48 protein-coding genes, 1 tRNA gene and 1 riboswitch (1 of these 50 running past the window's edge) are annotated in these 57671 nt (G+C 40.3%); of the genes, 11 read left to right on the plus strand and 38 right to left on the minus strand.

What is annotated here, in order from left to right; genetic code table 11:
- Positions 1-541 precede the first annotated feature (541 nt).
- The 15 genes from B9T19_RS09360 to holA all read right to left on the minus strand — a co-directional run bounded on the left by B9T19_RS09360 (position 542) and on the right by holA (position 16869).
- Complete coding sequence (locus tag B9T19_RS09360; protein ID WP_094568373.1) at positions 542-1759, minus strand: aminotransferase class V-fold PLP-dependent enzyme; 1218 nt, start codon at positions 1757-1759, stop codon at positions 542-544.
- A 286-nt stretch (positions 1760-2045) separates the two neighbouring features.
- Positions 2046-3128, minus strand: a complete 1083-nt coding sequence (locus B9T19_RS09365) for a SufD family Fe-S cluster assembly protein (RefSeq protein ID WP_094568374.1) — start codon at positions 3126-3128, stop codon at positions 2046-2048.
- A 10-nt stretch (positions 3129-3138) separates the two neighbouring features.
- A complete protein-coding gene (sufC, locus tag B9T19_RS09370; protein WP_094568375.1) occupies positions 3139-3909 on the minus strand; it encodes a Fe-S cluster assembly ATPase SufC in 771 nt (256 codons plus the stop codon).
- Positions 3910-3991: 82 nt separating this feature from the next.
- On the minus strand, positions 3992-5449 hold the full coding sequence (gene sufB, locus B9T19_RS09375; protein WP_094568376.1) for a Fe-S cluster assembly protein SufB: 1458 nt from the start codon (positions 5447-5449) through the stop codon (positions 3992-3994).
- Between the two features lie 33 nt (positions 5450-5482).
- Positions 5483-5920, minus strand: a complete 438-nt coding sequence (locus B9T19_RS09380) for an SUF system Fe-S cluster assembly regulator (protein WP_094568377.1) — start codon at positions 5918-5920, stop codon at positions 5483-5485.
- Positions 5921-6194: 274 nt separating this feature from the next.
- Positions 6195-7481: a phosphopyruvate hydratase gene (eno, locus tag B9T19_RS09385; protein WP_094568378.1), complete on the minus strand. Its 1287-nt coding sequence runs from the start codon at positions 7479-7481 to the stop codon at positions 6195-6197.
- Positions 7482-7604: 123 nt separating this feature from the next.
- Complete coding sequence (locus tag B9T19_RS09390; protein ID WP_094568379.1) at positions 7605-8882, minus strand: citrate synthase; 1278 nt, start codon at positions 8880-8882, stop codon at positions 7605-7607.
- A 157-nt stretch (positions 8883-9039) separates the two neighbouring features.
- Complete coding sequence (locus tag B9T19_RS09395; protein WP_094568380.1) at positions 9040-10071, minus strand: quinone-dependent dihydroorotate dehydrogenase; 1032 nt, start codon at positions 10069-10071, stop codon at positions 9040-9042.
- A gap of 162 nt (positions 10072-10233) precedes the next feature.
- The gene (locus B9T19_RS09400) at positions 10234-10476 is read right to left on the minus strand and encodes a type B 50S ribosomal protein L31 (protein WP_094568381.1); all 243 of its coding nucleotides are present in this window, start codon (positions 10474-10476) and stop codon (positions 10234-10236) included.
- A gap of 204 nt (positions 10477-10680) precedes the next feature.
- A complete protein-coding gene (gene rho, locus B9T19_RS09405; protein ID WP_094568382.1) occupies positions 10681-11937 on the minus strand; it encodes a transcription termination factor Rho in 1257 nt (418 codons plus the stop codon).
- A gap of 228 nt (positions 11938-12165) precedes the next feature.
- Positions 12166-12837 (minus strand): DedA family protein, encoded by a 672-nt coding sequence (locus B9T19_RS09410; RefSeq protein WP_198959081.1) that lies wholly within the window; start codon positions 12835-12837, stop codon positions 12166-12168.
- Positions 12838-13057: 220 nt separating this feature from the next.
- On the minus strand, positions 13058-13762 hold the full coding sequence (lolD, locus tag B9T19_RS09415) for a lipoprotein-releasing ABC transporter ATP-binding protein LolD (protein ID WP_094568384.1): 705 nt from the start codon (positions 13760-13762) through the stop codon (positions 13058-13060).
- Entirely contained in the window at positions 13755-15044 is a 1290-nt protein-coding gene (locus B9T19_RS09420) for a lipoprotein-releasing ABC transporter permease subunit (protein WP_094568385.1), read from the minus strand. Before B9T19_RS09420 ends, lolD begins: the two co-directional genes overlap by 8 nt.
- Before the next feature lie 73 nt (positions 15045-15117).
- Positions 15118-15696, minus strand: a complete 579-nt coding sequence (gene scpB, locus B9T19_RS09425) for an SMC-Scp complex subunit ScpB (protein ID WP_094568386.1) — start codon at positions 15694-15696, stop codon at positions 15118-15120.
- A gap of 135 nt (positions 15697-15831) precedes the next feature.
- Positions 15832-16869 carry a DNA polymerase III subunit delta gene (holA, locus tag B9T19_RS09430; protein ID WP_094568387.1) on the minus strand — a complete coding sequence of 346 codons (1038 nt, stop codon included), beginning with the start codon at positions 16867-16869 and terminating at the stop codon, positions 15832-15834.
- A gap of 607 nt (positions 16870-17476) precedes the next feature.
- Here holA and B9T19_RS09435 point away from each other — a divergent pair.
- From B9T19_RS09435 to B9T19_RS09445, 3 genes are read left to right on the plus strand one after another with little or no spacing between them, the layout of a single operon-like run.
- The gene (locus B9T19_RS09435; RefSeq protein ID WP_094568388.1) at positions 17477-18457 is read left to right on the plus strand and encodes a TAXI family TRAP transporter solute-binding subunit; all 981 of its coding nucleotides are present in this window, start codon (positions 17477-17479) and stop codon (positions 18455-18457) included.
- 43 nt (positions 18458-18500) lie between these two features.
- Complete coding sequence (locus B9T19_RS09440) at positions 18501-18956, plus strand: DUF1850 domain-containing protein (protein WP_158214397.1); 456 nt, start codon at positions 18501-18503, stop codon at positions 18954-18956.
- Positions 18943-20967, plus strand: a complete 2025-nt coding sequence (locus B9T19_RS09445; RefSeq protein ID WP_094568390.1) for a TRAP transporter permease — start codon at positions 18943-18945, stop codon at positions 20965-20967. The genes B9T19_RS09440 and B9T19_RS09445 overlap by 14 nt, the downstream gene beginning before the upstream one ends.
- Before the next feature lie 234 nt (positions 20968-21201).
- On the opposite strand, the gene B9T19_RS09450 is transcribed toward B9T19_RS09445, so the two are convergent.
- The 5 genes from B9T19_RS09450 to B9T19_RS09470 form a co-directional block, all read right to left on the minus strand.
- Positions 21202-22929, minus strand: a complete 1728-nt coding sequence (locus B9T19_RS09450) for a thiamine pyrophosphate-dependent enzyme (RefSeq protein WP_094568391.1) — start codon at positions 22927-22929, stop codon at positions 21202-21204.
- A 277-nt stretch (positions 22930-23206) separates the two neighbouring features.
- The gene (locus B9T19_RS09455; RefSeq protein WP_094568392.1) at positions 23207-24934 is read right to left on the minus strand and encodes a thiamine pyrophosphate-dependent enzyme; all 1728 of its coding nucleotides are present in this window, start codon (positions 24932-24934) and stop codon (positions 23207-23209) included.
- Between the two features lie 435 nt (positions 24935-25369).
- Positions 25370-26335: a bile acid:sodium symporter family protein gene (locus tag B9T19_RS09460; protein WP_094568393.1), complete on the minus strand. Its 966-nt coding sequence runs from the start codon at positions 26333-26335 to the stop codon at positions 25370-25372.
- 266 nt (positions 26336-26601) lie between these two features.
- Positions 26602-28341, minus strand: coding sequence for a chorismate-binding protein (locus tag B9T19_RS09465; protein ID WP_233146841.1), 1740 nt, complete (start codon positions 28339-28341; stop codon positions 26602-26604).
- 728 nt (positions 28342-29069) lie between these two features.
- Positions 29070-29927, minus strand: a complete 858-nt coding sequence (locus tag B9T19_RS09470; RefSeq protein ID WP_094568394.1) for an ABC transporter substrate-binding protein — start codon at positions 29925-29927, stop codon at positions 29070-29072.
- 1141 nt (positions 29928-31068) lie between these two features.
- Here B9T19_RS09470 and pyrF point away from each other — a divergent pair.
- From pyrF to B9T19_RS09485, 3 genes are read left to right on the plus strand one after another with little or no spacing between them, the layout of a single operon-like run.
- Entirely contained in the window at positions 31069-31779 is a 711-nt protein-coding gene (gene pyrF / locus B9T19_RS09475) for an orotidine-5'-phosphate decarboxylase (protein ID WP_094568395.1), read from the plus strand.
- The gene (pyrE, locus tag B9T19_RS09480) at positions 31779-32414 is read left to right on the plus strand and encodes an orotate phosphoribosyltransferase (RefSeq protein ID WP_094568451.1); all 636 of its coding nucleotides are present in this window, start codon (positions 31779-31781) and stop codon (positions 32412-32414) included. The genes pyrF and pyrE overlap by 1 nt, the downstream gene beginning before the upstream one ends.
- Positions 32415-32435: 21 nt before the next feature.
- Positions 32436-32834 (plus strand): DUF1622 domain-containing protein, encoded by a 399-nt coding sequence (locus tag B9T19_RS09485; protein WP_094568396.1) that lies wholly within the window; start codon positions 32436-32438, stop codon positions 32832-32834.
- A gap of 447 nt (positions 32835-33281) precedes the next feature.
- Here the strand turns inward: B9T19_RS09485 and B9T19_RS09490 are convergent, their stop codons facing one another.
- From B9T19_RS09490 to queF, 4 genes are all read right to left on the minus strand, one after another.
- A complete protein-coding gene (locus B9T19_RS09490) occupies positions 33282-34724 on the minus strand; it encodes a bifunctional 2-methylcitrate dehydratase/aconitate hydratase (protein WP_094568397.1) in 1443 nt (480 codons plus the stop codon).
- A gap of 398 nt (positions 34725-35122) precedes the next feature.
- The gene (gene prpC / locus B9T19_RS09495) at positions 35123-36280 is read right to left on the minus strand and encodes a 2-methylcitrate synthase (RefSeq protein WP_094568398.1); all 1158 of its coding nucleotides are present in this window, start codon (positions 36278-36280) and stop codon (positions 35123-35125) included.
- Between the two features lie 119 nt (positions 36281-36399).
- Positions 36400-37284, minus strand: a complete 885-nt coding sequence (gene prpB / locus B9T19_RS09500) for a methylisocitrate lyase (protein ID WP_094568399.1) — start codon at positions 37282-37284, stop codon at positions 36400-36402.
- A gap of 1034 nt (positions 37285-38318) precedes the next feature.
- The gene (queF, locus tag B9T19_RS09505; protein ID WP_094568400.1) at positions 38319-38789 is read right to left on the minus strand and encodes a preQ(1) synthase; all 471 of its coding nucleotides are present in this window, start codon (positions 38787-38789) and stop codon (positions 38319-38321) included.
- A 3-nt stretch (positions 38790-38792) separates the two neighbouring features.
- Positions 38793-38837, minus strand: a riboswitch (PreQ1 riboswitch).
- 236 nt (positions 38838-39073) lie between these two features.
- On the opposite strand from queF, the gene B9T19_RS09510 reads away from it, so the two are divergent.
- Complete coding sequence (locus B9T19_RS09510; protein WP_094568401.1) at positions 39074-40288, plus strand: MFS transporter; 1215 nt, start codon at positions 39074-39076, stop codon at positions 40286-40288.
- Positions 40289-40460: 172 nt separating this feature from the next.
- Here B9T19_RS09510 and truC read toward each other — a convergent pair whose 3' ends face one another.
- From truC to folK, 7 genes are all read right to left on the minus strand, one after another.
- The gene (truC, locus tag B9T19_RS09515) at positions 40461-41219 is read right to left on the minus strand and encodes a tRNA pseudouridine(65) synthase TruC (protein WP_094568452.1); all 759 of its coding nucleotides are present in this window, start codon (positions 41217-41219) and stop codon (positions 40461-40463) included.
- Between the two features lie 92 nt (positions 41220-41311).
- A complete protein-coding gene (gspG, locus tag B9T19_RS09520) occupies positions 41312-41752 on the minus strand; it encodes a type II secretion system major pseudopilin GspG (protein ID WP_094568402.1) in 441 nt (146 codons plus the stop codon).
- A gap of 23 nt (positions 41753-41775) precedes the next feature.
- The gene (gene aroA / locus B9T19_RS09525) at positions 41776-43062 is read right to left on the minus strand and encodes a 3-phosphoshikimate 1-carboxyvinyltransferase (protein ID WP_094568403.1); all 1287 of its coding nucleotides are present in this window, start codon (positions 43060-43062) and stop codon (positions 41776-41778) included.
- A gap of 370 nt (positions 43063-43432) precedes the next feature.
- Positions 43433-44212 (minus strand): transporter substrate-binding domain-containing protein, encoded by a 780-nt coding sequence (locus tag B9T19_RS09530; RefSeq protein WP_094568404.1) that lies wholly within the window; start codon positions 44210-44212, stop codon positions 43433-43435.
- A 430-nt stretch (positions 44213-44642) separates the two neighbouring features.
- Positions 44643-45965, minus strand: a complete 1323-nt coding sequence (brnQ, locus tag B9T19_RS09535) for a branched-chain amino acid transport system II carrier protein (protein ID WP_094568405.1) — start codon at positions 45963-45965, stop codon at positions 44643-44645.
- A gap of 426 nt (positions 45966-46391) precedes the next feature.
- Positions 46392-46994 carry an RdgB/HAM1 family non-canonical purine NTP pyrophosphatase gene (rdgB, locus tag B9T19_RS09540; RefSeq protein ID WP_094568406.1) on the minus strand — a complete coding sequence of 201 codons (603 nt, stop codon included), beginning with the start codon at positions 46992-46994 and terminating at the stop codon, positions 46392-46394.
- Positions 46995-47084: 90 nt separating this feature from the next.
- Complete coding sequence (gene folK, locus B9T19_RS09545; protein ID WP_094568407.1) at positions 47085-47600, minus strand: 2-amino-4-hydroxy-6-hydroxymethyldihydropteridine diphosphokinase; 516 nt, start codon at positions 47598-47600, stop codon at positions 47085-47087.
- Between the two features lie 162 nt (positions 47601-47762).
- Between folK and B9T19_RS09550 the strand changes: the two genes are divergently transcribed.
- Positions 47763-47966 carry a cold-shock protein gene (locus B9T19_RS09550; protein ID WP_094568408.1) on the plus strand — a complete coding sequence of 68 codons (204 nt, stop codon included), beginning with the start codon at positions 47763-47765 and terminating at the stop codon, positions 47964-47966.
- Positions 47967-48424: 458 nt separating this feature from the next.
- On the opposite strand, the gene icd is transcribed toward B9T19_RS09550, so the two are convergent.
- The 7 genes from icd to B9T19_RS09585 all read right to left on the minus strand — a co-directional run bounded on the left by icd (position 48425) and on the right by B9T19_RS09585 (position 55852).
- Positions 48425-49678, minus strand: coding sequence for an NADP-dependent isocitrate dehydrogenase (icd, locus tag B9T19_RS09555; RefSeq protein ID WP_094568409.1), 1254 nt, complete (start codon positions 49676-49678; stop codon positions 48425-48427).
- A 51-nt stretch (positions 49679-49729) separates the two neighbouring features.
- On the minus strand, positions 49730-50659 hold the full coding sequence (gene truB, locus B9T19_RS09560; RefSeq protein WP_094568410.1) for a tRNA pseudouridine(55) synthase TruB: 930 nt from the start codon (positions 50657-50659) through the stop codon (positions 49730-49732).
- Positions 50643-51038 carry a 30S ribosome-binding factor RbfA gene (rbfA, locus tag B9T19_RS09565; protein WP_094568411.1) on the minus strand — a complete coding sequence of 132 codons (396 nt, stop codon included), beginning with the start codon at positions 51036-51038 and terminating at the stop codon, positions 50643-50645. The genes truB and rbfA overlap by 17 nt, the downstream gene beginning before the upstream one ends.
- 1 nt (position 51039) lies before the next feature.
- Positions 51040-53658, minus strand: a complete 2619-nt coding sequence (gene infB, locus B9T19_RS09570; protein ID WP_094568412.1) for a translation initiation factor IF-2 — start codon at positions 53656-53658, stop codon at positions 51040-51042.
- A gap of 56 nt (positions 53659-53714) precedes the next feature.
- Positions 53715-55208 (minus strand): transcription termination factor NusA, encoded by a 1494-nt coding sequence (nusA, locus tag B9T19_RS09575; RefSeq protein ID WP_094568413.1) that lies wholly within the window; start codon positions 55206-55208, stop codon positions 53715-53717.
- 20 nt (positions 55209-55228) lie between these two features.
- Positions 55229-55705 carry a ribosome maturation factor RimP gene (rimP, locus tag B9T19_RS09580; RefSeq protein ID WP_094568414.1) on the minus strand — a complete coding sequence of 159 codons (477 nt, stop codon included), beginning with the start codon at positions 55703-55705 and terminating at the stop codon, positions 55229-55231.
- 70 nt (positions 55706-55775) lie between these two features.
- Positions 55776-55852: transfer RNA gene (locus tag B9T19_RS09585), tRNA-Met, on the minus strand.
- A gap of 430 nt (positions 55853-56282) precedes the next feature.
- Between B9T19_RS09585 and B9T19_RS09590 the strand changes: the two genes are divergently transcribed.
- The 3 genes from B9T19_RS09590 to fnr all read left to right on the plus strand — a co-directional run.
- On the plus strand, positions 56283-56624 hold the full coding sequence (locus B9T19_RS09590; protein ID WP_094568415.1) for a multidrug efflux SMR transporter: 342 nt from the start codon (positions 56283-56285) through the stop codon (positions 56622-56624).
- Entirely contained in the window at positions 56617-56973 is a 357-nt protein-coding gene (locus tag B9T19_RS09595) for a multidrug efflux SMR transporter (RefSeq protein WP_094568416.1), read from the plus strand. The genes B9T19_RS09590 and B9T19_RS09595 overlap by 8 nt, the downstream gene beginning before the upstream one ends.
- Before the next feature lie 553 nt (positions 56974-57526).
- Positions 57527-57671, plus strand: the 5' end (the start) of a protein-coding gene (fnr, locus tag B9T19_RS09600; protein ID WP_094568417.1) for a fumarate/nitrate reduction transcriptional regulator Fnr. Its footprint extends 569 nt past the window's final position; only the first 145 of its 714 coding nucleotides appear in the window; it begins with the start codon at positions 57527-57529; its stop codon lies beyond the right edge, outside the window.

Consider the following 57671-nt stretch of genomic DNA (forward strand, 5'->3'; position numbering starts at 1 on the left):
AAAAAAATAGATGCTGGAATTGTTTGGTTAGACTTCTATTCTTTTGCTCACGCAAACAAATACAAGCCCCCATACAAACTTACTTAAGATTAATTTGTTAAAGAACTTTAGGGTTAAAGTGAATCAAACTTGAATCTCTTACCGCCCTAAGCAGACGAACTATATTACAGAAGTGATTCGCTCGTGTCAATTTTATTTTTGACCTCTTTTTAAGCACCGATTCAATTTTAAAGACTACTAAAAACTGAACTTAAACTTTAAAGAGAGAAGCAAAGAAACTACTAGAGAACTGGGCTTCTACCGAATCATCTTCAACGTCGCCGTCTGAATGAGTGGTGTATCTTACCCCTTTCATTTTTATTTGCAACTCTTTTTCTGGTCAAAATGTAAGCGCTGGCAAAAAAGTTAGAAAAAAGGGGGATCTAAATATATCTTCATACAGATAACTAACTAATAAACAAGGAAGAATAGATAGCCTGGAGTGAGTAGAGAAATTGTTAAAAATTTAATACTCTTAACTAACAGGCTACTGATCTCATCTTTAACCAAAAAGCTTGATGATCTTTTTCAATCCTGCAATCAAGCGATCAACATCTTCACTATTGTTATAGATGCCAAAAGAGATTCTTGCTGTTGCCGGCACATCCATCCTTCTCATTAAGGGCTGTGCACAATGGTGCCCTACACGAATAGCGACCCCCTCGTGATCAAGCAACGTTCCAATATCATGAGGATGAATTCCCTTAACAACGAATGAGATCACACCTACCTTCTCTTTTGCCGTGCCGATCACTCTTACTTCTGAAATCTCCGCCAATTGTGTCATTGTATAATTAAGCAATGCATCTTCATGTGCTGTAATCGTCTCAAAACCGATCTCTTCCACCCACTCAAGAGCCTTACCAAAAGCGATAACCCCTGCAATATTGGGAGTTCCCGCTTCAAACTTATTAGGTAGTGGTGCAAATGTTGTCTTTTCGAAAGTCACGAGATCGATCATATCTCCTCCGGTCTGATAAGGAGGCATCGCTTCTAATAGCTCTCTTTTACCATAGAGAATTCCAACTCCGGTCGGACCATAGAGTTTATGGGCAGAGAAAGCATAAAAATCAACATCGAGTTCTGTCACATTTAGAGGTTGATGAACCGCTCCCTGCGCGCCATCAATTAAGACTTTAGCTCCCACTTTATGAGCAGCTTCTATAATATACTTCACATCATTGATCGTTCCTAATACATTAGAGACTTGTGTGACTGAAACAATTTTCACCCGTTCACTTAACATCTCTAAATATTGATCAAGTAGAAGCTCCCCTTGATCATTAATGGGAATTACTTTAAGTTCCGCTCCTCTCTCGTTACAGATCATCTGCCATGGAACGATATTCGCATGATGCTCCATCTCTGAAATAATTACGATATCTCCCGGTTCTAAAACCATTCGCCCGTAACTTTGTGCAACTAAGTTAATACTTTCGGTTGTCCCTTTCGTAAAAATCACTTCACGGGAATCTTCTGCTCCAATAAACTTACGGACGACATCACGCACTAACTCATACTCTTGAGTCGATTTTTCACTAAAGAAATAGACTCCTCGATGAATATTTGCGTAATACTTCTCATATACCTCTCTTTCGGCATCAATGACCACTTGAGGTTTTTGTGCTGAAGCCCCGGTATCTAAAAACGCGACGGGCGCTCCTTTTACCGTTTCACTAAAGATAGGGAACTGTTGACGAATTTCTGGCAATGCGATCATGCGATACCTCTGCTGATGATATTTATATATGATATTTAATATTTCGAATTTAGATATGAAGTTTAGACTTTTTAGGCCAAACATAAAGGATAGAGATGGTTAGTGAAAAAGGGCATCCGGAATAAGAGAACAAAAACGGCTATAACCCATACCAGTAAAAAGAGAATACCGGTGATAGCTATAGCCGCTCGTCACAATCTAGAGAAGGTCATACGCACAACAATACAATTTCGATAGAGTTGGTTAATGCGATGACCTCTACTCTTAGCGATCTCTCTTCCTAATATTACATCAACTGTGCAATATCTTTATCTAGTTGATGATGGAGCCACTCACTAATCGATTTTGAATTAATAGTCTCTAAGATCTCAACTGCATACGCACGAATCAAAATTCGCTTTGCTTCCGCCTCTGAAATACCTCTAGTGCGGAGATAGAAGAGATGATCAGGATCGATAAAGCCAACCGTCGCTCCATGAGTACAACGAACATCATCCGCATAAATGAGTAGACGAGGAATGGTTAATGCTCGAGCACCATCATTGAGAAGTAGAGATCGGGTCATCTGATCTGCATTGATCTTTTGAGCATCTTGATAAACATGAATCTGTGCATCAAAGATCGATTCTGCACGATCTTTCAAGATATTTTTCACCTGCTGACGACTTTCACAATTAGGAACGCGGTGATCCATATCGATAATGTGTGAGATATGTTCTCTACCTTCTCCAATATTTAATATATTAAGGTCGGTAAACCCCTCTTCCCCATTGATATGAAGATGGATATCAGAGCGAGAGAGCTCACCCTGTGCTTGATAACTCATATAGTGAACATGACTTCTCTCTGCTTGTTCAGAGGTGAAATCAAAGAGCGAAGATCCTTTAGCACCATTAAGCGCTGCACGAACAAACTCTACTTTTGCTTCCGCGGCAACATCAGCCTCTACTTTACCTAAATTAAGATAATGTCCTTCCCCTGACTCAACGAACAGAAAAGAGACTTCCGCAGCTTCCTCAACTGTAATATTGATTTTAAAATCAACTTTAGTGGATTGCTCTCCTGCATCAGAAAAATGGTAGATAACAACGGGGCGATCAATTTTCGCACCCTCTACCACTTTAATTTCTAAAAGCTGTTCAGTTCCACGAACCAAAAGACCTTCAGGTAGAGTCAACTCACTAATCCAACGGGCACTGACCTCACCATTATAGATCGGCAATACTACCCCATTTTCAGGTAATACTTCTGAGATCGGCGCGGCTGTTTCACGTGAAACCGGATCTTTCCAGTCCACAGAGATCACTTTACGAAGGGGGGTGTCTCTAAAACGCTCTTTTGAAGCATTCTCTTTATATACTGTTAGCATTAATCTCTCCTTACTTATGAATACGAGTTCCGCCAGCTTCTTCACCACGGAATGCTACGTAACCCTCTTTTTCGAGCTCTAACGCTAACTCTTTACCGCCACTTTTAACAATTTTGCCATCCGTCATTACATGAACAAAGTCTGGCTGTACATAATCGAGTAGACGTTGATAGTGAGTAATCAATAAGAACCCACGATTTTGATCTCTCAATGAGTTAATTCCTTCGGAGATAACACGAAGTGCATCAATATCGAGTCCGGAATCAGTCTCATCAAGAACTGCTAACTTAGGTTCAAGCACTAACATCTGTAAAATCTCATTACGCTTCTTCTCTCCACCCGAGAAACCAGCATTCACGGCTCTCTTTAAGAAAGAGGCATCCATTTTTACAGTCTTCATCTTCTCTTGAAGCAACTCATAGAATTCTAAAGCATCAACAGGCTCTTCTCCACGAGATTTACGAATTGCATTCAATGCACTTCTTAAGAAGTAGTGATTATTAACACCAGGGAGCTCTGCTGGATATTGGAATCCTAAAAAGATCCCCATCTGTGCACGCTCATCAGGATCCATCTCTAAAATACTCTTACCTTCAAAAAGGATATCTCCTTCCGTGATCTCATACCCCTCTTTTCCAACGATAATATTAGCTAATGTACTCTTTCCTGAGCCGTTTGGACCCATAATTGCATGGACTTTTCCCGCTTCAATATTGAGGGTAACTCCCTTAAGGATCTCATTACCATCGACTTCTACATGTAAATTTATAATTTGTAACATATTTCTACTCTCGTTATTAATTTTGTAATCGTTATTTTGCCACCAGCTTCAACATGATGGCGATATGCTTTTTAGTCCCGTTTTAACCGACACTGCCCTCTAATCGCAGTTCGATCAATTTTTGTGCTTCAACAGCAAACTCCATCGGTAACTCATCGAAGATCTCTTTACAGTAACCATTGACAATAAGGTTAATTGCATCCTCTTCAGAGAGTCCACGCTGTTGACAATAGAAGAGCTGCTCTTCAGAAATTTTTGAAGTAGAGGCTTCATGCTCCACTTTTGAGCTCGAGTTACGAACATCGATATAGGGGAAAGTATGGGCTCCACATTTATCTCCCATCAAGAGAGAATCACACTGAGAATAGTTATGTGAGCCTGTTGCATTAGGCCCGATTCTTACCAGTCCGCGATAAGAGTTTTCTGAGTAGCCTGCGGAGATTCCTTTAGAGATAATCGTAGAACGAGTATTTTTACCAATGTGGATCATCTTAGTACCTGTATCGGCTTGCTGACGATCTTTTACAAGAGCAACGGAGTAGAACTCTCCAACAGACTCATCCCCTTTTAAGATGCAGCTTGGGTATTTCCATGTGATTGAGGATCCTGTTTCAACCTGTGTCCAAGTAATTTTTGACTGAAATCCTTCACAAATACCGCGCTTTGTTACAAAGTTATAGATTCCACCTTTACCCTCTTCATCCCCGGGATACCAATTTTGAACAGTGGAGTATTTTATCGTCGCTTTCTCTTTTGCCACTAATTCAACGACTGCCGCATGGAGTTGATTCTCATCTCTTTGTGGAGCAGTACATCCTTCAAGATAAGAGACATAACTTCCTTCATCTGCAACAATTAATGTACGCTCAAATTGCCCTGTATTAGATGCATTAATCCGGAAGTAGGTGGAGAGTTCCATAGGGCAACGCTTACCTTTTGGAATATAGACAAAAGAACCATCGGTAAAGACAGCGGCATTGAGTGCGGCAAAGTAGTTATCATCATGAGGAACAACTGTTCCTAAATGCTCTTTTACCAATTCAGGATACTCCTGAACCGCTTCACTAAAGGAGCAGAAGATAATGCCCTGCTCTAAAAGACGATCTTTATAACTTGTTGCGACAGAGACGGAGTCAAATACAGCATCTACAGCAACACCGGCTAAAATTTTCTGCTCTTCGAGAGGAATCCCTAAACGTTCATAAGTATAGAGAAGCTCTGGATCAACTTCATCTAAGCTCTTGGGTCCATCTGCCATCGACTTAGGAGCTGAGTAGTAAGAGATTGCTTGATAATCGATCGGATCAATATTGAGATGCGCCCAATCGGGAGATTCCATCTCTAACCATGCACGATAAGCGGTTAAGCGATACTCTAACAACCACTCAGGTTCATTCTTAATTTGGGATATTTTACGGATGACATCTTCATCTAATCCCGGTGGAAGGGTTTCTTGCTCGATTTCAGTTGTGAAGCCATACTTATACTCTTCACCGGCAAGCGCCTCAATTCTATCTTTTTCTGTTATTTCTGCTGTCATAATCGTTCTATTTTATTATCTTAAAAAATTAGTTTATAAGAGATCTATCACATTCATTTCTGCTTTTAGATCACTCGGTGAGCCGAGAAGAGATAGCAATGTCACCTCAGAAAAACTCTTATAGAGTTGCTGATTGATCACTCGCCAATGCGGTGCTAATTGACAATCTATCGCTTTATCACAAGGATTCTCAAGATCATTACAAGCATTCATCGCAACGGGTCCTTCAATTGCCTCAATGACATCAAGTAACGTAATCTCCTCAGGAGACTTCTGTAATTGATATCCTCCATAAACACCTCTTGTTGATGTTAAGAGCTCCGCTTTAACAAGAAGCTTCAGAACTTTACTCACCAAAGAGACATTTAGATCACAGATCTCCGCTAGCGTTGATGCACTCATTCTCTCTTCTCTTACCGCAAGCTTAGTAAGAACAAGTAAGGCATAATCTGTTTCTCGGGTAATTCTCAATGTTAAGACTCTCTAAAAAATCAATATAGGAGTAATATAGTACCATATTAGTCCTAATTCAAATTTGTTTTGATAATCGCGGTTATTGAGCGCCTCAATAATGTCTCAATAACCTCTCAATCAACATCCACACAATATAAGAATAGAGAATCATATCGATCAGAAGATCGGGCATCGTACTAAAAAATGCAACAGAGAAAAGAAATAAAGAAGAGGCCGTTTAGATACTCCAAACGGCCTCTTCTCATATTATTTATCAATGATTAACAATATATTAAAATTTTACTGATTTAAAAGCCTTTTTTCCGGCATAAATAGCTTTATCACCAAGCTCTGCCTCAATACAGATCAAGCGATTATATTTTGCAACACGATCTGAACGGCAAAGTGAGCCTGTCTTGATTTGTGTCGCAACAGTAGCAACAGCGATATCAGCAATCGTTGTATCTTCTGTCTCGCCTGAACGATGTGATACAACAGAGGTATAACCTGCCTCATCTGCCATATTAATCGCATCAATGGTCTCTGTTAAGGTACCGATCTGATTAGGCTTAATTAAGATTGAGTTTGCAATACCACGCTTAATCCCTTCTTGTAGGATTTTTGTATTCGTAACAAAAAGATCATCCCCGACAATCTGCACACGATTACCAATCTTCTCAGTTAAGACAGCCCAACCTTCCCAATCTTCTTCATCCATACCATCTTCGATCGTAATAATCGGATAACGATTTACCCAATCTTCTAAAAATGCGGCAAATTCTTCTGATGTAAAGGATTTATTCTCAGACTCTAAAACATATTGTCCATCTTTATAAAACTCAGAAGCCGCAATATCGAGACCTAAGAAGACATCTTTCCCTGCTTCATAGCCGGCACGTTTAATCGCCGTCATAATCACTTCTAATGCTTCCTCGTTAGAGCCAAGATTTGGAGCAAATCCACCCTCATCACCCACTCCTGTTGCTAACCCCTTCTCTGTAAGCACTTTACGTAACTCATGGAAGATTTCAGCGCCACAACGGATCGCTTCGGCAAATGTAGGAACACCTACTGGAAGAATCATAAATTCTTGAACATCTACAGAGTTGTCAGCATGCGCTCCTCCGTTAAGAATATTCATCATCGGAACAGGTAACGTATAACTTTCGCGCTCAGCTAAGTAGCGATAAAGTGGTAAACCTTTCTCATTTGCCGCTGCGTGTGCAACCGCTAAAGAGACACCTAATAGAGCATTTGCTCCTAAGTTTGATTTATTCTCAGTACCATCTAATTTAAGTAAGATCTCATCAACATTTTTTTGATCTGATGCATCAACACCTTTGAGTGCTTTTGCTATTACGCCATTGACGTTCTCACATGCACGCAATACGCCTTTACCACCGTAACGCTTTTGATCCCCATCACGAAGTTCAACCGCCTCTTTTGCCCCTGTAGAGGCGCCACTAGGTACAGCTGCAGTACCTGATACTCCCGACTCTAAAGTAGCTTTTACCCATACGGTTGGATTACCGCGTGAATCAAGAATTTCTCGTGCAATGATCGAGTTGATTGCTGACATAAATTTCTCCAAATAGATATTATAAAAAAGCAAAAGGCGTAACTACAAAATAGCTACACCTTCCTATTATTTATTGTTATTACTCAAATTTCAACTTGAGATAATAATCCTTTCTTTTTCTGCCTATTTTACATCACGGATCTTAGGACCGATGTAACGTTGACGTGGACGACCAATCTTCATATTTGGATCTGCGATCATCTCTGCCCAATGGCTAATCCAACCACTTGTACGTGCAATTGCGAACATAGGTGTGAACATCTCAACAGGAATACCTAATGCTTTGTAGATAATACCTGAGTAGAAGTCGACGTTTGGATAGAGTTTACGCTCTACAAAGTACTCATCTTTAAGTGCAATCTCTTCAAGTTTAACAGCAATCTCCATCAATGGATCATTACCATATTTTGCCAATACTTCATCAGCAATACCCTTGATGATACGTGCACGTGGGTCAAAGTTTTTATAGACACGGTGACCAAAGCCCATCAAACGGAATGGATCATTCTTATCTTTCGCTTTTGCAATAAATTTATCGATATTGCTAACATCACCGATCTCTTCAAGCATAACGAGTACAGCTTCGTTAGCACCACCATGTGAAGGTCCCCATAATGATGCGATACCTGATGCGATCGCTGTAAACGGATCTGCACCTGAAGATCCTGCTAGACGAACCGTTGAAGTTGACGCGTTTTGCTCATGGTCAGCATGAAGCGTAAAGAGCACGTCAATTGCTTTCTCTGCAACAGGATCAACTTCATAATCAGCACATGGTGTTGAGAACATCATCTGTAAGAAGTTACCTGCATAAGAGAGATCGTTACGTGGGTAACGGATCGGCTGGCCTTGACCATGCTTGTAACAAGCAGCTGCGATTGTTGGCATCTTAGAGATTAAACGGTGCGCAATAATCATACGATGCTCAGGATCAAAGATATTCATCTTGTCATGGTAGAAGCCCGCCATTGAAGCAACTGATCCTACTAACATCGCCATAGGATGAGAGTCATAACGGAATCCTTGAAGGAAGCTCTTCATATTCTCATGCATCAAAGAGTGCGTCATAATGATCTCTTTGAACTCTTTTGATTGCGCTTCATCTGGAAGCTCACCATTCCAAAGAAGATAAGCAACATCAAGATAATCTTTCTTCGCCGCTAACTGCTCAATAGGATAACCACGATAGAGTAGTTCACCCTTCTCACCATCAAGATAGGTGATTGCACTCTCACAACTTGCTGTAGAGACATAACCTGGGTCATAGCTAAACATCGACATCTCTCTGTTTAACTTCGCAATATCAATAACAGAATTACCATAAACAGAATCCAAAATTGGAAATTCTGCTTCATGTCCTGTTCTATTATTTCTAAAGGTGACAGTATCTTTTGTACTCATACTAATTTCCTCCAGCTTTCGGTAACTATCCCCATTAATGGAGTTATCACTTCAGCTCTATTTTAATAAAAACTCAAACTTGAGATGAATAATATTGTTCGACCATCTTAGTACATAAACGATTATTTTAAAATAGCCACAATGGTTCCTCGGTGATTCAATTTTCTAATCGCGCTAATAACGCTCGATTGATATCGATAATTAATTGTGGTCCTTCATAGATAAAACCACTATAGAGTTGCACCAAAGATGCTCCGGCATCTAACTTATCTAGAGCATCTTGGGCCGTCATAATTCCACCTACGCCGATAATCGGAAAGCGTCCCTGACTCTCCTTTGCTAAAAAACGGATAACCGCTAAAGATCGTTCTGTTAAAGGAGCTCCACTTACGCCTCCGGCCTCAGCTTTCAACGGAGATTGAATGCCTTCTCGTGAAATAGTGGTATTGGTCGCAATAATGCCGGCAATATTTGATTCATCGACAATCTCGACAATCTCTTGCAACTGCTCATTAGAGAGATCTGGGGCTATTTTAAGTAGAATTGGTTTGGGATTTTGATATTTCTGATTTGCATTCTGTAACGCTTGCAATAGCGCCAATAGCGGCCCCTTCTCTTGGAGAGCTCGCAAATTAGGCGTATTGGGAGAACTGACATTAACCACAAAATAATCGACAACATCAAACAGCGTATGAAAACAGGTTAAATAATCTTCCACCGCTTCTTCATTAGGCGTCTCTTTATTTTTACCAATATTGCCCCCGATGATTAACCGATGTTGCCGCTTCAATAAACGAAGTCGTGCCGCATCAACACCCTCATTATTAAAACCCATTCGATTAATAATTGCGGACTCATCTACGAGACGAAAGAGTCTCTTCTTAGGATTACCCGGCTGCCCTTTCGGAGTTACTGTCCCAATCTCAACAAAAGAGAAACCAAGATCTCCTAACGCTTGATAGAGTTTAGCATCCTTATCAAATCCCGCAGCTAAACCGACAGGATGACGAAAAGTGAGACCAAAAACCTCCCGCTGAAGGCGAGGATCCTCTAAAATTTTCTCACGATCGATCAGACGACTTTTGACAAAAGGGAGTGCCGTTAATGCTCTAATCCCCCAAAATGAGAGATGATGGGAACATTCAGGATCTAGCTTAAAGAGTAGTTTTTGAATAATTTTTTTTATCATCAGCACAATCTTTACAATTCTGTTGCCGCTATTATCCTCCTATTTTGAGACAAAGCTAGCAAAAACATTTAATCATCACTTTAGAAAAAATTTTTCCATAAAAAAAGCATCTCTTAATGAGATGCTCTCTTTTAAATCCTCATAGCGTTATATTCACTAATATTAACGACCATATTTCTTACGGAAACGATCAACGCGACCTTCCGCATCAAGAATATTTTGTTGACCTGTGAAGAATGGATGTGACGCAGAGGTTACTTCCATACGCGCTAATGGGTATTCGTTACCATCAGTCCATACGATTGTATCTTTAGTTGCGATTGTTGAACGTGTTAAGATCGCAAAATCACTAGATGCATCTTGAAACACTACAGGACGGTAGTTGATTGTATTTTCTTTTGACATAATATTTTATCCATTAATTAATGTTTATCGCTTGACTCTCTCGAGCCTACTTCCTTAATGCACAGTTAGATTCGTCAATCTAAATGTCTACCGCATTAAAAAAATAATCAAGACGGGAATTTTACTGTAAAGAGAAGCCTAATGCAAATCTATTACGCATCAAAGACCCCTCTTTCGATCCATTTTAGAGCTTCTTAGGGCTATTTACCCCTTCATCATTTGGAAAAACTCTGCATTTGTCTTAGTCTCGCGCATCCGCTCAAGCATAAATTCAGCAGCTTCAATCTCATCCATTGGGTGAATCAATTTGCGGAGAATCCACATCTTCTGTAACTCTTCAGGTCCCATTAAAAGTTCTTCACGACGAGTGCCTGAACGATTAACATTGATTGCAGGGAAGATCCGTTTTTCAGCAATACGGCGATCTAACTGAATCTCTGAGTTCCCCGTTCCTTTAAACTCTTCAAAGATTACCTCATCCATCTTCGAGCCGGTATCAACCATTGCTGTTGCAATAATGGTCAAACTCCCCCCATTTTCAATATTCCGCGCCGCACCAAAGAAACGTTTAGGGCGATGGAGCGCATTAGCATCAACCCCACCGGAGAGCACCTTACCTGAAGAGGGAACCACAGTATTATAAGCGCGCGCTAAACGGGTCATCGAATCGAGCAAAATCACCACATCTCGACCATGTTCTACTAATCGACGAGCTTTCTCAATCACCATTTCAGCAACCTGTACATGGCGAAGCGCTGGCTCATCAAAAGTTGAAGCCACCACATCACCTTTAACAAGGCGTTGCATCTCTGTCACCTCTTCTGGTCGCTCATCAATAAGCAATACCATAAGATAAGCTTCCGGATGATTGATCGCGATCGATTGCGCAATATTTTGCATCATAATCGTCTTACCCGCTTTCGGGGGCGCAACGATCATACTTCTTTGTCCTTTACCAATCGGCGCTACAATATCGATTAAACGGGCGGTAATATCTTCGCTCGAACCATTTCCCAATTCCATTTTTAGTGGCTCATTAGGATGAATAGGAGTTAAGTTTTCAAAAGCGATCTTACGGCGATTCTTACTAACCGGCTCATAGTTGATCTCATTTACTTTAACGAGTGCAAAATATTTCTCATTATCTTTAGGTGCGCGAATAACACCTGAAACGGTATCTCCTGTTCGAAGATTGAAACGTCTTATTTGAGAAGGGCTAATATAGACATCATCAGGACCTGCTAAGAAGGAGCTATCTACCCCTCTTAAAAAACCGTATCCATCATTAAGGACTTCAAGCACCCCATCACCAATAACCTCACCACCTTTTTCTGCTTGTTCTTGTAAAATGGCAAAGATGAGCTCATGCTTTTTAGCCCGCATTAGTCCTTGGATATTCATTTCTTCGGCAATATCTACTAGCTCTTGGGCCGTTTTTTGTTTTAGTTCTGTTAGATTCATAGATTGATTTTATAAAAAGTATAAGAGAGGATTCTAAATGCTGTTTAGAATAAAATTCTATTTAAAATAAATATTTAGAATGGATAAGAAGAGTTTATCTTGTGAATTATCTTATGAGTAATTATGAGTAATATAGGGGACGCGCCCTCACATTTCCTTAAAGGCCTCAACGATAAGTTGGGCTACTAATAGAGAGAAATGGATAGAAGATTTATTATTAGCGAAAGTTTATGCTTTATCTCCGTCCCGTGCAACTTTATTTCGATATTTTGTGATTAAGGCCTTTAAAACTTCGATCCCTATAGGTAATGCCGAGATAAAGACAATTCCAAGGACAATCAGAGAGAAGTTCTCTTGGACTATTTGAGTTTGGCCAAAAAAGTAACCTGCGCCTAACATACTCCCTGTCCAAAGAAGGGCACCCAAAATATTATAAGTACCAAAACGACGATAACACATCCGACTAGCACCTGCAACGAAAGGAGCAAAGGTTCTCACGATCGGGATAAAGCGCGCTAAAATAATCGTTTTCCCGCCATGCCGTTGGTAAAACTCTTCTGTCTTTTCTAAATATTTCAGCTTAAAAATTTTAGCATCTCTTCTAAAGGGTTTAACACCTAAATGTTGCCCTATCTGATAATTAACAGCATCACCAACAATGGCAGCGACAAGTAATGTTCCAAAGAGAATCCAGATATTCATCAATCCCGCCGCAGCTAAAGCACCTGCCGCAAAGAGAAGAGAATCTCCCGGTAAAAAGGGAGTTACGACGAGCCCTGTTTCACAAAAAACGATCAATATTAAAATCCCATAGATCCAATATCCATACTGAGAGATAATCACCTCTAGATAATCATCTACATGGAGAAATATATCGACCACCTGCATTAACCAATCCATCACGCTACTCTACCCTTCTCTCTTCTACGGCCACTTTGCTTTAACACAACAATTCAAAAATATCTCAAAACATCTTTAAGTTAATTGCCAACGTTGGCACTCGATTTATGACATTCTATCTATTACTACTATCTTGCTATTTGACTACTTCGCTGTTTCGTTATTTCGTTATTTCACTATCACTACTTTTATAGTCTCTTAAATCACCGCTATGAAATCACTATAGAGCAGTCCGATCGACAGGATGTAACTGCATCTCATTAAGACGCCAACATTGATCCATCTTACGTGCTAAAGAATAATCATGAGTGACTACAATTAATGCCGTACCAATCTCGGCATTAATCTCACACATGAGATCGAAGATCGCATGAGCATTCTCCTCATCGAGATTCCCTGTAGGTTCATCTGCTAAGACCGCTGAGGGCTTTGTTACCAAAGCACGAGCAATAGCAACACGTTGCCGCTCACCGCCCGATAGTTTTCCCGGATGGTGCGTTAATCGATGCGCTAAACCGACTCTATTTAAGAGTTGCTCCGCTTCATGACGTGCTTTAGCAATACTTGCTCCACCAATCACGAGTGGCAACGCCACATTATCAAGTGCCGTAAATTCAGGAAGAAGATGGTGAAATTGATAGATAAAACCGAGATATTGATTACGAAGATATCCTCGTTTGGCTTCCGATAAACGATTAAAGTGCTCGCCATTGAGATAGATATCTCCACTTGTGGGTTGATCTAATCCCGAGATAATATGCATCAAGGTACTCTTACCGGCACCTGATGCACCCACAATAGCAATACGATCCCCCTTCTTTATCTCAAAAGTCAGATTTTGAAAGATAACAATCTCACTCTTTTGATCGATAAACTTTTTCGAGATATCTCTCACATCTAAAACGATCGATCCATCTTTACTCATAACGTAATGCCTCCGCAGGTTGTGTTCTCGATGCCTTCCACGCAGGATAGAGTGTCGCAACACTTGCTAATAGAAAGGCTATGCCGGCAATTGTCGCAACATCAGAGAAGAGTACAATTGAAGGGATCTCCGATATAGGATAGATACTTGGCTCAAAGAGTGTCTTTCCAACCATCTTTTCAATCCAGCGTACAATATCGGCAACATTAAAGGCGATCAATAACCCCAAAATAATCCCGATTAAGGCCCCAAAGAAACCGATAAAAGTTCCTTGAACCATAAATACCGCCATAATATGTCGCGGTGGCATCCCCAAGGTCCGTAAGATCGCAATCTCTGATCGCTTCTCCGTCACCACCATTACCAACATCGATACCACATTAAAAACAGCAACGGCAACAATCAAGCTCATAATAAGAAACATGGAGATCTTCTCGATCTCAATCATCTTAAAGAGTGCTGAAAATTGATTCACCCAAGTATAGACAGAGTACTGCCCCTCAATTTCAGGTTTGACTTGAAGATAGTAAGCGGTTTCTCGCGCCTTCATCGGGTCTTCTAATTGTAGACGAATTCCCGTGACCGTCTCCTTCGGGAGACGGTAGAGCGTTGCCGCATCTTTTAAGTTAACGAAGATATTACTAATATCATATTCATAAATACCGGCACGGAAGAATCCCACCACTTTTAAGCGCTTCATTCGAGGTGAGACGCCGGCTACGGTCACATTGATATCGGAGGTCACCAAGGAGAGATAATCTCCTATCGATAGACCTAAACGGCTTGCCATATCCCGGCTGATCAGGACACCAAACGGCGTATCATCGAGTAGATCAAAACTCCCCTCGATATAGTGCCCCATGATGGGATCTTTGGTTGTAATGGTATGGGCAATTGCCGAAACTCGCGCTTCATAACGAGGATCAACACCATAAACTTGGACCGGCAACATAACGCCAGAAGCATTGACTAACCCCTGCCCCTCAATAAAGGGAGCACTCCCTACTACATTTTGCTCTTTTTCTGAGAGCGTCATTAAGGGTTCCCACTCCTCGATATACCCCTTCTGATCACTTAAGATCTGATTGTGAAAAGCCATTGCAATGCTCCGCTCAGCGACCTCTTTTTGAAAGCCATTCATAACGGAGAGGACTACAATCATTGTCATCACACCCAGTGCAATGCCGCCAATTGAGACAAAAGAGATAAATGAGATGAAGTTATTTTTACGCTTTGCTGCGGTATAACGTAATCCCATAAATAGGGGTAAAGGTCTAAACATAATGGTTGATCTTTATTAATCTCAAAGTGATTCAGAAAATTTAGTATAGAGGAATTGATGCAAAAGGATACAATTAAACAATCAGAGACTCCTCATCAACATGAGTCGCCTCTTTAAAGAGTTCTTCTAACTCTGGAAGGGAAGGCAGATCACGTAATGATTTTAAATTAAGATCATCGAGCAATTGATCAGTTGTCCCATAGAGCATCGGTCGCCCCGGCACCTCTTTTCTCCCCACCACCTTAATCCACTCCCGCTCCTCTAGACTTCGAATAATATTACTACTAACAGAGACGCCTCGAACAGCTTCAATATCTCCTCGTGTGACCGGTTGTTGATAGAGAATAATAGCTAAGGTCTCAAAGAAAGCGCTACTATATCGTTGCTGTTTAGCTTCAAAGAGCTTACCAACCCATTTTGCAAAGCGAGAGGGAACTTGAAAACGCCAACCTGACGCCACCTCCACTAACTCAATACCGCCAGCTGCTTCTCGATATGTCGCCTCTAACGCAAAAAGCGCCCGAATAATATCGCTTTCACTATAATTTTCATCATCTAAGATCGTTAAGATCTCTTTTAGCGAGAGTGGAACCTCTGAAGCCATTAAGATCGCTTCTAATAGCGCTTTTAATTCTTGTTCATAATCATTCATGATTTCTATTAATCTTCTTTCTACCTAATATCCATTAAAGCTTATCTATTGAGCTTATCTATTGAGTAAACAACGCAATAATCTATCGCAACAATCTACCTCAATGATTCTCTATCGAGATTTTTTATCGAGTTATTATCGCACTGTTGCTACAGCACTTAAAGAGAGAAGACGTTTTCCTGATAAAGCAAAAGCAACCCGGCGAATCGCATTCCAAGGATTCTCCTTAATCTGCCCTTTAATTGCCTGATCGATCTGCACAACCATCTTCATAATATTTCGCCATCTACGAAGATTGAGCCGAGATAATGCCTGTTGATAAAGGGGTTGTTTATTACGCCAAACTTTCGATAATACCTGCCGCATACTCTCCCCTTGCTCTAATGAGAAGAGCATCTCTCCTAATGTTGCGATCTCTTTTTGTAGCAGAAAGTTCACCAATGTTGCCGGCTCCCCCTCCTCTTCAAAAATGGTAATAATACGATTGATACGATCAACATCGCCCAATAAAATGGCATCACTTAGATCAAATGCAATAAACTTAGAGCTCTGTGTTAAAGCAGAGCGAAGATTCTCAGCGTCTATCTTTCGATCACCATAGTAGAGCGCCAGATAATCGAGCTCCTGAATGACCGAGAAGAGATTGCCCTCATTATTTTGTGCTAAAAGATCGACCGCATCTTTCTCTAAATGGAGATTTCGTCGTTTCGCTTCATTAAAGATCCAGCCGGGAAACTCATGTAATCTCGGTGGATAGAGAATCGAAACGATGCCCACCTTATCGATCGCATTAACCCATTTAGCTTTCTGTTGGGCACTTTTAAGAAGAGGAATAGAGATTAAGAGAAAAAGATCCTCTTGTGGCGCCGCTAAATAGTTTTCTAACATTGTTTGCGCTTTACGATCGGGTGTCGAAGTAAATCTTAATTCAATGATCTGCTTCTCTGAAAAGAGAGAGAGGGATTGCGTCGCGCTGGTAAAAGATCCCCAATCAAAACGATTATCCACCTCTAGAAGGGTTCGCTCATTGAATCCATTTTCCCGATAGAGTGCACGAACCTGATCTGCAAGACTCAAAGAGAGATAGGGTTCATCCCCAGAGATTAAAAGAGCTGCAATCCGCCCCATCCCCTTTTTAATCGTCGGTATGACCTCATATGAATTTAATCGCATAATTCCTTCAATATTTTGACTAATCAGAGAGAAGCATCAGTATACACATAGTGCTAAATAAGGGTCTAACATCTTCATCAAATTCTCTTTTAATCTCACAAAGGAGCAGAATCTTTAAAGAAGAAATTGAACAATCTTTACAACTAATATGTTGCATGCAACAATGTTTTGAGAGTATGATTCAGTTAATAGATTGTGTTACTACAATAGGTCGATAATAAGATCCATTTCCGATATAGATCTCTAAGATAGATTTCCCAGATAGATTTTGATATTGGCTTCTGATCTTTACATTATCTTTACATTTTAATGCGATATCAATATCTTACCTATCGCTCTTTATCCCTCTTGATCAATCTTATCGATCTGCAGAAAATGGGAAATTGATAGTGAGCAATATTAAGTAGAGATTTGATCTAATATTTGCAATATTTAAAGAGCAATGTTTAGAGGGCTATATTGAGAGAGCAATCATGAGACATTGATAAAGAGATATCGATCTTTTAATTTTACTAAAAAAATACTCGACACCGATCGCTTCCTTTACCTTAAGGCGAGAAGTCGAGTAAGATAGCGGAGTTTTAAAAACTCTACTCTGGAGGATATTATGAAAAAGTTTGGTCTAAAAAAATTATTAATGGTGACGGCATTTTCAACACTCTTAATCGCCTGTGGTGATGATAAGGAGAGTGTTGCAGATAAAGGGGATGGCTTAGATACCCGTTTTGTTACTATCGCAACAGGTGGATCATCAGGTCCTTATAACATTATTGGTACAACACTTGGACAGATCTACTCAAAAACCTATGGCGTTAACTCAAAATCACAATCAACTGGTGCATCGATTCAGAATGTAAACCTTGTCAATCAAGGAAAGGCTGAATTAGCACTCACTATGAGTGATGTTTTAAGCCAAGCGGTTGCCGGCGAAGGTTCATTTAAAGAGCCCTTAGAAAACGTTGTACAGGTTGCGGCACTCTATCCAAACTATGTACAGATCGTCACCTCGAAAAAATCGGGAATCAAAACAATGGATGATCTTAAAGGTCGCCGTGTTGCCGTAGGAGATCTCAACTCAGGAACAGAGATGAATGCTCGCGCTCTCCTCAAAGGTCATGGAATTACCTATGATGATCTTCAGGTCGATTATTTAGGATTTGCCGAAGCGGTCGATGCGCTTCGTGGCGGTAAAATCGATGCTGCAGTCTTAACAAGTGGTCTTCCAAATGCCTCAATTATGGAGCTTGAGCAAGGTTTTGATCTTCAATTAGTTGAGATTAGAAAACCGATGGTTGATGAGATTGCAAAAGATCAATCTTACTTCCTTTCAGCGGAGATCCCTGCAGGCACTTATGGCAATGCAGAACCTATTCCAACAGCAATCATTGTTAATGCCTTAGTTGCACGTAAAGATCTCAGTGAAGAGGATGTCTATAAGTTAACAAAGACCTTCTTTGAGAGTCTCAATGATCTTGCTAACTCGCATCAAGCTGCAAAAGGAATCTCTCTTGAAACTGCTCAAGAAGGCTTAGTAGCACCGCTCCACCCAGGTGCTAAGAAGTACTATGATGAGCAAGCGGCAAAATAAGAGTAGAAGACGATCTCTTATCTTATTAGTAGTGGTGGTCATCATGGCGACTACTACTCTGCTTCTCTCAACCTTTATCCACTCGCAGCCTATCACCCTCATTATCACTGAAAATGGTCGCTGTAAAATTGAGTCACCGACCTTTGCTCTCTCTTGGATTCACTCAGTGGATAAGACGCCTTGGATCGAATTTTACCAGCGTCAAGATGAGGGATTTATCTTAACCCATACAAAATTCAAAACTTTTGGTGCGGGCGTCCCTCATGATGGCATTCTGCTCGATCGCAATGACGATATGATTCACTATCAGATCGATCACTTTATGCCGGAGATCAACTGGGTTGTTGATCACGATGTCCGTTCTACTATCTATCTTTCTAAAGATCAGCCTTGGGAGATTTATCGTGAGGTTGATCGTTATAGCGAAGTGGAATTTCGCAATAGATCTTTTAATTTTTGGCAACGTTTATCTATAAGGAACTGTCATGAGCCGCAATAATGCAGAAGCTTACCATATTGCAGATACCATCCCTGCCGACACGGAACAGATTTTAGAAAAATTTGATCGTGAATCGATAGTAAGAACACCAAGCAGCAAATATCTTCGGATCTTTATCTCCTGCTTTGCAATCTTCTATTCTCTCTTCCACCTCTGGACAACCTATAATCCCATGCCGGAGTTACTCTACCGGGCAACTCACGTAGCTGTTGGGATTTCGCTAGTTTTTCTAATCTACCCTACCTATAAGAAGCAATCTCGCGATAAGATCGCTTGGTATGATTGGATCTTAGTGGCACTCTCATTTCTCTCTTTAGGCTATCTCTTTACGGAGTATCAAGCGATTGCGACAGTCAGAGGAGGAATAGCGAATAATACCGATATTGTGATGTCGATTATGACGATTCTCTTAGTGATGGAAGCCGCGAGACGTGTGATGGGATTGATTCTTCCAACATTGGCAGCAATCTTCCTCATCTACCCCTTTATCAGTAGCTATCACTTTATGCCGAGAATATTGCAGACGCGCCCTTTCGATCTAAGTGATATCTTTGGTCATCTCTATATCACAACCGAAGGACTCTACTCCTCTGCGGTAGGGGCATCAGTCTCCTTTATCTTCCTCTTTATCCTCTTTGGCGCATTTCTCAACAAATCGGGAATGGGGCAACTCTTTAATGATCTTGCACTCGCACTCGCAGGTCATAAACAGGGTGGACCGGCAAAAGTTGCGGTAGTGGCAAGTGGATTTATGGGAAGTATCAATGGTTCTGCCGTAGGTAATGTTGTTGGTACCGGTGTTTTTACTATTCCGATGATGAAAAAGGTCGGTTATAGCAAAAACTTCTCCGGCGCAGTTGAGGCGAGTGCTTCCGTCGGTGGACAGATCCTACCGCCTATTATGGGGGCAAGCGCCTTTATTATGGCAGAAACCACCGGGATCTCTTATGGAACCATTGCACTTGCGGCGCTCTTCCCTGCACTTCTCTACTACTTAGGCGTTATTGCACAAGTTCACTTTAGAGCAGGAAAAGATAATCTTAAAGGGATTCCTAAAGCAGATCTTCCTCGTGTTAAAGAGGTTTTAAAGGAGCGTGGACACCTTCTCCTTCCTATCTTTGCGCTTGTCTACTTCTTAGGTAACAATATGCCGATCGCTTATGCTGCATTCAATACCATTGCAATTGCAATTGTGGTCAGTCAATTTAGAAAAGCGACGCGCATGAGCTTTAAAAATATTTTAGAGGCGCTAGAAGATGGTGCAAGACAATCCCTCTCTGTTATGGCGGCTTGTGCGGTCATCGGTATTGTGATCGGTGTCTTAAGCTTAACCTCTGCGGCAACAGAGCTTATCGGCTCTATTACAGGTACCGGTGAGGGGATGCTCTTTATGACGCTCTTCTTAACGATGATCGCATCGATGGTTTTAGGTATGGGTCTTCCTTCCATTCCGGCCTATATCATCACCGCAACCATTGCCGCGCCGGCACTTGCCAATATTGGGGTTCCAACAATTGTTGCGCATCTCTTTGTCTTCTATTTTGGACTCTTTGCCAATATTACACCCCCTGTTGCCCTTGCCTCCTTCGCCGGAGCAGGAATTGCCGGTGGAGATCCAATGAAAACCGGATGGCAATCGCTTAAACTCTCCGTTGCCGGCTTTATCGTTCCCTTTATGTTTGTCTATAATCCAGCGATGTTGATGATCGATACAACAGGATTACCGATGAATGCAACAGAGTTTCCTATTCCCCCTATCTTCGATATGATCAGCATTACAATCACCTCAATTATCGGCATTACCGCTTTAAGTGCCGCGGTTGAAGGCTATTTCAAGTGTAGCTTTAGTTTTATCGGTCGCATTATTTTAGCTGCCGGCGCGTTGATGTTAGTCGTTCCAGAGACAGTGACAGACCTCATCGGAGCAGTTATTGTCATCACGATTATCACTATCAATATTAAAAAGCTTCCTATTAAATTGATCAATAAAGGCGATAGTGCGCTTGCTTAACATCACGATCTATCTGATCAGATGAAATAATCAAACAATCGATTACAAGCGTAAATCGAAGTAGTAGCAGAAACTGAAACTGTAACTGTAACTGAAATAGGAAGATAAAAGGTCTCACCTCAATATTGAAGTGAGACCTTTTCTTTAGCGGTAATAGTGAATCAATTACAGTGAATTATTACAGTGAATCACGAACCATTTAAAACATGATCATTGACCACTGATGGAAAGCCTCTATTTCCGTAGATAGTTATCTTTTAACATTCCAAAGAAACTCTCCCCTTCACCACCAATGATCGCCTTTGCACCATAGAGTGCCATATTGAGATAATTCCCGGGCGTTGCATGAGGAGGGTAGATCAGCTCTAAACGACTCGTATGAACATCGAGTAATGCCGGACCTTCATGTTCTAAAAAGGCCTTAACGGTCTCTTCTAACTCATGAGAACCTTTTGCGGAGAATCCTTTCATTCCAATAGAGTCTGCCATTAGTGCAAAATCAGGATTTTGTAGATCAGTATAGCTATTAACCATACCATCAGCTTTCATCTCTAACTCTACAAAATCGAGCGTTCCATTATTGATCACGACTATCTTAACGGGAAGCTTCTCTTGAACAATCGTCAATAGATCCCCCATCAACATGGTCATTCCCCCATCGCCACAGAGCGCAATCACTTGTCGATCGGGATGTGATTTCTGAATACCGATCGCTTGAGGCATCGCATTCGCCATTGTTCCATGTTTCAGTGACACTAATGTTCGACGCGTTCCCAATGTTTCAAAGTGACGTAGTAACCAGACGGTAGCAGAACCTCCATCAGCGGTTGCAAAAGCATCCTTCTTAGCATATTCACTCAATAGCTCTGTCAAATATTGAGGGTGAATGAGCTCTTCACTTGCGGCAACAGCTTTCTTATCGAGTTTTTTCACTGTTTTCTGATAAAGATGACGACAACGATCTAAAAATTCTGTCGACTCACGCTGATCAAGATGGGGTAATAATCGCTCTAAGGTGGGCTCAATATCACCAATAAGCCCTAGCTCAATGCCGTGACGAAGCCCAAGTTTTTGAGGATCTCGATCGATCTGAACGATTTTGGCATGCTTGGGATAAAATTGAGACCAAGCAAAATCAGCGCCCAAAATAATGAGCGTGTCACACTCTTCAATCATCTGATATCCCGATTTAATCCCCATCATACCGGTCATACCAACATTGTAAGGATTCTCCCCTTCAATAAAATCTTTTCCGCGAGAAGTATGTGCAATCGGCGCTTTAAGACGCTCTGCTAACGCAATCACTGTTTCATGCGCCCCTTCACATCCCGCTCCGGCATAGATTCCAACTTTACCACCGCTATTGATAATTTTTGCTAATTTTACCAGCTCGCTCTCTTGTGGATAGATCAATGGATGTTTAGGTTGATAGAGCTGGCGAATAGGAAGATCCTCCACCTCTTGCGCACTAATATCGGAAGGAAGAATCACCACTGCAACTCCTCGCTTTGCTAGAGCCTCTTGGCAAGCGGTCATAATCACTCTTTTTGCTTCATGGGGATTTCGCACCTCTTCACAATAGACAGAGCATCCCTCATAGATCGGTTTATAATCCACCTCTTGAGGAAATTGGGTTCCCAATACAGAAGTGGGCAGTTGACTTGCGATCAGGACAACTGGCGCACCATTACGATGGCTCTCATAGAGTCCATTGATAAAGTGTAGGCTTCCAGGACCACAAGAGCCGGCACAAGCAGTTAAACCTTTGGTCATAAAAGATTCCGCTCCGGCAGCAAATCCGCCAACCTCTTCATGACGCACATGAACCCACTCAATCTCAGTATGAAAACGCATCGCATTTGTCACATCATTGAGCGTATCACCGACGACGCCATAGCATCGTTTTACCCCAAAGAGCTCTAATGTCTCCACAATAATCTGTGCTACTTTCTTCTTTGCCATCTTCTCTCTTCCTATTGATTAAGATTGTGAAAGGAAATGATAAGAGTCAATGATAAAAATAGAGCGACCTTCACGGCTCTTTTATTGAACTGTTAGGTCGCTCCTTTCATCATGTTTAACTATCTCAAATTCAGATAGACTCTTTCATGTAGACTTCTACATATGAACTTCTACATATGGACTTCTACATATGGACTTCTACATATGGACTTCTATCAAATAGATCTCTATAAAATAGATTTTTATAAAATTATTTATAGAAGGTCAGATACATCAATTACTTCTCTAAAAAGTTCTCTTTTAACATCTCAAAGAAGGTATGCCCTTCTCCCCCTAAGATCGCTTTTGCACCGTAAAGTGCCATATTCTCATAGTTGGTAAATTCCGCATGGGGCGGCCAGATCAACTCTAAACGCTCCACATGAACATCGAGTAATGCCGGTCCGTCATAAGCTAAAAACTCTTTTAATGTTGCCTCTAATTCATGAGATCCTTTTACTAAGAAACCTTTAATACCAATCGCTTCCGCAACTTTTGAAAAGTCTGGATTTTGAAGATCGGTATAGCTATTGACGATTCCCTCCGCCTTCATCTCTAACTCCACAAAGTCGAGGGTGCCGTTATTGAGGACGATCACTTTTAATGGAATTTTCTCTTGAACTAATGTTAAAAGATCTCCCATTAACATCGCGAGTCCTCCATCTCCAGAGACAGAGATCACTTGTCGATCGGGATATGCTTTCTGAATTCCGATCGCTTGTGGCATCGCATTAGCCATTGTTCCATGCTTCATTGAAAGAAGTGTACGACGTTTTCCATTGGTATGAAAATGGCGATTAACCCAAGCCATTGCTGAACCAGTATCCCCGGTGACAATCGCATCATCATCGGCATGTTCGCTCAACAATTCTATTAAGTATTGAGGATGGATCAATCCTTCATGATCAGCCACCGCTTTCTTATCTAATTTCGCCATACATTTTGTATGCATCTGACGATAATGATCTAAAAATGAGGAGTCATCTTTACGTTCTAATGTGGGTAATAATGCCTTTAATGTCTCTTTAACATCGCCAATAACCCCTAATTTGATCGCGTGACGCAATCCTAAACGGCTAGGGTTTAGATCGATCTGAATAATATCGGCATTCTTAGGATAAAACTGAGACCATGCAAAATCTGCACCTAAAACTAAAAGGGTATCGCAATTTTTAATCATCTCATACCCTGATTGAACCCCTAACATACCGGTCATTCCCACATTGTAAGGGTTATTTCCCTCTACAAAATCTTTTGCTCTTGAGGTATGTGCCATCGGGGCTTGTAATGTTTCACAAAGCGCGAGAATCTCATCAAAAGCACCGGCACAACCGACGCCGGCAAAAACACCGATCTTCTTACCGCTATTGAGAAGTTCTGCAATCGCTTTAATCTCGCCATCAGTTGGACGAATAACCGGCGCAACCGGTGCTTGCGGTTGTAAAATAGGGGTATCTTCCACCTCTTGTGCACTAATATCGGAAGGAAGAATCACCACGGAGACCCCTCTCTTCGCAATCGCCTCTTGGCAAGCGGTCATAATCACCCGTTTTGCTTCATGAGGATTTTTAACCTCTTCACAAAAGACGGAGCAACCTTTATAGATTGGCATATAATCTACTTCTTGAGGGAAGTCAGTGCCTAATACATTGGTCGGTAATTGACTTGCAATCAAAACAACTGGAGCACCATTTCGATGACTCTCATAAAGACCATTGATAAAGTGAAGGCTTCCAGGACCACAGGAGCCGGCACAAGCAGTTAAGTTTCCTGTCATATAAGCTTCAGCGCCGGCGGCAAAGCCTCCAGCCTCTTCATGACGCATATGAACCCACTCAATATCGGTGTGATAACGCATCGCATCGGTCACATCATTTAACGTATCGCCCACGACACCATAACAACGTTTAACACCCGCTTGCTCAAGCGCTTCTACAACAATTCTTGCAACTTTCTTCTTAGACATAATGACTCCATATAGATCATATTCATATCGAAAATAGGAAATGTGCTACCTGTTCATTGTAATGTTTTTACATAAAGCTATAAAGATTTAATTTTATAGAGTTTATAGAATTTATAGAAGATTAATCACTATTTTTTTCATAGATTTATTAAAAATTGTTTAAATATTCAATAATTGAAGAAAATATTGGCCTGGAGAGCAATAATCAACATTACGATACCAAGATCTCAAAATAACATTACTAGCAAATAATATTCGCACAAATAATATTTATAAAATAATATCCATAAAAACAATATTTATAGAAATAATGCTTATAAAAACATTAAAAAATAAACGATAAAAAAGCAGATAACTTTCTGCTATCTGCTTTTCACAATGATCTATCGTATCGATAATGGACGGTATCGATAATGAATAAACTATTTTAACAGGCTACTCTTTAACTTCACCCTTTTTCGCGCCTTTTTCATCGGTTCTTGCGGCCCAATAGGTTGCTAAAATAGGCCCTGAAATATTATGCCATAAACTAAAGATAGCACTCGGAACCGCTATTACAGGATCGATCGCAAAATGGGTCTTCGCTAATGCTGCACCTAAACCTGAGTTTTGCATACCCACTTCTACGGAAACGGCTTTGCTATCGGCATAATTGAGCTTAAAGAGTTTTGCCACCCAAAAACCGAAGAGGAAGCCCAATCCATTATGGAGTACCACAACACCAAAAATGAGTAACCCTGACTCAATAATGGACTGTTTACTACCACTCACCACAACGGCAACAATCAGAACAATTGCCGCAACAGAGACAAGTGGTAATACCTCTGTTGCCTGCTCTATTCGCTTTTTAAAGAGCATTCGTAATAGAACGCCGATAGCGATAGGCAGTAGTACCATCTTCAAGACTGACATAAACATGGCCCCCATAGAGATATCGATCCATTGACTCGCTAATAGATAGAAGACTAGAGGGGTTAAAAGTGGCGCTAATAATGTTGAAACGGAGGTACAAGCAACCGAGAGGGCAATATTACCTTTTGCTAAAAAAGTAATGACATTAGAAGCGGTTCCTCCTGGACAAGAACCCACAAGAATAATCCCTACCGCAATCGGTGCCGGCAACATAAAGGCCATCGATAAACCATAAGCAAGAAGTGGCATAATAACAAATTGCGCGACAACGCCTAAAATAACCGCTTTAGGATGTCGTAAAATCTCGCCAAAGTCGGAGAGAGTCAGAGTCATCCCCATCCCTAACATCACAATGCCTAACAACCAAGGAACATAAGGTCCAATAAATTTAAAAGTATCGGGGGTAAAAAAGGCTAATCCTGCAAAGAGCAGTACCCAAAAAGCGAATGTCTTCCCCACAAATTGGCTCAAACGAGCTAACGCTTGCATCTAAAATTACTCCTATCTCGATTTAAATTATTCCAAACGCAAATATCTTCTTAAAAGAGATTTAATCGATTATGAGGACGCTTTTCTCTCCTCTATAATGATGATGAATCTCTAAAACCTCCCCTCTTTGTAAGAGAGAGATCTCTATCAATTTAAGTAAATTCAGTGATCTTGGGTAAAAATCACTTAAACTTTAAATATTTGCGAAAATATCGGTGAGAATTCTCACTGCTGCTTAAAGGCAATCTCTAAAGGTAGCATGCTTTTTAAATCGATTGAGTATTTGCTTCTAAAATTGCCATCACAACACTACTAGCCTTATTTTCTGTCTCTTCAATTTCACTCTCGGGATCAGATTCTGCGACAATTCCAGCCCCTGCCTGTACATAGGCGATTCCCTCTCTAACATAAGCTGAGCGAATTGTAATTGCACTATCGAAGCGATCTCCCTGCATCAATCCTTCTACATAGCCAATAGCACCACCATAACTTCCACGCGCTTCCGTCTCAAATTGATATATTTGACGCATCGCCTCAATCTTAGGCGCTCCGGTTAATGTCCCCATATTCATCACCGCAAGATAAGCATCGATAGGTGTTAAGCCCTCTTTAAGTCTTCCGGCAACTCGAGAGACAAGATGCATCACATAACGATAACGATCCACTTTCAAAAGATCTTTAACATAGATAGATCCCTCTTCTGATACCTTGCCAAGATCCTCTTTCGCAAGATCAACTAGCATCAGATGTTCTGCTAACTCCTTAGGATCACTCTTTAGAAGCTCCTCCATCTGCAAATCAAGCTCCGGATCGATCTCTCCAGAAACTAATCCCCGACGCTTTGTGCCGGCAATAGGATAGAGCTCTAATTCCCGAGTATAAGGGGAGTATTTCAGAGCCGATTCAGGGGATGCACCAAAGAGGGTAAAATCGCGATCGTGAAGATAGAAGAGGTAAGGGCTAGGATAGGCGCGTTTTAATTGACGATAACTCTTAAAAGGGGAGTGGCAGCGGAGAGAGAAACGACGTGATGGAACTACTTGTAATAACTCTCCCGAAGTAGTTTTAGCAATAAAGTGTTCAACAATTTTTTTAAAGGTGCCACGATCAGGCGTAACAACTCCATTTTGGGCACTAACAATCGGTTCTTGTATCTTTAAATGATAAGACGGTTCATCTCGATCAGAAGCAACCTGTGGATAACTTTGTGAATAAGTTTCAGGATAACGTCCATTTATCTCCTCTTCTAACCTCTTTCCTGATCCATTTTCTTCGATCTTTTCAGTAATTCCCAGCTCTCCTGTGGATAACTCTGGGGATATTGTGGGGAAATCAGCTCTTTCTCCTGCCAGTTTTTCAATCAGATCACTATAATGAGCGGCCTTTTGATTAAAAGAGCGATAGATCTCTAAACGATCTCGCTTATCGCACTCTAAATAGAGATGTTCATAGATCACCTGATCCTCTTTGTGATCGATCTGAATGAGCTCTTCTGCTAAAAAGAGACAGAGATCGAGATCTCGCCCCTTCTCCGGCACGGGAATCTGGTAATACTCTCCAACAAGATCATATCCAAATAATCCACCAATGAAAGGCGCAAATTGCGGATTTTTCAGAGCTAATAGTGGATCTAATATCGTTAATACTCCACGCGAATATTGGGGATAAGGAAAAGAAAATCTTATAACGCAAGCGCTCCCTTCTCCCACATCTTCTTCCACAATAGCAGTGGAAAATAGAGTTTTTAGATCTTTAATTAAATGCTTACCTAAAGGGGTTAATGCTTCAACTGTCACCTGCTCTTTCAAGGCGGTGATCCGCAATGCCGCTTTCGTAATCATCATACTCTTTAAAGCACTCTGATTATCAGTACGCGCCGATTCAAAGAGCATCCCTAATGAGGATGGCCCCTTTTTCATCACTCCTTCAAAGAGATCAAAAGGTTCAAAGTGGGAGGGAATCTCTCGACTTAAAGTAAAAATTTCTGCTACAACAGGTGCTTCCATACGGTCTCCTACAATTTAACGATCGCTCTATCGGCATGCTAAAGGCGTCTAAATTAAAAATACTCTCTTCTTTTTAAGCGTTACTCTGAGGCCTTATTTTCGGATGAGCGCAATATGGAGCATAAAAAAAGACCCGCATATTGCGGGCCTCTTCTCTCAACACTCTTTTTTAACGTCATAAAAAAGTGCTTACCCGCTACGATGCGCGTAACCACCAACGACGGAAAAAACGAATTGTGTGTGTCGAGTGAATCATCTGTTATTAAATCCCTATCTCTATTTTAAGGTGACTTCTCTATCTAGAGGTCAATCAAGTACCCATCTAATATCAGGTTTATATTAAATTCATAGTGATCTCATCGTTTGATCTCATATTTAAATCTCTACTATCGAATCTCTACTATCGAGAATCCAAATTTAATAATCGATTTAACAACCGAGAATTAAGAAACTACAATTTACAATTAAGAGAATTAAAAAAGACCCTGATTTAATCGAGATACTTAGGATATAATTTGCATGTTTTTTGGAGGAAGTCAACAAATTTTATCTCGATCAATCAGGGCCAAGAGCAGAAACTTTGATTCAAAAGTTAAAAATAAAATTTAAAAGAACAATAAACAACTGCTAGAAAGGAGTATCCTTAGAGATACAATAAAGGCAAAATATTTAATCGGTAATACTCAGCTCAATCGATAGATGATCAATATCGCTATTATGGGGCTCTACTATTCTTTGAGTGCGGCTTTAATCTCTTGTGCTTCCTTCACAATCGAGATCAATCCATTGCCAGAGAGATACCAGAGCGTTGGATCTAAATAGACCATCTTCACCTCTTTATCGAGCGCTTCATTGAGGGGAATTATGAGGGATTTCTCCACCTGTTCTTGATCCATCGGTGTGCTACCAATTGCGGCACTGCGATCAATCACAAAGATCAAATCTGGCGCAACTGATGTCAGATAGGGTAAGTCTGCGGCTTGACGCCCCTCTTTAGGCATCTTTTCTGCATTTTTTACCCCCAGAAAATTGTGGATAAACTTCGCACTACCACTTGTTGGTGTTGCCATCAACTTCCCATCATTGTGGATCACAACAAGCGCTTGCTGATCACTCTTTGCTATCTCTGCTTGAATCTGTGCGATCTCATCAGTTACCGCCTTAAGGGCTCTATCCGCAGCTTGCTCTCTATCCGCTAACTTTGCTAATTGAGTGATATTCTCAGAGACCGACTCAAGATAATGATCAGAATCTACTGTAAAATTGAGGACCGGCGCATACTCACTTAAGGTCTCGACCTGATTCCCTAAACGGGGCGAAATCACAATCAGATCGATCGGCATCTCTTTAAATTTAGCTAAATCAGGACTCTTCATCCCACCACTATCTTCTGCATGACTCCAATCTAATGATTGAAGATAGGTCGGTAAATTCCCTTTAGGGAGTGCAACAATCAGATCTGTGGCATCTAGTGCTTGTAACGTATCAACCGCACCAAAATCCATCACAACTGCTTTTGGGCTAGCCATCGCAACAGCTAATGAGAGGGAGAGAGATAAGAGGCTCTTTTTTAAAAAAAGTTTCATAATTGATTCCTAAATCGCAAAACCTAAATCGTAAAATAGATTGCGTAAAGCAACTGGGGATAAAATATAAAAAGAGATCTCAACTGGTTCTAGATCTCTTTTGAGAATAGTATCTATTGAGAATGATTCTTATTATTAATGCTTTTATTCGCTTTGTCTATAGCAATCATCAAATATTTTACTAAGCACCTCACAATAAATGCTCATCTTATTGATTTACAATGAATTAACTTGCTTTTTTCACAGAAATTAAGTGAGACGTAAGTGGCTATCTAATCATCGGTCCCCTCCTATTCAACGATTTTAAGTGCTATTTAAGCTAAAAAAACTGAAAAATTCTCTAAATTTACCGATAAAAAGCGGTCACTTCAGAAGCTCCGGAGAGATTCCTAGCTGAGATCTCTCAAGATCATTCTATTTATAAAGAGATGTTATCCACACTTTTACCCACAGCTATCCACAAAGTTATCCACAGGAGTTATTGAGAAAAATAGACTGAACGATTGCCGGATCTCACTATCGCGCTCTTCTAATGATCGCGCGCCGGCAAAGGATCTTTTCTGGCATCTAAAGATGCCCACCTGCGGGCATGCAGTAGTAATAAGAACTAAATAGTGAATTTCCGCAGCTCCAAAATCTTTATGAATTGAAATAATGAAATAATAAAATAAGAGGGCTGAACGATTGCCGGATCTCACTATCCTGTTCTTCTAATGATCGCACGCCGGCAAGGGATCTTTTCTGGCATCTAAAGATGCCCACCTGCGGGCAGGAAGTAGTAATAAGAACTAAATAGTGGGCTCCCGCAGCTCCGAGAATGATCTTAGAGCTCCTCTGCTTCTCCTCTGAAAAGAGGGAGATCAATAGTAGAAGGGGAATCTAACAGCTGAAAATAAGTTATATATAAAACAGTGAGATAGAAATTTTAAAAAGCTCTTTCTTTTCAAGTGCTACTTCTAGTGTTAGAATATTGCCAATTTTATGTAGACGAAAATGTCAAAACATCTATAGAGATAGTAAGCAATAAGGAGAGTAGATTATGCAAATGAATAGCATCACCATCTATCGTTCTCCTTATCTGTTTTAAATAGCCGACAATAGTCGGTTTTTTTTTGGAAAAAAGAAAGAAGATAAATCGATAATGACAAAACCTATAATTGCACTAGATTTTCCAAATTACCTTGAGACAAAGGCTTTTTTGGAGATGATGCCAAAAGAAGAAGAGCTCTATATAAAGATCGGAATGGAACTCTTCTACAATGAAGGGCCGATGTTAGTAGAAACACTCAAAGCGCGTGGCTATGAGGTCTTTTTAGATCTAAAACTGTACGATATCCCCAACACCGTTAAGAGCGCAATGATCGGCCTTGCAAAGATGGGCGTTGATATGGTCAATGTGCACGCTGCCGGTGGTAAACGCATGATGGAAGAAGCACTTGAAGGGTTAGAGATTGGAAGTGGTAATGCAAAGCGCCCACGCCTTATCGCCGTTACTCAATTAACGAGTATGAGTGAAATTGAGATGCAGCGAGAGCAAAATATTCAAACAAGCCTACTCGAATCGGTCATCCATTATAGTAAGATTACAAATAACTCAGGTCTCGATGGCGTTGTCTGTTCGGCATTAGAGGCGAAGATGGTTAAAGAGAATACCCGTGAAAGCTTCCTCTGTGTTACGCCAGGAATTCGTCTCGCATCAGATGCTGCTGATGATCAACGCAGAATTATGACCCCATTTGAAGCGAAGAAAAATGGTGCAAGTTATATCGTTGTCGGTCGCTCAATCACGCAAGCTAAAGATCCTCTTAAAGCTTATTACACTGTTAAAGAAGAATGGAATAGAACGCTATGATGAAAACAAATGTTGCACATGATGTCGCTGAAGCACTTCTCTCAATTGATGCTGTTTCACTCTCTCCACAAAAGCCATTTACCTGGGCTTCAGGTTTAAAATCGCCGATCTACTGTGATAATCGTTTAATTGTTAGTTATCCCGCCGTTCGTAAATTTATCTCAAAAAATCTTATTGAATTGATTCGAGAGAAATTCCCAGAAGCGGAAGTTGTCGCCGGCACCGCAACAGCTGGTATCCCTCATGCTTCATGGGTCAGCGCTGTCTTAGAAAAACCGATGGTCTATGTTCGTAGCTCCCCCAAAAAACATGGTCGCGGTAATATGATTGAGGGAATTATCAAACCAGGGCAGAAAGTGGTGATTGTTGAAGATCTCATCTCTACCGGTGGAAGCTCTATTACTTGTGCTCACGCACTTAGAGAAGCTGGCGCGGATGTATTAGGGGTTGCGGCAATCTTCTCGTACGAGTTACCTATTGCAGATGAAAACTTTAAACGTGAAAACCTGCGCCATGCAACGCTCAGTAACTACCCGGCATTAGTCGAAACAGCCCTTGCTAAAAATATTATTAATGAAGAGGAACGCCTTGCTCTAACTGAATGGAATAAAGATCCTAGCAGTTGGGGTAAATAGTCATCTTTATGGAGTAACTTTATGACGTTTCACTCTCTTGAATGGGCCGTTGAGCTCTTAGTCGATATCCTCAATGGATTCTCTATTCTTGTACTATTGATTGGTGTTATTAAAGCTGCTTTCGGCTTTATTAGAAATGAGTGTTCAAGGGAAGATCGATTTGCGATTGCCCAGAAAAATAATGGGATTAAGGTCTATCTCGGATCCTATATCCTCCTAAGCCTCGAAATTCTAATCGCCTCCGATATTATTGAGACAATTATGAATCCTTCGATCGATGATATGTTAATCCTCGGCGGCATTGTGGTCATTCGAACAGCAATCTCCTACTTCTTAGGCAAAGAGATCGAAGCAGGTAATGCGGAAAGAGAGGAAGCTGCACATCAGAAAAAAGAGGAGAGAGCAGAGAGAGAATCATAAAATATCCCAACTCAAGCTCTATCAATTGATCGATTGATCGATTAATCTACTTAACGATCATGACAATACCTTAAGGTTAAAGATCTTAAGGTATTTTTTTGCAAAAAAAGAGATAAGATCAATCGATGAGTCAATCATTAAAAAGTCATAAAAAAAAAGCTCGGCAAGCCGAGCAAAGATCTTCATATTGAAGGAGAAATGATCACAGAGTGATCTATTTTCAAGAAGTAATCTACTATTAAGATTTCCCTCTAGAGATCTCTCTTTAGGGAGTTTTAAAGTAGATCACACCTGAAACTTGTAAGAAGGAGAGATTCATTCTCTCCCTCCTTATTTTTAATAACTTCTAATAATCTCTAATAACTATCAACGAGCATCAATGACAATCAATGACAATCAATGATAGTTACTCTTCATAACTGAAAATAGAGCGAGGTGAGATGATATTTAGATCACATAGAGATCAACATATTCATTAACCGGCATCTCCCAGAGTGCATCACGATCTAAGGAGATCTCTAAAATTGCTTTTTGCTGTTTTGCAGGGAATCTACGCGCTAAGTTACGCTTAAACTTCTCAACAAGAACCGGCATTCCCTCTTCACGACGACGCGCATGGCCGATCGGATACTCCACAACAACTTCATCAAGTTTTGTGCCATCTTTTAGCGTGATCGTTAAACCATTTGCAATCGAGCGCTTCTCTGGATCGAAGTAATCTTTTGTAAATTGAGGATCTTCCTGACAGATGATTCGATCTCTCAACGCGTCAATACGTGGATCTTTAGCAATATCATCCTCATAGTCACTTGCTGTCAAACGACCAAAGATTAAGGGGACAGCGACCATATATTGAATACAGTGATCTCGATCTGCCGGATTATTAAGTGGCCCTTTCTTATCAATAATCCTAATACATGCTTCATGCGTTCTAATATCGATACGCTCAATATCATCTGAGCTCTTGCCTAATTCATCGAGACGTTTTTTAAGCGTCATTGCCGCTTCAACAGCCGTTTGGGAGTGAAATTCAGCAGGGTAAGAGATCTTAAAGAGAACATTCTCCATCACATAAGTGCCATAATCACGCTGAAATTGGAAAGGCTTCCCTTCAAATAAGACATCATAAAAGCCCCATACTTTTGCCGTTAATGCAGTGGGATAACCCATCTCCCCTTTCTGCGCCATTAAATTGAGACGCACAGCTCTCGAAGTTGCATCTCCAGCCGCCCATGATTTACGTGAGCCAGTATTAGGCGCATGGCGATAGGTTCGCAGTGATTGACCATCAACAAATGCCAGTGACAGAGCATTAAGAGCTTCCTCTTCACTTAAGCCTAACAACTCTGAAATAACGGCTGTAGAGGCCACTTTTACTAAGATAACATGGTCTAATCCTACCCGATTGAAAGCATTTTCAAGTGCAATACAGCCCTGAATCTCATGCGCTTTAATCATCGCTGTTAAAACTGCTTTCATTGTTAATGGCTTCTTTCCTGAAGCCACAGCAACACGAGAGAGCCAATCAGCAACGGCTAATATTCCGCCAAGATTATCGGAAGGATGCCCCCACTCAGCAGCGAGCCAAGTATCATTAAAATCTAACCAACGAACCATTGCCCCAATATCGAAAGCCGCTTGAACAGGGTCTAACTGAAACTGCGTTCCGGGAACTTTTGCACCATGAGGAACGACCGTTCCGGGCACAATAGGTCCTAAAAGTTTAGTACATTCAGGATAATCGAGTGCTTCAAGCCCACAGCCTAAAGTATCGATTAGACAATATTGCGCAATTTGATAAGCCAAATCTGACTTGATCTCATAGTTACGAACGTAATCGACAATATCGACTAAGACCTGATCAAATTTAACTTCTCTCTCTTTAGACATAGATATATCTCCTATTTTTAGATGATTAATAATTAAATGACTAATAATTAAATGAACTTAACGAATAGTTTATAAACAATGAATAGGTAATCGGTGGGGTATTAGCGGTAATTCAATAGATGGCTTATGGGCTACTTATCTACTTATAAGGGACTTATCAATCATTAAAATGATCCACAATATGTATGGGTCATTGTAGAGATTGATAAATGATGATCGGATTAAATCCATTACTCCGATCTAAAAGATTCGAAATAGAGATAAGGTCTTAGAGAAAGAGTATGGAGCATTGCTGTAATCATAGGTATCTCTCTACCCCCGCATGAGTACACCTATGGGTATGAATCATACAGGACATCACTCCATACTCTTTTATCAATGAACCGCCTATTTCAAATCTACTCTCTCTCTGAAATGGGGATAAATTGGAGCTCTTCAGGGCCGGTATATTGAGCCCCTGGGCGAATAATCTTATTATCTTTTCGTTGCTCTAAAATATGTGCTGCCCATCCTGCCGACCGGGAGATTACAAAAAGAGGTGTAAACATCGCAGTTGGAACCCCCATCATGTGGTAAGAGACCGCTGAGAACCAATCGAGATTGGGGAACATATTTTTATGATTTTGCATCACATCCTCGATACGATCAGCAATATCGTACATGCGCATTGTTCCCGCTTCTTGAGAGAGATCGTAGGAGATCCGTTTAATGACCTCGTGACGTGGATCGGCAACCGTATAAACAGGGTGACCAAAGCCAATAACAATCTCACGATTGGCTAAACGCTCAAGAATATCAGCTTCCGCTTCATCAGGAGAGTCATAGCGCTGCTGAATATCGAAAGCTACCTCATTTGCGCCGCCATGTTTAGGTCCTCTCAATGCCCCAATCGCACCGGTAATTGCAGAGTAGATATCGGAGTTCGTTCCGGCAATTACCCTTGCGGTAAAGGTCGATGCATTAAATTCATGTTCTGCATAGAGAATAAGCGAAGCATGCATCGCTTTAACCCACGATTTTTTAGGGCGCTTGCCATGGAGTAGATGTAGGAAGTAACCGCCGATAGAATCCTCTTTACTCTCTAGCTCAATACGGACACCATTATGGCTATAGTGATACCAATAGAGCAGCATTGAGCTCAGTGAAGCGATCAAGCGATCGGCAATATCTTTTGCACCTGCGGTATTGTGATCATCCTTTTCAGGAGAGATACAACCTAATAGGGAGACACCCGTTCGTAAAACATCCATCGGATGAACAGACATCGGTAAGGTCTCTAATGCTTTACGCATAGAGACAGGGAGTCCTCTTAATGCTTGCAGTTTCTCTTTATAGAGGCGCAACTCACTCTCATTGGGAAGCTTCCCATGAATTAAGAGATGGGCCACCTCTTCAAACTCACAATTCTCAGCAAGATCGAGAATATTGTACCCTCGATAATGGAGCTCATTACCATTTCGACCAACGGTACAGAGTTCGGTGGTTCCAGCGATAGTGCCGGAAAGAGCAACAGATTTTTTTGGGCGAAAAGTGCCGGACGCATTCTGAGTCGTCATTTTTTCCTCCTAGGAATTCTCTTTATATAGGTGATTAATTTTTACAGTGCTACAGCTCTACCGTGTAACTCACAGATCGGTAGATTTATTATTGTTTTTTACTGTTTTCTCTGTTTTTACTACTTTTTTGATGCAAAGAGCTGATCGAGCTGCTTTTCATAATCGTAGTAACGAATACTCTGGTAGAGTTCGTCACGTGTCTGCATCATAGGGAGGAGACTCTTTTGAGTTCCTTCTTTGCGAATGGTGTTATACACAGTTTCTGCCGCCTTATTCATCGCTCGGAAAGCTGAGAGCGGATAGAGCGCAATAGCAATGCCCACGCTTCTGAGCTCATCGAGTGTAAATAGGGGTGTTTGGCCAAATTCAGTAATGTTCGCAAGAACTGGAACATTAACCTTTGATGTAAAATCGCGATAAGTAGGTAATTCTGTTACCGCTTCAGGGAAGAGCGCATCAGCACCTGCTTCAATATAAGCTGCCGCTCGCTCTAAAGAGGCTTCTAACCCCTCTACTGCAAGCGCATCGGTACGCGCAATAATCATAAAATTGGGATCTGTCTTCGCATCAACGGCTGCTTTTATACGATCAACCATCTCCTCTTTAGAGACAATCTCCTTATTAGGACGATGACCACAACGTTTTGCACCCACCTGATCTTCAATATGTAATCCAGCAGCACCCGCCTTAATAAAAGACTTCACAGTACGCGCCATATTGAAGGCTGAGGTTCCAAATCCGATATCAGCATCTGCAATTAAGGGAAGATCGGTGACATTGGTAATACGATCAATATCGATCAACACATCTTGCAACGTCGTAATTCCAAGATCTGGAATACCCAATGATCCTGCCGCTACACCACCCCCTGAAAGATAGATCGATTTAAAACCTGCTCTTTCAGCTAACAAGGCGTGGTTGGCATTGATCACCCCCATTAATTGAAGGGGAGATTCCTCTTTTAATGCTTCTCGAAATCTCTCACCTGCTGTTTTCATGCTCATTACAACTCTCCTTTGGTTTCTTCTACATCATGGTTAAAATTAAGATCCTTTCTTGTAGTTAATCGCTCTCTAGAGCGATCTTAATCCTCTATTAAATCTTCCTGCAACAGGTTATCTACAGCAATATCTGTTACATCTTTATTTGTCAGAGTGAGGAGCGCTATCACCAGTGTCAATTGAGAGTCGTGAATCATGATTGATGATTAGAAAGAGTAGTTGAGAGCAGATTAAATTATATTTATATATATATTTTACATATGCTGTATATCAATTATCGCTTTCAAAGAGGCCATTCTCTACTAGAAAATAGCCCACTCTTTTTATTCCAACTCTATTGAAATATCCTTAAATAGATTCTGATTTTATTCTCAAAATAATGAGATATTGATCACTTTCGATTATTTTCGATTAACTCTGATTAATTCTGATTAATTTCTTAAGCTTCCTTCTGGTAAAGGAATCTCTTCAATCAATCACTCCTTTGCTCTTTTTTTATTTCCATATCCTTAAATACAACATAGCAAAGCGGAATAGCGTTTCCCAAATTATAAAATCACTTTTTGCGCTTTTTTTACTCTAAAAAAACAAAAAAATCTCTCAAAATAGCCATTAATAGCCTTTTTTGAGAGATCTGTTTTTTTATATATTTTTTTACAACAAAGGGAAACTTTTTACAAAAAGTTTGCAATGTGATCAATTAACAGTCAAATCGATTGATTTATTATTAAAAGATGATCTAAGAAAAAGAGCTTTCTATCTTATCTCTTTTATGCGTATCGGGTAACGCTTCATCCCTCTTCTCTTTTTCACCGAAATTCATTTTTAAATAGCGTTAAAATTGAGTTAAATAATCGGCAATAACAGGATTAGATGAAAGATTAATTCAATAATCTTTTTATTTAATCAATATTAAAAAAGTATCGAAATAGGGAGAAAAGCAACTTTCAATCAACTTTCAATCGACTTCTCATCAATTTTAGTGTTTTTTTAGTTAACCTTTAGAGCATCTTTAACAAGATGACTCAGATAACTCTTTAAAATTGAAAATTTGCTAAGCGCTGAGTGGCGACCGCTTCCCATTGAGTTCCTGCTTTTCCATAATTAGCATATGGATGGATCGAGATTCCACCTCGAGGCGTAAATTCCCCGCGTACCTCAATATAGAGCGGATCCATCAATTTAATAAGATCATCCATAATAATATTGACGCAATCTTCATGAAATGAGCCATGATTTCTAAAACTAAAGAGGTAGAGTTTTAGTGATTTGCTCTCCACCATCTCAATTGTTGGGACATAAGAGATATAGATTGTCGCGAAATCGGGTTGATTTGTCATCGGACAGAGCGTTGTAAATTCAGGACAATGAAAATTGACAAAGTACTCTCTATCGGGATGCGCATTTTTAAATGTCTCTAAAATTTGGGGCGTATATTCAGTAGGATAGATCGTTGCTTGGTTACCTAATAGGGTTAAATTTTCTAATTGCTCTTTCTTATTACTCATTATTCATTCCTAGTTTTTTCATGTGGGATGGTTGCGAACCACAGTTAATTTGAAGGGCAATAATAACATTGTGACTCTAAAAGAGAAATTATTTGAATGAATAGAGGGAAAATCAAAGACCTTTCCCTTACTGGTCAATTAAGCGCAGATCTATTGACGCCCTCTTCTCATAATTCAACTAGCCTTCTGCAAAAATGGCGGCTTTTTTATCAGTTCAAGTAAGATCTTGCTATAATATTTTCCGTTTTAATCTCCCCCTCCTACTCATTCAGAAAGGATCTTTTATGCAACAGCAGACACAGGTTCCGATTATCAAAAAAGGTGATCGGAAGACATTACTCGCCTCCACATTAGGCTATGCCATGGATGGCCTTGATATTATGATTCTCGCCTTTGCGATGATTCTTATTAAAGCAGAATTTGGATTAACAGATGCCGAAGGTGGCATGATTCAGACCATCACCTTAATAGGAACGGTCATCGGTGGTATCTTCTTTGGAATGCTAGCAGATAAGTTTGGACGCGTTCGTGTATTTAACTGGACGATTCTCCTCTTTTCGATCTTTACCGGGCTTGCGGCAATCTCAACAAGCGCTGAGATGTTTACCATCTTCCGCTTTATCGCCGGCTTAGGTTTAGGGGGAGAGTTTGGTATCGGCATGACATTGGTAGCAGAAACATGGCCGGCACATAAGCGTTCACGCGCAACTGCGGTAGTCGCGATCGGCTTCCAGGTAGGAATCGTCTTAGCGGCATTAGTAAGTCTCCTCTCACCCTATATCGGTTGGCATGGAATGTTCCTTATTGGCGCACTCCCGGCACTTTTAGTCTGGTGGACTCGTCGAAATCTTAATGAGCCAGAGATCTGGTTACAAGTAAAACGGGAAAATCGGAATAAAATATCGATCAAACCTCTCTTTAAAGATTCGCGCACAACATTGACCACTATTGGGCTCATTATTGCCACCAGTGTCCAAAACTTTGGTTTTCACGGCATTATGATCTGGATGCCGATGATGTTGGCTAAAGAGCATAACTTTACGCTCTCAGGAACCTTCTTCTGGACCATTATTACAACCATTGGAATGGTTATCGGAACACTCACTTTTGGCGCAACTTCAGATAAAATTGGGCGCCGTCCAACTTATATCTTCTTTCTTTTAGTGAGTGCGGCTTTTGTCTGGATCTATTTCCAACAATCAAATTACTACGTCTTAATGTTCTTAGGGGCAGTTTTAGGATTCTTCGTCAATGGCATGATGGGCGGTTACGGTGCGCTACTTTCTGAACATTATCCAACGGAAGCTCGCTCTTCTGCGCAAAATATTATCTTCAATTTAGGGCGAGGAATTGCGGGATTTGCACCTGTTATTATCGGAACATTAGCGATGAAGCATGATATTAGCTACGCTTTAAGCCTTATCTCCGGTGTCTACCTCCTCTCTGCGCTCTCCTTTATCTTCTTAATTCCCGAGACAAAAGGAAAAATTCTCGATTAGGACTCTCTTTACGATCGGCATCAACAAAAGATCTATCATTGAATAGATCTTTTTTTATTTTAACCAAGCCATTAATCGATCCATAAGAAGGGTGTTAGAGCCACGAGACAACTACCGCGCACACATCTTATCTCAAAAGATGATATCAAAAGGTAATATCAAAAAATGATTCTTAAGAATTATGGAGCCCTGTTGAGGTAATAATAGAGGGATCCCATCCCAATCTTGTCAACAGAGTTATCCACAAGTTATCCAAAGAGGCTGTAATCGTTAAAGGTTCTCCACTTTTAGGATGCGCTAAAGTGATACGATAAGCGTGTAATAGTAATCGCTCAACATCATAATGCTCTCTAAAGAGCCTATTATGCCGTAAGTCACCATAGGTGCTATCTCCGACAATGGGATGAGAAAAGTGATTCATATGCCGGCGCAATTGATGTTTTCTCCCCGTCTTGGGGATTAAAGAGAGAAGTGTATAACGAGATGTTGGGTATTTCCCTGTGGATAACGGTATCTCACATTGAGCTAAAGGATGGTAGAAAGTAATCGCTTCTTGATCAGCTATCTCTCCCCGATCTCGATCGGCAATCTTATCGCGGATAAAGGAGAGCGGGGAATCAATCACCCCTTCATTCTCAACATATCCTCTCACTAAGGCGAGATACTCTTTTTTTAGCGAATGTGCCATAAATTGCGCCCCTAAAGCGCGAGCACTCGCTTGATCTAAAGCAAAACAGAGTACGCCTGATGTTGGTCGATCTAAACGGTGTACAGGATAGAGATAGGCACCTACTTGATCTCGCAATCGTTGTAGAACAATCTCCGTTACTTTAGGATCGAGAGGAGAGCGATGAACAAACCAACCACTAGGCTTATCGATAGCGATCAAAGTATCATCCTGATAGAGAATCTTTAAAGGCTTTACGGGCATATCAACCGCCGATATCTCCTTTAGGGGATCATCCAGCCTCTCATTACTTCGATTTTGATGATCTAATAGCGAGGGCGCTTTTAGATTACTTATCACGACTCTATCCCCTCACCTCGATGTTGAGTAATATCACGATTAAGACCTTTTCCGCCCCGTTTTTTATCCGCACCAAAAGTCATAATTTGATAATTTTGCTCCGATGCCTCGTAGAGATAGGGCACGCCCCAAGGATCAATTAAGATCTCTTCTCGAATATAGGGGCCATTCCATGCCTGATCATCAGACGTTTCTAACAAAACCGTAAGGCCTTCTTCTGTTGTTGGGTAACGATTGAGATCATCCCGAAAAATCGCTAAAGCCCCCTCTATAGAGCGTAAATTCTGCTTCACTTTAACCCGTTTTGACTCATCATTAATCCCTAAAATATTTTGAGAAAACATAGTGATCAAAATAGCACCAATAACCGTTAAGATCATCAATTCTACTAGTGAAAAACCCTGCTTATAGACAGTTTTAAATGTATGTTTAAACATCGAAGATGACCCCACTAAAATCTCTATTTTGTAACTTTCGCAAAGAGCTCAAAATAGGTTGGGAAGGTCTTATCGACACATTGAGGATCTAAGATCGTAATAGGGGCTTTAAGTGAGAGAAGGGAGAAACACATCGCCATCCGATGATCATCATAAGTTTCAATTTCGACATCGGGAGAAATCTCTTCTTGGGGATAGATCACCAAATAATCTTCCCCCTCTTCCACCTTCACACCCACTTTACTCAATTCTGTCGCCATTGCGGCAATTCGATCGGTCTCTTTCACGCGCCAGCTTCCAATGTTGCGTAATATGGTCTTTCCCTTGGCAAAAACAGCCAAAATTGCCAATGTCATCGCCGCATCAGGGATGTGGTTACAATCGAGATCAATTCCTCTTAAAACGCCATTTTGAGGCTTAGAGACATAGATCTCATTTTCCCCCCACTCAACCTCTGCACCCATCTCTATTAAAGCATCAACAAAGCGGATATCTCCTTGAATAGAGGAGGTTCCTACCCCTTTCACTGTTAAAGGCCCTGCTAATGCCCCTAAAGCTAAAAAGTAAGAGGCACTAGAAGCATCGCTCTCCACAAAAAAAGTGCCTGGAGTGGTAAATTTAGTATCTGCAGGAATAGTGAAGGACTCAAAATCGTGATGGGAAATTTCAATACCAAATTGGCGCAAAAGCGTTAAGGTGATCTCTATGTAAGGCTTAGAGATTAAAACGCCTTCAATATCGATTGTGATCTCTTTTTGTAAGAGCGGTAGTGCGATAAGAAGAGCTGTTAAGTATTGGCTCGAAACATCCCCTTTAATGGAGACTCGATCAACCTTAAAATCCCCCTTGCCGATCTTTAGGGGCGGATATCCCTCATTTTGAAGATACTCGATCTGACATCCCAAGGTTCTTAAAGCATCCACTAGATCTTTGATCGGTCGCTCATGCATACGGGGTATTCCTGTTAATTGATACTCTCCCTGATTGAGAGCAACCGCTGCAGTCAAGGAGCGAAATGCAGTCCCGGCATTCCCCAAGAAGAGAGAGGCATTCTTATTGGGAAATCCATGAGAAGATCCCGTAACCTCAAAAATACGGGCAGTAGGATCTTTTTCAATAATCTTTATCCCCAAAGTACTTAAAGCTTCCAACATTCGCTCTGTATCATCACTCTGTAGCAGATTGATGATGGTTGTAACGCCTTCTGTGAGTGCGGCTAAAAGTAAAATTCGATTTGAAATACTTTTAGAACCAGGAATGGTGACAGAACCTGATGCCGAGTCAATTTTAGGTAAATTTAGTTTCATCATTGTAGCTAAATCCAATTACAGAAGAGGTATCAAAGTATTGATCGATCCCTATCAAAAAGTTCTATTTTTCAATTATTTGCAACGAATTGCTGCAATTTCTGCACAAATCACAAATTTATTGATAGTAATTTATTGATAGACATTGTAAGACGTGTAGACAGTTTTTAGGCTAACCCTTGTTTATGCCCTCATTTATCCACTAGATCAATGATCTTACCACATCATAACGATTCTATACTCGCTATTCTTAATTGACCCTAAAGCTTCCCAAAAAAAAGAGTTAGTTTTAGCTAACTCTTTTCAGTTTCAAAATCTTACTAACTACTCAATCTTCAAATTAAGTGCTTTAAACCTCTCTTAAAGCATTGTTTTACTCTTTCTCAGGCTCTTTCCCATAGACATCGTAATCGAAATATTTTGCTTCAACTTCTTGATAAGAACCATCTTCACGAGATGCTTGAATCGCCTTATTGAATCGATCTAAAAGTGCAGTATCCGATTTACGAAGACCAACTCCTACACCCTCTCCTAACCACTCTTCATCAAAAAAGGCAGGTCCTATAAACTCAATTTTTCCTGCATAATCTTCTTTCAGATAACCGATATCTAACGGTACAACATCAGCAAAGACTAGATCAATTCGTCCTGTTTCAAGATCCATCATCGCTTCATCTAAACTACGATAACTACGAATATCAGCAGATCGACGATATTTGTCATTCATATAGATCTCATGGATCGTTCCACTTTGAACACCAATCTTTTTACCTTTTAAACCTTCATCCGTAATATCGATGTTTTTGCCAACAGGAATGACGAATCTTGCAGGTGTTTGGTAATACTTGTTACTAAAGTTAATCGCCTTTTTACGAGTATCTGTAATTGACATTGACGCTAAGATCGCATCGATACGTTTAGTGTTTAAAGAAGGGATTAAAGCATCAAAGTCCACTTGAACAATTTCACATTTCTGTTCCATCTTTTCGCAAAATAATTTTGCTAGATCAGGTTCAAATCCTTCAATTGTCTGATTTTCAGAGATGTAACTAAAAGGAGGGTAAGAGCCTTCGATCCCTATTTTAATGACATCTTGAGCCATTACTTGCGTAGCAAATAGTAGGGAACTACCAATAATTAATTTTTTTAACATAGCAAACCTCTAATGAATGATCGATCAATACTCTTGTCTATAATTCTTATATTCATCTCTTTAAAGAATAAAAGATAATGATGAGTCGACAGAGTTATCCACAATTTACCGCCTTTGTTGAGGAATAATCAAGTTTTAGCCCCCTTTTTTTCTGTGTATATCTCTCATCATAAATAGAGGGATGAGTTCGGGGATAAATCGAGAGCTTTTTTATCACGAAGTTATCCACAGGTTTCTACCGCTTTTTTGCGGATAATTATCCTAAAGTGATATTTTTATCCCTTCTATCACTTTAAAAAGGGGGAGTAAGTGGCCAATAAGGTTTTCTCTACATCAAAAAGGAAAAAACCGCTAATAGCTGAATATTAGCGGTTTTTAGATAGCATCTTCAATTACTCTGTCTATCTTTTATCTTTCATTTAATCCTGTACTAGTTACGTTTGATCGCTTTTCCTAAGATCAATCCAACGACAAGAGCTACAATCGCCGGAACCATCCAACCCATACCACTCTCCTGGTACGGCAGATAGTTGAGGAATGATGTGATAGATGTCTTAAATCCAGAATCATCGAGATACCCCAAAATAACTGAAATCGCGCTGATAACAAGCGTGACATAGATCGGCAGTTGGAACGCAAGATTAGGCATTCCTTTTAAGAGGCGATCGATAAAGATTAAGACAATTAGAACAATTGTGATGGGGTAGATAATCAGAAGAATCGGAACGGCCCCCATGATGATTGAGCTTAAGCCTTGGCTGGCAAGAATAAAGCTAATCAAGGTGAAGATTACCGCATAGACACGATAGGAGATCTTGCTGTAGATCTCATTAAAGTAGCTACTTACTGCAACAATAAGGCCGATAGCCGTTGTTAAACAAGCAAGTGTCACGATTAGACTTAAGAGGAATCGACCTGCTTCACCATAAGTTAGACGCGCAACACCAGTTAAGATGGAGGTTCCCATATTTCCACCGGCTGCTTCCGCTTCTGTTAAAGGATAGTTATTCCCCATCCATGCGAGTGAAATATAGACTAAACCTAAACCTACTCCGGCAATAATAGCCGCAATAGAGGCTTGCTTAAAGATCGATTTCTGTTCCGTTAAGCCCGTTGCTTTGACCGCATTGAGAACAATGATTGAAAACGCCACCGCCGCTATAGTATCCATTGTTTGATAGCCTTCAGAAAATCCTACAAAGAAAGGTGCTTTCTGAAATTGCTCAGATACCTCTGTGATTGGTGTATTGAGATCAAAAAATGATTTGATAATCAAAAGCACAATCGTGATTAAAAGGAGTGGCGTTAAAATTTGTCCGACACGATCGACTAGTTTTGTTGGATTAAGTGCGAGATAGAAGGTTAAACCAAAATAGATTACTGAAAAGATAACTTTTGATGAAAAGGTCTCAATTCCACCTTCTAAGAAGGGAAGGACCGCCATTTCGTAAGAGACCATTGCTGTTCTTGGGATTGCGAAGAAAGGACCAATGGTGAGATAAATCACCACCATAAAGACCAATGCAAAGAGTGGGCTTATGCGTCTAGCCTCAGAGCGAAATCCTTCATTCGAAAATGATCCGGCAATAATGCCGACTAGTGGTAAGCCGACTCCAGTCACAATAAAACCGAGAATAGCTGGAAGAAAGTTAGTACCACTTAATTGCCCGACTGTCGGGGGAAATATTAAGTTACCCGCGCCGAAAAAAAGCGCAAATAACATAAATCCTATAAATAAAGTTCTTTTAGACATACAAATTAATCTCTAGAAAATGCAATTCAACTAGCGCTTTTGCGTGAGTTGATTAATTACAGATCATTATTCTTATAACAATTTTGATGTTTTTCAGAATAATCTCTCAGATTTTTTAGTAGTTAAAGAAATCTGAACCCAAGCTGTCCTCGAAATAATAAATTATTGGTATCCTTTTATTATTATCATCTCTTTTATAAAGATTGATGATGATGAGCAGCCATAGTTATCCACAGTTTTTGATAAAAAGCAGTGAATAACTCATCTTAAGCCTAATTTTAGCTGTTGAAAAGTGGTTGTATAAATATCTGGATCACTTTGTCGATAAAAAAATGAAAAGTTATCCACGAGTTATCCACATTTTTGTGGATAACTTTATACTAAGGGTTATCCTCAGGATATATGGATAACTATTTAAGATGTTGATTATAGTGATAAAATTTTATTGAGGAGCTGTTGAAGCGCATTATTTCGGTGGGAAATTTGATTTTTTAGAGCGGGCGGAAGAAGACCAAAGGTCGATTTTTTTTCGGGATAGAAGAAGAGAGGGTCATAGCCAAAACCTTCATTACCTTCAATATTTTCGGTAATAAAACCATGAACTTCCCCTTCCGCGATGAGTGGAACAGGATCCTCTGCATTGCGAAGAAGAACAAGAACGGCTTTGAAGTAGGCAGCACGATCAGCTCCCGACAGATGACTCATCTTCTCTAGTAATTTAAGATTATTGTCATGATCATTGCCAGAATCACTATAGCGAGCAGAGTAGATCCCAGGCTCCCCCTTGAGTGCCGGGACAACAAGACCAGAATCATCTGCTAATGTGGGAAGACCGCTCTTTTTTGCAGCATCTCGTGCTTTGATGAGCGCATTTTCAATAAAGGTTAAGCCATTCTCTTCAGGATGGGATTCAATATTGAGATCTCTTAAGGAGAGGATCTCGATATTAAGGGGTTCGAAAAGTGCTTTAAACTCCTTAATTTTTCCTTGATTATTGGAGGCGATTAAGATTTTCTGAAAATTTTTCACAAGAATATCTCCTAAATTAGATTGTGATAGGGAATTAAAAAATGGAAAGAGATTTATAATGGCAATCTGAATTGGCAAATAATGAATGACTTAAGCATGGGGCGTAACTTTGGGAATTAGCGGTGGATCTTCCACTTTTACGATATCGAAGCGATCCGCTAATGTTTCAAGACATTTTGACAATGTGCCATGCATTGCCGTTTCTAGCGTAGGTTCAATTTCTAGTAGTGGTAGCAGCACAAAGGCGCGTTCATGCATAAAGGGGTGGGGAATGGTTAAACGCTCGATATCGATTTTTTGATCATTGTAGAGCAGAAGATCAATATCGAGCGTTCTCGGCCCCCAATGTATTGTTCGCTCTCTTTGATGTTTCTTCTCAATTTCCTGCATTGCTTCAAGTAACTGAAGTGGAGAGAGGGATGTGCCTATCTTAACCACGGCATTAATAAAATTGGGCTGTTTTGGACCAATGGGAGGGGTTTCATAGAGGGAGGAGATCGCCAGTAGAGTAATTTCTGCACTATTTTGGATCTCTTTAATCGCTGTTTTAACCTGTAAAAGGGGATCATTAAGATTAGATCCTAACGAGAGATAGACGATATTCATACTGTTTTTTTAACCTGTTTTAAAAATAATTAAAATATATATCTTGCATTTAGAGGAATTTACGCTTAATGTTAGAACCTGTCTACAAGATAAAAACTTGAGACAGTATTCTATTTTTAAATATGATCGTTGATCATATAAGTTTTATTTTTGAGGTTTTTTATGCGTATTGGAACTGTTAAATGGTTCAATGAATCCAAGGGATTCGGTTTTATCACTCCTGATGATGGTGGTGCAGATGTATTTGTACACTTCTCTACAATCCAAGGGGATGGCTTTCGTACTTTAGCGGAAGGTCAAAAAGTTGAATTTGAAGCAAAAGAGAGTGATCGTGGTCTTCAAACAACAGTTTGTAAACCTGCTTAATTCTATTTAAGTAATGAGAGTCGGCGTTTAGTTGTTCCATTGAATTGTTAGTTAGCATTGCATTAATTAGTAACCTCTAGAACACACAAAAACCGGACACAAAAAAAGCCTCTAAGCTACTTAGAGGCTTTTTCATTTTTCTACTACTTTCGTTTCTTAATCATTTTTGATTCAGGGAGCTATTTTCTCTATTGATAATAACTACTATTAATAACTATTGTTATAAGTACCGATATAAGAGTAAGAGCTTGCTATAAGCTTTATCGTGTCGAATAAGAAGGGTAGAGCGGTAGTGTTAACGTTGATAGATCATAAAGATTATAGATTATAGACTTAATGATTCTAGATCTAGAAATAGAAATAGAAATAGAAAAGAGATTAACTTTCAATAGTTAATCTCTTTTTTAGGTTCTCTATAAGATTATATAAAATCTTCAATCTTGAGAGATATCCACATATTACATATTGGAGATCATGATATCGCCAAATTCGCTCGTGGAGACTTGTGTTGCATCTTTCATCATGTTGGCAAAGTCCGCAGTCACTTTCTTCGAGGAGATTGCACCATTGAGTGCTTTGATGACAAGATCAGCAGCTTCAGTCCAACCGAGATGGCGAAGCATCATCTCTGCCGATAAGATGAGTGAACCTGGGTTAACAATATTTTTACCTGCAATATCAGGTGCTGTTCCATGAGTTGCTTCAAAGATTGCAATAGAGTCAGAAAGGTTCGCTCCTGGCGCAATACCGATTCCCCCTACCTGTGCCGCAAGAGCATCTGAGATATAGTCACCATTGAGGTTTAAGGTAGCGACGACGCTATATTTTTCAGGTTCGAAAAGGATTCTTTGTAAGAATGCGTCGGCAATACTATCCTTGATAGTGATCATATTCCCAGTTTTGGGGTTTTTAAATTGGCACCATGGGCCATTACCGATCAATGTTGCCCCAAATTCTTCACGAGCAAGCTCATAACCCCAATCACGGAATCCACCTTCGGTAAATTTCATGATATTGCCTTTATGAACTAAGGTAACATTCGGTTTATCATTGTCGATAGCATATTGGATCGCTTTACGAACGAGACGTTTAGTTCCCTCTTCAGAGACCGGTTTGATACCAATACCAGAAGTTTCTGGGAAACGGATCTTATTAACATGCATCTCATTTTGTAAAAAGTCGATCACTTTTTTCACTTCAGGAGAACCTGCTTCCCACTCAATTCCTGCGTAGATATCTTCAGAGTTTTCACGGAAGATCACCATATCGACCTTTTCAGGCTCTTTAACAGGTGAAGGAACGCCTTGGAAATATTGTACCGGGCGCATACAGAGATAGAGGTCGAGTGTTTGACGCATTGTTACATTCAGTGAGCGAATTCCACCACCTACCGGTGTTGTTAAGGGACCTTTGATAGAGACAATAAACTCTTTAAGAGCTTCTAAAGTCTCTTGAGGTAACCACTCATCTTTGCCATAAACTTTTGTCGATTTTTCCCCTGCAAAAACTTCCATCCAAGAGATTTTTCGTGCGCCATTATAAGCCTTCTCAACAGCAGCATCGATCACTTTTTGCATTACCGGTGTGATCTCTGCACCTACTTCATCACCTTCAATAAAAGGGATAATTGGTTGATTCGGCACATTAAGCGAGAAATCTTTGTTAAGGGTGATTTTTTCGCCCTCAGGGACTTTAATATGTTGATAACTCATAAAACCTCCAAAATAAATAAAAATTAAACAAAATTGAATCTCAATAGAAAATTAACTCTGTGAGATGATGCGCTTAGGTCCAATCGATGTTGGAGTGTTAGGCGCACCGATCCCTAAAAATTGGTTATCGTCACTATAAAGGCGATATAAGTTATGATCGAGTTTACCCTCAATGCGTATCCTTTGTCCATGGAGAATACGTCTTGCCTCCTCTTGGGTGAAGATTAATGAGGGGAGATCCGTTACGGCACTATCGGCAGGTAGGAGAAGGGCATCTAATGATTCATAAGGGTTTTCTCCCTCTAAGAGTGCTTCTAGCTCTTCTAAAGAGATAAGCTTCTCAAGACCGTAAGGTTCTATTGTTATACGACGTAACATAGTTAAATGGCCGAGAGTTCCTAATTCTTTGGTGATATCTTCTGCTAAAACGCGAACATAAGTCCCTTTTGAGCAGGTAACGGTTGCCGTAAAGCTCTCTGGCGTTAAGTGATCGAGGGTTAATTTTGAGATGGTAATTTTGCGAGGTTTTCTTTCAACTTCAATTCCCTCTCGTGCGAGCTCATAGAGCCGCTTTCCTTGGTGATGGAGTGCTGAAACCATGGGTGGTATTTGCATAATCTCTCCAATAAATTGGGAGAAGATAGCGGTAAGCCTCTCTTCTGTGAGATTAGGAGGAATCGCTTCAGTTGCAATAATGTCACCTTCAGCATCGCCTGTGCTGCTCTTTTCACCGAGCTTGCAGGTAAATTGATACTGTTTTGAGTTATCGAGCAGAATGCCGGCGAACTTAGTGGCTTCTCCAAAGCAGATGGGGAGCATTCCTGTTGCCATCGGATCGAGCGTACCACTATGACCTGCTTTATCAGCATTGTAGAGGCGCTTTACCCGTTGGAGTGCTTGATTACTGGTTAAACCTTTCGGTTTATCTAAAAGCAAAATGCCGTCAAGTTGACGGCGTTTATGTTTAATCTTCTGAGTCATCTTTACGGCTCTCTTCAGCTTTCATCTCATCAGAACGGATCGCTTCTGTAATTAAAGAGGTGATCGCATTACTCTTTTCAAGAAGGTCATCGTAGACAAAATGGAAACGGGGAATCGTTCGAAGACGAAGAATTTTTCCTAATTGACGACGAAACTCAGGAGCATACTCATGGAGTAGCGCGATAATCTCTTTACGCTCTTCATCAGGACCTAAATAGGTGATATAGACTTTTGCTTGAGAAAAATCTCGCACGGTATCGACCTGAGTTACTGAGACCATTAGCGCCCGAGAGTCACTAACATCTTTACGTATGAGAAGTGAGAGCTCCTGACGGAGCTGCTCATTAATACGTTTTAAACGGGAATTTTTGCTATCCATTTTATAACTTTCGCTCTACTTCCACTGTTTCAAAGACTTCAATTTGGTCACCTGTGCGAACATCATTATAGTTTTTCACACCGATACCACACTCAATGCCTGCCCGAACTTCATTCACATCATCTTTAAAGCGACGGAGTGATTCAAGTTCCCCTTCATAGATCACAATGTTATCACGAAGGACGCGAATAGGATTATTTCGTTTAATAATACCTTCCGTTACCATACAGCCGGCAATAGCGCCAATTTTGGGAGATTTAAAGACATCACGAACTTCCGCAATACCGATAATCTCTTCTTTAAACTGTGGAGCAAGTTTACCAATTAAGGCTTTCTTCACCTCATCAATAACATCATAGATGACGCTATAGTAGTAGAGTGATAAGCCTTCATCCTCAATAATCTTACGTGCCGTATTATCTGCGCGAACGTTAAATCCAACCACTAAGGCATCAGATGAGACAGCAAGGTTTGCATCAGATTCGGTGATACCACCTACGCCACTAGCAATGACTTTAACAGTTACTTCATCATTTGATAGCTCTTCAAGGGCATTCACAAGAGCTTCAACAGAACCTTGGACATCTGCTTTAAGGACAATGTTGAGTTGTTTATTCTCATCAGACCCCATTGAGCTAAAGAGATTCTCAAGTTTCGATTTATGCTGTCTTGCCAATTTAACTTCGCGATATTTACCTTGACGGAAGAGGGCGATCTCACGCGCTTTACGCTCATCAGGAACGACCATTACTTCATCCCCGGCATTAGGAACACCTGAAAGACCGATGACCTCTACTGGAATTGAAGGTGACGCGCTCTCAACTTGTTTACCATTTTCATCAATTAATGCGCGCACACGGCCATACTCATAACCTGCTAGGAGAATATCCCCTTTCTTGAGGCAACCTGATTGAACGAGAATAGAAGCAACAGGACCACGACCACGATCAAGTTTTGATTCAATCACAGATCCTCTCGCAGGACCTTCTGAGATTGCGGTTAATTCTAAAACTTCTGCTTGAACTAAGATTTGATCGAGAAGATGATCAATTCCTTCTCCTGTTTTTGAGGAGACAAAAGCAAAGAGGTTATCTCCACCCCACTCTTCAGGAACGATACCATATTGTGTCAATTCAGACATAATACGATCTTTATCAGCCGTTGGTTTATCTACTTTAGTGACAGCAACAATAACAGGAGTATCAGATGCTTTTGCATGCTGAATTCCTTCAATTGTTTGAGGCATGATGCCATCATCAGAGGCAATGACAAGAACCACAATATCGGTTACTTTTGCTCCACGAGCACGCATTGCAGCAAAGGCACTGTGTCCTGGTGTATCGAGGAATGTAATGACCCCTTTATCGGTTTTAACATGGTAAGCACCAATATGTTGGGTAATTCCACCCGCTTCACCACTTGCGACATGCTCTTTACGAATATAGTCAAGTAGTGATGTTTTACCATGGTCAACGTGTCCCATAATCGTTACAACAGGTGGGCGTGGTTTAATAAGATCAATATCACCTTGTTCAATCGATGCGATCAATTCCTCTTCAAGAGGATTTTCACTGACAAACTTGTAAGTGTGTCCCATCTCTTCGACGATAATTGCTGCCGTTTCACGATCAAGAAGCTGGTTGATTGTCACCATTGAACCTAAGTTCATTAAGGCTTTAATCACTTCTGCTGCTTTCACTGACATTTTATGAGCAAGATCCGCAACACTGATCGTTTCGCCTAATTCCACTTCGATCTGTTTTGTCGCAGTTGGTAATTGGAAACCATGTTGCTGTTGTGGCTGATTACGTCTTGTTTGTCGGCGATTACGTTTATTCTCTCGTTTTAATGAGATCTCAGCACGATCATTATCGTCATCACGACCACGACGTTTCGATCCCGCTTTACGTGTCTTTTTACTATCTACTTTATCACTGTCTAGTTTTGCTGAACGTTTTACCGGCTTGATTAAGATCTCTTCATCATCTTTTTCAACGACATCGGCGACCGGCACTTCTTCAACCTTCACTTCCTCTTCCTGAGTTTGGAATTGGATCGCTACTTTCGATACCGGTTTTTCAGAAGCAGATGCCATACGATTAAGGCGTGCAATCTCTTCTTGTTGCGCCTTTTCACGTTGCTCTTTTTTAGCTCTTTCAGCTTCTCGTTTCTCTTCTAATTCTCTTTCAGCGCGTTCTTTTGCTGCATTTTGACGTTCAAGCTGATGTTGCTCAGCTTCTTGTCTTTTTGCTTCTTGTTCCGCTTTTCGTTTCGCTTCCATCTCAGCCTTATCAGCGGTTGTTGAGGTTTCAACAACTTTTTTTGTTTCGTTTTTAGATTTAGTTTCTGTTGTGTCTACCGGAAGTACTTCAGGTTTTGTTGCTTGTTCAGCTACACTATCTACTTTTTTAGCAGCCTCATCAACTGCAACTGAAGTAATGTTTTCTTCAGGTAATACAGCATTATTAGCTTCTTTTTGCTTCACATAAGTACGACGACGACGAACTTCTACAGGAACAGTTCTTGCACGGCCAGGTGCAGTTTCAACTTTTAGTTCCGTATGGGTTTTTCGTTTAATCGTAATTTTTGAAGGGCTTTTTGTTTTATCTTTTTCACTCATTCTCAATCTTCCAAGTAGACACTCTATGTCTATTTTAAAATGTTTAACTATTCATATTATTCAAACCAACTCTGTCTTGCTGCCATAATATATTTGCTTGCATCGTCCTCATCGATACTGGTTAATTCACATAACTCATCTGTTGATAGTTCAGCTAAGTCATCGAGCGTACGGATACCATTTTTTGCAAGCGCGATTGCAAGTAACTCATTATCTTCAAGTACGGCAATGAGCTCTGGGGTTGGTGCTGATTCCCCTAAGTTTTGAAGAAGTTCTTTCTTATTGTTGAGAGCTTCAAGGGCAGCATCACGAAGTGCTTCGACAATTTCTTCATCAAACTCTTCAATCTCAATCATCTCCAGTACAGGGACATAAGCCACCTCTTCAATAGTGGAGAAGCCTTCACGCATTAAGATTTCAGCAACTTCTTCATCGACATTAAGTGCATCCATAAAGAGATCTAAGATACGTTCAGACTCTTTCTCATATTTTTGTTGGGCTTCTTCATTACCCATCACATTGAGTTCCCAACCGGTTAGTTTTGAGGCTAAACGAACGTTTTGTCCACCGCGACCAATCGCTTGAGATAGTTTGTCTTGACTCACAGCAATATCCATCATATGACGATCTTCATCAACCACGACAGACATCACTTCAGCAGGAGACATCGCATTAATAACAAATTGCACAGGATTTTCATCCCAAAGAACGATGTCAACGCGCTCGCCAGCTAACTCTTTTGTGATATTTTGTACACGAGAGCCTCTCATACCGACACAAGCACCAACGGGGTCAATTCTTTGATCATGTGTCTTTACCGCAATTTTAGCACGACTTCCAGGATCACGGCTAGCATCGATAATTTCAATCGAACCTTGATTGATTTCAGGAACTTCAATCTCAAAGAGTGCTTTAATAAGATCATCACTTCTTCTTGAGAGAATAATTTGTGGTCCTCTTGGGTTATCCATGCTGATCTCTTCTAAGACAGCACGAACTTGATTACCAATACGGAGAGACTCTCTAGGAATCATATTCTCTTTTGGTAAGAATGCCTCATCATTATCGCCAATATCAACATAGAAGTTGCCACGATCAATGCGTTTGATGGTGCCACGAATTAACTCACCAACACGGTTTTCATAGCGACGCGCCATCTGCATTCTTTCAGCTTCACGAATTTTTTGAAAAATAATCTGTTTTGCTGTTTGTGCGCCGATGCGAGCAAAGGGGATATTCTCAATCTCCTCTTCGATAAAGTCACCAATTGCAATTTCAGGATCATCAATTTGAGCAGCGGAGAGCGTGATTTGACGAGTCGGCACTTGTTCTTCTTGTGGCAAGTGATCATCAACAACCATCCAGCGGCGGAATGTACGGTATGAACCATCGGTTCTATCAATTTCGATACGAAGATCGACATCAATGTTGTAAGTTCTGCGTGCAGCTGCTGCAAGGGCATGCTCTAATGCTGTAAAAATCTCATCACGAGAGATGCCTTTTTCATTAGAGACGGTTTCTGCAACGAGCATGATTTCTTTATTATTCATTTGAGAACTCTCTTTAATATTTAAAAATCGATCACAAGTTGTGCTCGGTCAATGTTGGATAAAGGAACTGATATCGGTTCATCGGAGAACTGATCATTCTCTAATTTGACGACGACGCTTAAGTCACTCTCTGTTACATCCACAACCTTTCCTTGAAAGCGACGACGGTTATCGATAGCTGAACGTAGTTGGAATGCAATCAATTGATCTTTATAAGCTGCAAATTGTTCCGGCGTAAAGAAGTAACGATCTAAGCCGGGGGAGGAGACTTCTAAGGTGTAAGCCATCGTAATGGGATCGTGGACATCTAAAAGTCCAGCGACTTGATTGCTCACAATCTCACAATCTTCAATGCCAATGCCATCTTCTTTGTCGATATAGATGCGCAAAATAGCATTCTTTGAATTTGGGTGAAATTCAATTCCCCATAGTTGATACCCTAACGCCTCTATAGAAGGTGATAAGAGTTCTGACAGGTTATAAGGATCTTTACGCATATAGAGTGATTTCCATAAAAAAATTTAAATATGCAAAAAGCCCGTTTAAAAACGGGCTTTTATTATTATTTGGTTGCGGGGGCCGGATTTGAACCAACGACCTTCGGGTTATGAGCCCGACGAGCTACCAGACTGCTCCACCCCGCGTTAATGAAGAGACTATTATAGATGAACTTTTCATAAAAGCAATAGGTTTTATGAAATAATTTATAAAGACCTCTCTCTACTCTCTACTCTCTACTCTCTATTCTCTATTCTCTATTCTCTATTCTCTATTCTCTATTCTCTACTCTCTCTATCTTTAGTCTTTAGTCTTTAGTTTATATCATGATTCGTAGAGCACGACTTTTAGAGAGTAATCATAATTAGTTATTTATAAGTCATTGAGTGTGGGTATTGAGTATGCTCATTGAGGAGTCGGAGTCTACTTTTGATGAAGAGGAACTCTTTTTAGCGATAAAAATCACGATTATGGTTAATTAATAGGGGGATGATGCTCAATTAGAGCAGAAGAGTATGGAAAAAGTGTGTAGAATGATTCTCATATTTTGAATGACTATTCAATAGAAAGGGAATTATGCCAGCAGGATTTTTAATGGGCATTGCGATCTGTTTTGAGGTTTTAGGAACAGTCTGCATGAAACTATCAGATGGATTTAATGAGATATTGCCCTCTCTACTTATGTTGTTTTTTTATGGTTTAGGGTTTATGGCTTTTGTCGCCTGTATTGCACGGATACAGATATCGATTGCCTATGCCCTATGGACAGCCATAGGAATGGTTGCAATCTCTGTGATCGATATTCTATTTTTTGATGCGCATCTATCTGGGATGAAAATTGTAGCGTTTGTGTTAATCGGTTTAGGTGTTGCGGGACTCTCCCTTGAACCCCAACCTAAAAAGGTGAAGCATGGGTGAAATTTTAAATTTTTTAGGTACCATTAATGCGTGGGTATTACTTGTTTTTGCAATTTTTTGTAGTGCTTTTGCCACAACGAGTTTAAAGTTTTTAGGAGGCGGATCACCTAAAATTGTATTGCTTGGCGTTATTGTTGGTTACTCTCTCTTCCTCTTTATTATTACGCTCGTTATGCAGCGGATCGATATGAGTATCGGTTATGCCGTTTGGGCAGGTCTGTCAACAGTGTTGATGACACTCTCTGGTGCAGTCTTCTTTAAAGAGCATTTAAGTATTCAAAAAGTTATAAGTTTAACGCTAGTGGTGCTAGGAGTTATTTTGTTAAATCTCTCTGATACGACCTTTTAAGTGAAGTTTTACCGAGAGATAGTTTAAGAGGATATATATTTATAGGATATATCTGCGATAAATAGATCTTGCTGCGCTTAATACACCCTATCAACAATCAGCAAGCATATAATATATTTATTTGTAGAGTTTAATATATTTAAGCATATCTTAATAATTGTTTTTTAAGAGGTTCTATTGAAGGGATGCAAGTATTGAAAAGAGAGGGGAGTAAAGGAGTTAGGTAAATAGAGGGGGAAGAGATATATCGACCTATTATAGTTTGATTATTATCAATCATTATATTTGCCTCTTATTGTCTTTTTTATTACTTTTTTCATTATTAAAATTGCAATGAGATTAATATTCTCTATAATTTCCCTCAATTTTTAGAGAGATGGGATTATAGGTCGTAGTAGAGATTGTTTAACAAATAGATATCATCAAATAATTTATACTCATGCTATTTATAATAGGTCTATAATTGAGGTTTAATTTTTAAGAGCTCTTTTTATTGCTAGCTTAAGCTTAGCTTAAAAAGGGTATTAACATTAGTTGGTTTGAGGTAAAAGGGATGCTAAAAAAGATTAAAGTTGCATGTGGGAACTGTAGTTTACAGCAGCTCTGTCTTCCTGTAGGGCTCGAAAATAGTGAGTTTGTAAAGCTTGAGAAGATTGTGCAGAGAGGAAAACCGTTATCACGCGGTAAGCATATCTATT

It is taken from the genome of Ignatzschineria sp. F8392 (assembly GCF_002252045.1).
GTDB lineage: Bacteria > Pseudomonadota > Gammaproteobacteria > Cardiobacteriales > Wohlfahrtiimonadaceae > Ignatzschineria.

Excerpts from the sequence above, each read along its gene's own strand:
- aroA (WP_094568403.1), bottom strand. The coding sequence starts at position 43,062 with ATGATGAAACTAAATTTACCTAAAATTGACTCGGCATCAGGTTCTGTC.
- B9T19_RS09360 (WP_094568373.1), bottom strand. The coding sequence starts at position 1,759 with ATGATCGCATTGCCAGAAATTCGTCAACAGTTCCCTATCTTTAGTGAA.
- B9T19_RS09450 (WP_094568391.1), bottom strand. The coding sequence starts at position 22,929 with ATGGCAAAGAAGAAAGTAGCACAGATTATTGTGGAGACATTAGAGCTC.
- B9T19_RS09400 (WP_094568381.1), bottom strand. The coding sequence starts at position 10,476 with ATGTCAAAAGAAAATACAATCAACTACCGTCCTGTAGTGTTTCAAGAT.
- lolD (WP_094568384.1), bottom strand. The coding sequence starts at position 13,762 with ATGAGTAAAGATGGATCGATCGTTTTAGATGTGAGAGATATCTCGAAA.
- brnQ (WP_094568405.1), bottom strand. The coding sequence starts at position 45,965 with ATGTCTAAAAGAACTTTATTTATAGGATTTATGTTATTTGCGCTTTTT.
- B9T19_RS09440 (WP_158214397.1), top strand. The coding sequence starts at position 18,501 with ATGGCGACTACTACTCTGCTTCTCTCAACCTTTATCCACTCGCAGCCT.
- B9T19_RS09550 (WP_094568408.1), top strand. The coding sequence starts at position 47,763 with ATGCGTATTGGAACTGTTAAATGGTTCAATGAATCCAAGGGATTCGGT.
- B9T19_RS09485 (WP_094568396.1), top strand. The coding sequence starts at position 32,436 with ATGACGTTTCACTCTCTTGAATGGGCCGTTGAGCTCTTAGTCGATATC.
- B9T19_RS09510 (WP_094568401.1), top strand. The coding sequence starts at position 39,074 with ATGCAACAGCAGACACAGGTTCCGATTATCAAAAAAGGTGATCGGAAG.
- rho (WP_094568382.1), bottom strand. The coding sequence starts at position 11,937 with ATGAATCTAACAGAACTAAAACAAAAAACGGCCCAAGAGCTAGTAGAT.
- B9T19_RS09455 (WP_094568392.1), bottom strand. The coding sequence starts at position 24,934 with ATGTCTAAGAAGAAAGTTGCAAGAATTGTTGTAGAAGCGCTTGAGCAA.
- pyrF (WP_094568395.1), top strand. The coding sequence starts at position 31,069 with ATGACAAAACCTATAATTGCACTAGATTTTCCAAATTACCTTGAGACA.
- B9T19_RS09420 (WP_094568385.1), bottom strand. The coding sequence starts at position 15,044 with ATGTTTAGACCTTTACCCCTATTTATGGGATTACGTTATACCGCAGCA.
- prpC (WP_094568398.1), bottom strand. The coding sequence starts at position 36,280 with ATGACGACTCAGAATGCGTCCGGCACTTTTCGCCCAAAAAAATCTGTT.
- B9T19_RS09595 (WP_094568416.1), top strand. The coding sequence starts at position 56,617 with ATGGGTGAAATTTTAAATTTTTTAGGTACCATTAATGCGTGGGTATTA.
- eno (WP_094568378.1), bottom strand. The coding sequence starts at position 7,481 with ATGTCAGCAATCAACTCGATCATTGCACGAGAAATTCTTGATTCACGC.
- B9T19_RS09530 (WP_094568404.1), bottom strand. The coding sequence starts at position 44,212 with ATGTTAAAAAAATTAATTATTGGTAGTTCCCTACTATTTGCTACGCAA.
- B9T19_RS09365 (WP_094568374.1), bottom strand. The coding sequence starts at position 3,128 with ATGCTAACAGTATATAAAGAGAATGCTTCAAAAGAGCGTTTTAGAGAC.
- sufC (WP_094568375.1), bottom strand. The coding sequence starts at position 3,909 with ATGTTACAAATTATAAATTTACATGTAGAAGTCGATGGTAATGAGATC.
- B9T19_RS09590 (WP_094568415.1), top strand. The coding sequence starts at position 56,283 with ATGCCAGCAGGATTTTTAATGGGCATTGCGATCTGTTTTGAGGTTTTA.
- holA (WP_094568387.1), bottom strand. The coding sequence starts at position 16,869 with ATGCGATTAAATTCATATGAGGTCATACCGACGATTAAAAAGGGGATG.
- rimP (WP_094568414.1), bottom strand. The coding sequence starts at position 55,705 with ATGCGTAAAGATCCTTATAACCTGTCAGAACTCTTATCACCTTCTATA.
- prpB (WP_094568399.1), bottom strand. The coding sequence starts at position 37,284 with ATGAGCATGAAAACAGCAGGTGAGAGATTTCGAGAAGCATTAAAAGAG.
- B9T19_RS09465 (WP_233146841.1), bottom strand. The coding sequence starts at position 28,341 with ATGGAAGCACCTGTTGTAGCAGAAATTTTTACTTTAAGTCGAGAGATT.
- queF (WP_094568400.1), bottom strand. The coding sequence starts at position 38,789 with ATGAGTAATAAGAAAGAGCAATTAGAAAATTTAACCCTATTAGGTAAC.
- B9T19_RS09410 (WP_198959081.1), bottom strand. The coding sequence starts at position 12,837 with ATGGATTGGTTAATGCAGGTGGTCGATATATTTCTCCATGTAGATGAT.
- B9T19_RS09470 (WP_094568394.1), bottom strand. The coding sequence starts at position 29,927 with ATGAAACTTTTTTTAAAAAAGAGCCTCTTATCTCTCTCCCTCTCATTA.
- pyrE (WP_094568451.1), top strand. The coding sequence starts at position 31,779 with ATGAAAACAAATGTTGCACATGATGTCGCTGAAGCACTTCTCTCAATT.
- scpB (WP_094568386.1), bottom strand. The coding sequence starts at position 15,696 with ATGAATGATTATGAACAAGAATTAAAAGCGCTATTAGAAGCGATCTTA.
- infB (WP_094568412.1), bottom strand. The coding sequence starts at position 53,658 with ATGAGTGAAAAAGATAAAACAAAAAGCCCTTCAAAAATTACGATTAAA.
- nusA (WP_094568413.1), bottom strand. The coding sequence starts at position 55,208 with ATGAATAATAAAGAAATCATGCTCGTTGCAGAAACCGTCTCTAATGAA.
- icd (WP_094568409.1), bottom strand. The coding sequence starts at position 49,678 with ATGAGTTATCAACATATTAAAGTCCCTGAGGGCGAAAAAATCACCCTT.
- rbfA (WP_094568411.1), bottom strand. The coding sequence starts at position 51,038 with ATGGATAGCAAAAATTCCCGTTTAAAACGTATTAATGAGCAGCTCCGT.
- truB (WP_094568410.1), bottom strand. The coding sequence starts at position 50,659 with ATGACTCAGAAGATTAAACATAAACGCCGTCAACTTGACGGCATTTTG.
- truC (WP_094568452.1), bottom strand. The coding sequence starts at position 41,219 with ATGCCCGTAAAGCCTTTAAAGATTCTCTATCAGGATGATACTTTGATC.
- B9T19_RS09490 (WP_094568397.1), bottom strand. The coding sequence starts at position 34,724 with ATGTCTAAAGAGAGAGAAGTTAAATTTGATCAGGTCTTAGTCGATATT.
- B9T19_RS09445 (WP_094568390.1), top strand. The coding sequence starts at position 18,943 with ATGAGCCGCAATAATGCAGAAGCTTACCATATTGCAGATACCATCCCT.
- gspG (WP_094568402.1), bottom strand. The coding sequence starts at position 41,752 with ATGTTTAAACATACATTTAAAACTGTCTATAAGCAGGGTTTTTCACTA.
- sufB (WP_094568376.1), bottom strand. The coding sequence starts at position 5,449 with ATGACAGCAGAAATAACAGAAAAAGATAGAATTGAGGCGCTTGCCGGT.
- B9T19_RS09435 (WP_094568388.1), top strand. The coding sequence starts at position 17,477 with ATGAAAAAGTTTGGTCTAAAAAAATTATTAATGGTGACGGCATTTTCA.
- B9T19_RS09390 (WP_094568379.1), bottom strand. The coding sequence starts at position 8,882 with ATGAGTACAAAAGATACTGTCACCTTTAGAAATAATAGAACAGGACAT.
- folK (WP_094568407.1), bottom strand. The coding sequence starts at position 47,600 with ATGAATATCGTCTATCTCTCGTTAGGATCTAATCTTAATGATCCCCTT.
- B9T19_RS09460 (WP_094568393.1), bottom strand. The coding sequence starts at position 26,335 with ATGCAAGCGTTAGCTCGTTTGAGCCAATTTGTGGGGAAGACATTCGCT.
- B9T19_RS09395 (WP_094568380.1), bottom strand. The coding sequence starts at position 10,071 with ATGATAAAAAAAATTATTCAAAAACTACTCTTTAAGCTAGATCCTGAA.